This window comes from Butyricicoccus sp. OF27-2pH9A (genome assembly GCF_027693185.1).
Lineage (GTDB): Bacteria > Bacillota > Clostridia > Oscillospirales > Butyricicoccaceae > Agathobaculum > Agathobaculum butyriciproducens.
This window is the reverse complement of sequence record NZ_JAQEXK010000003.1, coordinates 1-57,671: the sequence shown is the minus strand read 5'-3', so window position 1 is coordinate 57,671 and position 57,671 is coordinate 1. Positions and strand designations below refer to the sequence as shown.

Sequence of the window (57,671 nt, the reverse complement as noted above, 5' to 3'; positions counted from 1 at the left end):
CCGGATGTGTCTCATACGGCACTTTGTAGGTTTCTTTCTGGCGGCTTAAGAATGACTTGATTTCCTCAATACTCTTGGCGTTGGCTGTGGCGATCATCTCCGACATCTCGATAATCCAATGCCCTTGCAGCTTGCGGTACACATTTTCATCGTCCAGCTTCTTCAAATCGTCTGAAAACCATTCGTCCCTGCCTGCCAGCAGCCGGAAAAAGGTAGATTTCCCGGCTCCCTGACCACCAACCAGACAGAGCATGACCTCAAACTTGCTCCCCGGTCTGAATACCCGCCGGATGGCTCCCATCAGGAACAGTTTCAAGGCTTCATAAGTGTATTCGTCCGTATCGGCTCCCAGAAAGTGATGCAGGGCGTAACGGATGCGCTCTGTGCCGTCCCATTGCAGGTTGTTCAGGTAATCCCTGACCGGATGGTAGCGGTTTTCATTGGCAACAATCTTGATGGCGCTCTGCACCTTTTTCTCGCTGGTAAGCCCGTAATTTTCTTCCAGATACAAAAGCAGGTAGTTCATGTCCATGTCGGTCAGCGTGGTACTGGTGCGCTCCCAGCCCAGCGGCTTCACAATGTCAATCTGCTCCGTCAAAAGGTTCAGACGCAGTGCCCCACGAAACAGCGGGTCACGCTGGAACACCGTCAGGCAGTTTCGGATGCTGTTCTTCACGCCGCCTTTCTGCGTCCCCTCTAACGTCTCCCGGATTTCTTCCGGTGTCTGCGCCGGTTCCATTGTGTCCATCGTCCTTTTGACCGCTTCCTGCGTTTCCGGCGGCAAGCTCTGAAATTCGCTGTTCAAGCCGCAGCACCTCCTTTCCCTGTGCGGCGATCAATGCCGCTTTTTCTTCTATTTCTCCGTATAACAAAATATCCAAAAGGTATTCTGTGTAGCTTATCCTCTGCAACGCTTCCACAAAAAGAGGATGCCAGATGGCATCCTGCGGCTGTGGGGCGTATGCTGTTTTCCAATGCTCCAGCAGGCGCAGATAATCGCATAGCACCCGGAAACAATACCGTTCCGTTTCCCGAAATCTCTGCTCCGCTGATTTTTGTCGGGGCTGTGACCTGTTGTGACGCTTCTTATCTGGCGGCGCATTGCCGGATTTCTCATAGGAAACACCGAAGTCCTCCGCAAGCCTGACCGCAGCTTCCCGTTTCCCCAATCCATGCAGCAAAGCGGCAAAGTCGATCACATCCCCTGAAGCCCCGCAGCCGAAGCAGTAAAAGCGGCTGTCCACTTTCATGCTGGGCGTGCGGTCATTGTGGAATGGACAGCAGACCATGCCGTTTCTTCCCACCCGGATTCCATAGAATGAAGCAGCCTGCCGGGTGGTAACAGACTGTTTCACCGCTTCAAATACATTCAAATGCTCCCTCCATAAAAATGCCGGTAGCGGTAAAGCTGCCGGTTATGTCATAGCTCCATCTCGTGTTTCTTTCTCTGTACTTCCTGTGGCTGCTCTCTCCGGCGCAGTGCGGTATCTACGGCGTTCTGTACCTGCCGCAGCCGTATCACTTCCTCTCGGAGCGGCTTGTGCTGCGGAGACAGTTCGGCATACTCTGTTTTTAACTGTGCGTATTCCTGTTTCCATGCTTTCAAGGCAATGGGTTTTCCGTCCAGTTTTTCTTTCAAAATACGGCGGGCGGCATAAAACAGCCGTAACTCCGCATCGTGGGATGTTTCAAATTTCTCCCTCTGTTTCTTAAACTTGATATTGTTCAATTCCGTATAAACAGGTTTTAGCCGCTGGTAATTCTCGCCCTCCCGTATCAATTCCTGCAATTCCTTTATCCGGGCAGATTTCTTTTTCATGGAGCCGCTTAATGCTTCAAATTCTTCACTGACAGAGGAAAGACGCTCCTGCAAATCCTCTAATGTGAGCAGCTTGTTTTCCGTCAGATAATTGACGACTTCGGCAAACTGCTTTAAGTTTCCGGTTCTGGCTTTATTGCTCCATGCCCCTGCGTTGCGCTGGTTGTAATAAGCGATCAGCAGGTCGGCAAGGCTCGGTGTCTGGGGTTTGGAAAGTTCTTCTTTTACCTCTGCCATCCAGACAAACAGAGCTTTGATCTTCTTCCTCACATCCTGCATGAGCCGGTTGGTGGCTTTAATCCAGCGGTTCAGTTCCCCTTTCTCGGTGCGGATGCCCTTTGCTTCCATCTGCCGGACATTAGCTCCCTCGTGGACAGTAGGTATCAGGTCAAGCCCCTGCCGCACATAGGAACGGTGGTCGATACGTACATCCAGCCCTTTTTCCTCAAATTTTGTATTAACGGCAACCGCCCACTGCTCCCGCCAGTGTTCCAGCGTTTCCGGCTCGTGCCAGTCTGTTGTGTGGACAGCATTAAACATATAATCGCCATTTTTATCCCGGATTCGGTTTCCATCTTCATCAAGAAGATATTCCCGCCGCTGTTTTTGTCCCCATGTGCCATCCGGGTTCAAAGGGCGCATTGTTGTCATCACATGGAAATGCGGGTTTGGGATACCGCCGTCCTCTTTCTCCGGACTGTGAAAAGCAAGATCGGCAATCATGCCTTTTGCCACAAACTGCTCCTGCACGAACTTCCTCGCCAGCTCCATGTTTTCTTCCAGCGTCAATTCATTCTGCATGGCAATATCAAATGAATAGGCAAGCTGTGCTTTTGGATGTTTCTCGCAGTTCTCCACAGCATTCCAGAGGGTCGCCCGGTCAAGATATATTTCCGGCGCATGGGGCGGCAGCATGATTTCCGAAGCGATCACGCCGCCCTTTTTGGTGTAGTCGCTGACTTCTCCATAGTAGCTGCTGTAAAGACGCTCCCCGGCTCGGTAGGCTGCGCTGGCAATGGCGCTCTGACCGGCGCTGCGCTTTATCTGTGCGATTGAAAAATGATAAAGTGCTATCCTTAGTCACCGCCTTTCTCCTGCCCGGAAATACGGGCGTGGTTTTCTGCGGCAGACCGGATGAAAGGCTCCGCCTGCGGCAGATTCAAAATGCTTTCCATGAGGGAATAAAATTCCGCTTCGGATAGCTCCTTTGTCTGTGGTGCAATGCTCTCAATAGCTGCCCCACGGGTAATCAGCCGGTGCGTCCTCTGTTTCCGGGAACCGCTTTCCAGATACGCCTGCCGGTTTTTCAAACGCTGCATTTTCCGTTTTTCCTGTTCCAGCAGGACAGTGGTTTTTTCATATTCCTGCTTCAACTGTTCCAAAGATTTTTCCATGTTCTCACATCCTTTGCTGATAAGATAAAGAAAGACCATCCGCAGACAGTCCGTGTGTCAGTGCTTCTATAAAACCCGATGAAAAGGGAAAACCGCAGAGCGGATTTCTCTTTGCGGCGAGTACACAGGGGATAGCCGCTTTAGCGGCGCAAGGGGGTGTAGCCACCTTGTCGGAGCGAAGCGAACGCAGACCTCGGATTGCTGATTTTATCAGCGGCAGAGGTAAGCTCCGCAGGACGCACGATACATGGTCTTTAGACTATGTATAGAAGTGCGCCCTTAGTTCCTAAGGGATTTTGCCGTTTCCGGCAGTCTTGTCCTTTTTCTTGGAACGCTTGGAAAGATACTTCGGGCAGTCAACCACAACCGCCCGGAAGCTCTGTTTACATTCGTGCTGGCATTTCCGGCACAGTTCGTTGTAAGTGATACGGCTGCGGTCATTTAAGAAGAAAGACCATTCCAACCGCCGCTTGTTACTCATTCTTGCCATAACCGGCTCCTTTCTCCGTTTCTATCTGATGTACGCAGATAGGCTGTTTTGATGTAGCGTCTCGGTATCATTTTTAAGTTTTTTTCCCTCTGTATGCCCCTTTGGAAAGTGCGGCAGTATTGCAAGTCAGGGAATGATACCTCACGCTTATTTGTCGCTTCCCGGTACGGTTTCGGAGCCTTTTGCCATCCATTCAAAGAAAGCAATTTTGCTGACCTTGATAAGTCTGCCCCTGCGGAACGCTGGAAAGCCGGGTGTGTGTACCAGCTCATAGGCGCTCGCTCTTGAAATTCCCATAATCCACTGAATGTCCGCCACATCCAGAACCAGCGGTAAATCCTCGTAGCTGTTCAATCTCTTTTTATCGTTCATTCTGTTCCTCCCATAAATCAAATAGGTTAAAATGCTTCCTGTTGCCGTTCTCCCCAAAAGCCGTTTTCCTGCCCCATTCCTGCGGTGTTTCCCTGCATTGGTGCGCCGGATGCGTCACTTCTCCTGCCGGTCATATCCTTTTTGGACGGTCATTCACTTGTCAAAGTACTGTTTGGTACGAAATTACCAACTGCAATCATCATAGCGGACTATCCTTGACAAAACAATGCTTCTGCGATACCATGAGTGTAATGGATATAACTAAATTATATAATTACCATAAACAAAGGCAGGGGATAGGGATGGAGAATCAATTTATACGGCATGAGCCATGTTTTGAAAGGATTTTGTTTGTCCTGACGCTGGACAGGAAGAAAATGAAAGAACGGATTTTGATTGGGGAAGAACAGCAGATCCGCTTCCGTTTGAACGGGAGCCAAAACGCAGAGGTGCTTTGTGATATGACACGCCCACTGGGAACTTTTTTGATAAACTTTGAGCGTGACACGGACAGAGACTGGAACTTATACGGGCTTTCTCCGCTGCGGCAAGCCCTCCACTCCAACCGATGGGAACAGCCGGAGCTGGAGCAGGCGGCAAGCGAATTTCTTTGGGAGAAATATCTTAGCAACGACCCTCTGAAAATGTATGTGGCGTTCCGTATCTGGAACAGCTATCTGCTTGCCAGAGAACCCCGTGACCGTAACGCTGCCTGTGACCGCTTCATGGATAAAATGAGCAGCCTGACCGGGGTATTCCATAACGAAACCATGAGCTTTGACAGGGAGACAGGAAAACCGAAACATTTTCAAGCTGGCAGCCTTTATTTCAAAGGCGCACCGTCAGAAGATACCCGGCTTGACCTCTGGTTCCCGGACAACCGGCGCACAGAAGAATGTGTGTCTGCCTATGCGTCCCTCTACCCGTTGATTACCTATTATCTGAACAGGCTGAATGACTGGGGGCTTTGCTTCCGGCGGTGCAAGGTTTGTGGAAAATATTTTCTGGCAAAGAGCCAGCGGTATGAGCTGTGCAGCGACAATTGCCGAAAAGCACAGGCGCTTCAAAACAAGCGGGAATTTGACGAGAGGGCAAGAGAAAATAACTATGACCTGCTTTATAAAAATGAATGCCAGAACTGGCGCAATAAGATCAACAAAGCGAAGAGGACAGCGGGATTCCCGGCTGACCAGCTGGAAGAAATGCTGACTGCTTTTGAAGCGTTCAAGAAAGAAGCATTGAAGAGAAAAAAGGCTGTAAAAGAAAAGACAGCCAGCCCGAAAGAATTTACGGACTGGCTGTATCAGCAGAGTAATATTATAATAAATTTATCAGTCTATTGATTTTATACTTTCCTGACGGCAAAAGTTTGAGCGTTTTTTGAGATTTGGCTGTTACGATAAATATTATGAATTGCAAATGGAGATGATAGCATGAAACAAAGGCTTCTTATTGTTGATGATGAACCGGGAATTGTAGATATGATGGCGAGTTATTTTTCTTCTCAATATGAGGTGTTGACCGCTTATTGCGGAAATGAAGCACTTCAAAAATTAGCAAGACAGCCCGATTTAATCCTGCTCGACATCAATATGCCGGACATAGACGGATTGACCCTTTGTCAGAAAATTCGGGAGCTTATTACTTGCCCCATTCTTTTTTTGACGGCAAGGGTCGAATCTGCCGATAAAATCATCGGCTTTCAGGCAGGTGCCGACGATTATATCATTAAGCCTTTTGATTTGGACGAATTAGGGGCGAGAGTTGCCGCACATCTGAGGAGGGAGCAGCGACACAGGAATAAAGCGACAATTCGCTTCTTTGGTGAACTGACGATTGATTATTCAGCCCGAACCGTCACAGTGGCGGGTGAACCTGTTGCTTTATCAAAAAGGGAATTTGATATTGTGGAGCTGCTTTCGCTGAATGCCGGACAGGTATTTGACCGGGAGCGTATTTATGAAACAGTGTGGGGACTTGACGGCGAGGGTAACAGTGATACTGTCATGGAACATATCAGGAAAATCCGGGCGAAGCTGGCTGCTTGTACGCTTCACAGTTATATTGATACAGTTTGGGGGTGTGGTTATCGGTGGAACGTCTGAAAAATATGGAATTAAAGAAAACTTTTCTCGTCCTATCTGCTTCCTGTGTTTTGGTGGCTCTCCTGATGTTAGGCTTAGTCTTTATGATATGCAATTCAATCAGCAGCAACTTTCCCTCCGGTGGAATAGAAATTTTAGCAGACGGTTCAATCGTTAAAATGGAAACCCCCACAGAGACCCAGCAAAATATATTGTCCATGCTTGGAATCATTCAAATTGTGTCCTGCATTGTTCTCCCTATGGGCGGGCTGGCTCTATCCGGCATATTATATTATCATATCAAATTGAAACAGCCGATCTCCACGCTACGGAATGGGATTTCACGGATTCGGAACCATGACCTTGACTTTTCTATGCCTGTCCATTCTGATGATGAATTGGGGCAGCTCTGCACCGCCTTTGATACTATGCGTGAAGAACTTCTGAAATCAAATCAGGAACTGTGGTGGCAGGCAGAAGAACGGAAAAGGCTAAATGCCGCCTTTTCCCATGACTTGCGCAATCCGATCACGGTCTTAAAGGGAACTATAAAATTACTGCGGCAGGGAACAGCAGATGAACAAGCCATTGACAGATTGGAAAGCTATACATTACGGATTGAACAGTATGCAGAAGCTATGAGTAGCATCCAACGATTAGAACAAATGCCGGTGCGGATAAACGAGTATTCCTATTCACTGCTACATTCTGAATTAGAGGAAACAGCAAAAATTCTTGCAGGAGCATTAGAACCGTCTGTTTCCGCACCTGATAAGGGGACAATACAATTAGATCATGGATTGGTTTTAACCGTTGCTGAAAATCTAATTGGAAATGCGGCTCGGTTTGCAAAGAGTAAAATTGAAATTCATTTGGAACGGAAAGGAAACTTCTTGCATCTATCAGTTACAGACGATGGGCCAGGCTATCCTGTGGAGTTAATACAAAGCGGCCCGAAACCGTTTGGAAAAATGAAAGAAGACTCCGCACACTTTGGTATGGGGCTATACAGCAGCCAGATACTATGTCTGAAGCATGGAGGAACACTTACACTGGAAAACAGCAAAAGTTATGGTGCAACGGCTACTGCTTCTTTCCAAATAAATCAGAAACCTTGAGCGTTTTTTGAGATTTCTGTTTTACACTCTCCTTATATTATAAACAAGGAGAGTGTTTTTTATGAACATTGAAGCAAAGGAACTATCGAAAATCTACGGCAGCGGCGAGAGCCGTGTCGTTGCGTTGGATAAAGTCAACCTTGAAATTGCATCCAGCGATTTTATTTCTATTATGGGACCATCTGGCAGCGGCAAAAGTACCTTGCTCCACCTGCTGTCTGGACTGGACAAGCCGACTTCCGGCAGTCTGACATACGATGGAAAAGACATTTATCGTTTTAATGACAAAGAACTGTCCTCATTTCGCCGTCGGCGCATCGGATTTATCTTTCAGCAATTCAATCTTCTCCCTGTGCTGACCGCAAAAGAAAACATCATCATGCCCCTGCTTCTGGACAAAAAGCAGCCGGACGAAGTATATCTAAATCAGCTTACGGATTTGTTAGGTATTCGTGAACGGCTGACCCATTTGCCCCATGAACTTTCCGGCGGTCAGCAACAGCGTGTAGCGATTGCCCGCGCCCTGATCGCAAAGCCGGATATTATTTTTGCTGACGAACCGACTGGAAATCTGGACAGCAAGAGCGGCGGCGAGGTTATGGAAATGCTGCAAAGCATATGGAAAAAGATGGGGAAAACGCTTGTTATCATCACTCACGACAGCCGCATTGCAAGAATGGCAGACCGGCAATTTGTAATTGTGGACGGTGTTCTTTCGGAGGTGACAGCAAGATGAAATCTTATTTAGCTCTTGCATGGAAAGAACTGAAAGCACAGAAAATCACGGCAATCCTGATCTTGGTTGCAGTTATCATGTCCACGATTATGACGACAGTGATCGGTCAGTCTATTGGTATATTGCAATCCATGCGTATTCAGCAGGCGGCGGGTCTGAACGGAAACCGTTATGCAACCTTTCATCAGCTTGGCAAGGAACAAGCGCAAAAGCTGCATGAAGATGATCGCCTATATGATGTAGGCGATACGATCTTTATCGGCAGCACACCATTAGGCAACAGTAGTTTATCTTTATATCTTCGGGAATATCACGATAACGCATTATCTATGTACCCGGCAATCGGAAACGTAAAAGAGGGACGATTACCAGAGGAAGCGATTGAGATTGCCCTGTCGGAGGATGCGCTTCAATATCTTGGATTGGACGCTGTAATTGGCGATACCGTTTCTCTGGATTTGAGTGTTTCCGTTATGGATGGATCGCTGTCAGAGTTAGAATATTCTGCTGATTTTGTATTGACGGGCATTCTGGAAAGCAGCTATATCGGCTACGCATCTGGTACGGTTGAGGGGATTGTCGGTGAGGGAACCGCAGAAGAACTGTTGCCAGAAGAGTATCTGCTTTATTCCACAGATTTTAAGACTTATGACAAGCAGAATTTTCAAAGCATCATTTATGCTCTCGCAGAAGATTTGAACGTGGATGAACGGTATATCCAATATAACTGGGTTTTGCTTGACGCTATTGGTATTTCCTATGATGAAGCGGCAGACAGCGATACCGGTACGGGATTTTCATTTATGACTGCGGCGTGTATTTTGGTGGGTGTTCTGGTCTTGCTGGCGGCTGGGCTGGTAATCTACAACATTCTGAAAATCTCTATCACAAAACGCATCAAAGAATACGGAACACTTCGTGCGATTGGTGGAGAACGAGGGCAAATCTATCGTTTGGTTTCTTTGCAGCTTTTGATTCTCTGTGGAGCCGGTATTCCTATCGGATTGCTGCTCGGTATATTGTCGGCAAAAGGTGTATTGATTGCGGCTACGGGGCTTCTCAATCCCGATCTGTTCATGGCAAACAGCACTTCCGAATTGAACTCTGCAATCAACACCGCCAGTACGGTAAAACTACCGATGCTCTTTGCCAGTATCGCAGTCATACTTCTGTTTGCTCTGCTGGCTGCCTTTCCTGCTGCCCGGTACGCATCCCATGTATCTCCTACTGTTGCTATGTCGGGGCAGACTGTGAAAATCAAACGCAGGATAAAAAGGAACCGCAACATCCGTAATTTTGAAGCCTATTATGCAAGGCTCAACCTAAAACGAGGGCGTGGAAGAACAGCAGTTACCATTCTGTCTTTGGTTATGAGTATTACCGTATTTGTTGCCTTGCAGAGCTTTACAGGGCTGCTTGATGCCAGCAGTTCCGTTCAGGACATGTATTTCAGCGACTATGCAGTTACAAATGAAACCGTTGGCATCCCATCAGAAGCCGTAAAAACATTAGCGGAAAATGACGCAGTAGAAAGTGTTTCCACTACACGGCTTTCTGTATTTATGCCAGGTGCCGGTGATATACTGCCCTTTGAAACTGATCTTTCCGTACAGAGCCATGAAACCTTGCAGCTTGTAAATGTGGATGAAGCACAATTACAAATCTATGCTCCTAACTTGTCTGCTCAGGATAAACAGGCTTTGAAAGATGGAACAGGCTGCCTTGTAAAAAATCCCATTGCCTTTTCTTATGGAGATACAACTGTTCAGCAGACTGATCTTACCGTAGGTGATACCATTCAACTGGGAGACAGAACACTTCCTGTATTAGGATTGACCGATACAGCAATCACAATCAATAATGATGGCTTTACGAATGGTGTTCAACTCATCGTGAATGACGAAATATACTGTTCACTGCTCGGAAACGACAGTTATTCAGAAGTCTATCCTACATTACAGGATAACGCCGATACAGATACCTTTGAAAGCTGGTTGGATAGCTGGTGCAGCAATTATCCAGGAACACATTGGCTTTCCTATCTCCAAAGCAGCAATGAGATGATAGAAAGCTTTGAACAGATCAAAATGCTGTGCTGGGTGCTTATCATCTTTATCGGTATCATTGGCATCCTGAACATCATCAATACCGTTTACAGCAATATTCATACTCGTGTCGGTGAAATCGGGATGCAGCGGGCTATTGGAATGAGTGCCGCAAGCCTTTATAAAACATTTCTGTGGGAGGGCGCTTATTACGGTATCATTGCGTCAGTGATTGGAGCAGTGTTTGGCTATGTCTGCTGTATCTTTGTCGGAGCAGCACAGACCGATGCTTTACAGCTTGTCGCTGTTCCGGTTATGGCGATTGTGGAAGCTGCGATTATTTCTATTGTGGCCTGCCTGCTTGCAACGGCAATTCCTCTGCGTTCTATTGCAAGAATGAGCATTGTGGATTCTATTGAGACTGTTGAATAATATCAAAAACGACAATTAAAACAAGAAATCCCCCATAAAGCAAACCTTGTTGCTTATGGGGGATTTCTGTATGTTCTTTTGGGGTGTGCTAAGTCCCGTATAAGCGTGGTGTTGTTATGTTTGGTGTGGTATCTTTAACTATGGGAAACTCCACGCTCCCATTTGGATACCGCTTTGTCGCTGACACCAAGCTGTTTGGCCAGCGCAAGCTGTGTCAGTCCCAGTTTTGTCCGCAGAGCGCGGATCAGTCTGCCGGTTTTTACCTGATCCATTAGGATCACCTCCCTTGCATTCTATTATACGGAAAACGGAGGAGAATACAATGAACGCTCCGTAGAGTTGCGGAAAACTGAGAATGGAGAATGGAAAATTAACGTAAGAACCTGCGGCATCCTGCTCCCAAAGCAGGCGCAAAGCAAAGTAAGCATAAGGCAACACCGCATAATTAAAGCCGCGGCTCCTTTATGCGGTATTGCCATAAAAATCCCGCGTGAAATTCAACGCGGGATTTGTTATCTTATCGGAAGACAGACTGCGGAAACGCTTCCGGGTCGGCTGCCTTTGCGGCGGCATCGTCGATGCGGACCTCTCCGCTGCGGACGAGTTCACCGAGCGAATCGTCCATCAGCATCATACCCTGATTGCGGCCGGTCTGCATGGTGCTGATGAGCTGATACGACTTGTTCTGGCGGATCAGGTTGCGCACGGCAGGGGTGCCGGTCAGAATCTCAAATGCAGCTACGCGGCCACCCATGGTGCGCGGTACGAGCGTCTGGCAGACAATGCACTCGAGCACCTCGGCAAGCTGAATGCGAATCTGCTCCTGCTGCTCTGGTGGGAATACATCTACGATACGGTCGATCGTACCGGCAGCTCCCTTGGTGTGCAGTGTGCCGAATACAAGGTGACCGGTCTCGGCAGCCGTGATAGCGGTCGAAATGGTCTCCAGATCGCGCATCTCACCGACGAGAATAACGTCCGGGTCCTGCCGCAGAGCTGCTCGCAGGCCGCTTGCGAAGCTGTCCGTATCCGCACCGATTTCGCGCTGGTTGATCATTGAGCGAATGCGCGGGTGTACATACTCGATTGGGTTTTCAAGCGTGATGATATGGCGTGCCGCGGTGCGGTTGACGTGGTCGATCAGCGCCGCCAGCGTGGAACTTTTACCGGAGCCGGTCGGTCCGGTCACGATAACCAGTCCGCGCGGCTTTTCTGCCTGCTGTATAATGATATCCGGCAGGCGAAGCTGCTCCGCAGTCGGGATTTCCATCGGCAGCAGACGCAGCGCCAGCGCCGTGTGGTGCTGCTGGCGAAACAGATTGCAGCGCATACGCACGGAATCGGCAAACGTCACCGCAAAGTCGGACTCGCCGATGGTTTTCAGCTCGTGCAGCTGATGCTCATCCGCAAGCTGCTGTGCCGCATCCTGTACATCCTGCTCGGTCAGAGGTACGTCACCGTGGGTACGCAGCTCACCGTCGATACGCAGCATCGGCGGGAGACCAACGGTTAAATGCACATCGGAGGTGTTTTTCTCCTTGGCGTAAAAAATCAGAGTTTGTAAATCGTACAAGGCGTGTCTCTCTCCTTGGTGTCCCAAAAGCAGGGGACAGAGTTTATATGGGTATTGTACCGCAAATTGCCTGCTGATGCAAGTAAGGATAAACGAAAACGGCTTCGGGAATCCGAAGCCGTTGAGACCGTTGGAACACTTTGTTCTTCTTTTTGTTTTCGCGTGTTATTTCGGCGGGTCGTTTCCTTTGTTTGAACTGCAGTGTGCTATGACTTCGTTCAGATAGACCGACATGCCTGTACACAGGACACCTTGTACCACACCTTCAAACAGAGCGGCTGCCCAGTTGCCGTAGCTGGCATAGCGCGATGCGACTGACAGACAAGCCAGTCCGATCCCGCAGAACGTGAGTGCCAGAGGGATAAATTGATTGGGAAACCGCTGTATTGCTTTGAGTCCGCGTCCGATGCAGTACAAAACCGCTACCAGAACCGCGAAATCCGCCTTGATATACTGCGTTAGTTCTTCCATGGGTTCACCTCCCTCTGTATCAGCTTATGCGGAACGAGAACGATGTTTGCCAGGCATATTGTAGGGCGGTATGACCTCATGCCGCCGTTCGCAACGATCTGCACATGCATACAGGCGGCGGGCCGGGGTCAGCCCACCCTGCATGATACGTTTATCGCTATCTACTCCTCACTCTCTGCAAGCTGGGCTTGCAGATTTTAGTTTGCTGCTGTATAATACAATAGATTAGGAATGTTCATCGCCAAATAAAAGGCTGGAAAATATGGGAGATACGAAGATGAATACTGCTTCTATTCTGGGCGTGCAATTTCACGCCGTTACCAAGCAGCAGGCTGTTGAGCTTGCAATGAGCAAGATCCGTTCCCGGCAGAAGGGTTATGTTGTTACCCCGAATCCGGAGATCGTCGATCTCTGCCGCCATGACGAAAAATTCATGGGCGTTGTCAACCATGCGACGCTTGTCCTGCCGGACGGCATCGGCATCATCTATGCGGCGAAGATCCTCGGTGAAAAGCTGCACGGCAAGGTAGCCGGCATTGAATTTGCCGAGAGCCTTGTTGCCGCGATGGCCAAGGAGAACATGCGCCTGTATCTGCTGGGTGCGAAGCCCGGTGTTGCCGAAAAGGCAGGTGCAAACCTGTGTGCGAAGTATCCGGGACTGGTGCTCGCCGGCACGCATGACGGCTATTTCTCCGACCCGCAGGAGGTTGTGGACAGCATCAACGCCGCAGGCGGTGCGGATGTTGTGTTCGTTTGTCTGGGTGCGCCCAAGCAGGAGAAATTTATCGCGGACAACATGGACGATATCCACAGCACACTGTTCTGCGGTCTCGGCGGCTCGCTGGATGTGTTTGCAGGCGTTGCCAAGCGCGCGCCGGATATTTTCATCAGGTTGGGTCTGGAGTGGTTTTACCGCCTGCTCAAGCAGCCCAGCCGTATCGGCCGTATGATGAAGCTGCCGAAATTTCTGCTCATCGTTATCAAGGAGCGGCTGTTTGGCAGAAAGGGGAAGTGACAAGAATGAAAGTAAAACTGCTTGCTTACACGCCGGACCCGGAAAAGCTGGTCGCGGCTGCAGCAAAGAACTGCTATTCCTCCACGGACGTTGACAGCGTGCTGGATGGTCTGACCGAGGAAAAGACCGAGAGTTTTGTCAACATGCTTTCCGAGATCGGCCACGAAAGCCCGATCGAGCATGTGTCGTTCACCTTTGCAATCGAGGGTGTATCGCGTTCTCTGCTGGCGCAGATCACGCGCCACCGCATTGCATCGTTCTCGGTACAGAGCCAGCGCTATGTGCGTGAGAAGGGCTTCGAGTATGTTGTTCCGCCGGAGATTGATAAAATTCCGGCTGCCCGGGCAAAATTTATTCAGGCGATGGAGGACGATCAGCGCACCTACGAGGAACTGACGGCCGCGCTGATGGAAGGCTACCTCAAGGAGCTGCTCGAGCAAGGCGTTCCGGAGAAGACCGCCCGCAGCAAGGCTGAAAAGCACGCCATTGAGGACGCACGCTACGTTCTGCCGAACGCCTGCGCGACCCGCATTGTCATGACGGCGAACGCCCGCAGCCTCAAGAACTTTTTCCGCCTGCGCTGCTGCAATCGCGCCCAGTGGGAGATCCGTGCGCTTGCCGAGGAGATGTACAGGCAGGTATACGCTGTTGCGCCGACGCTGTTCGGTCACTGCGGACCGGCCTGCGTGGACGGTGTCTGCACAGAGGGCAAAATGTCCTGCGGCAAGGCCGCAGAAGTGCGCGCGCACTATCAGGCGCTGCGCGAGGGCAAGTAACCCTCAAATCAATCTTGAGAAAGGCATTATATGTTACCGTTTAGAGAAATTACTTTAGAAGATAAACCAATGGTCGAGCACTGCGGCTCGCATTACAACTATCATCTGTGCGAGCGCTGCTTTGTCGATCTTTTCATGTGGCGCAGCCACTACAATACGCAGATTTGCTTCAAAGATGGCTTTATGCTGGTGAAAATGTCTCCGCTGGACGGCGGGCACGACTGTTATCTTGCGCCTGTCGGTCAGGGCGATCTCGGCGCTGCACTGGATGTGCTCGAGCAGGATGCCGCTGAACGCGGTCTTCCGTTCGTCATCGTCTCGGTCGCTGAGCCGATGATCGAGCGTATCGAAGCCGTTCGTCCGGGCAAGTTCATGTTCTCGCATGACAGCGAGGACGGCGACGACTATATCTACCTCGCGGAAAAGCTGCGCACGCTGTCCGGCAAAAAGCTGCAGAGCAAGCGCAACCTCGTCAACCGCTTCAAGACCGCCTATGAGGGCCGCTGGAGCTACGAGGATATGACCAGGGATAACATCAAGGACGCATTCGCGTTCCACATCCACTGGTGCAACCTGAACGGCTGTGCACGCGAGCGCGATTTTGAAGGCGAGACCTGCGCAATCGTGCAGGCGCTCCACAACTTTGACTACTTGAATTTGCGCGGCGGACTGCTCCGCTTGGACGGCGAGGTTATCGCGTTCACATTCGGCTGCAAGGCTATGCCGGATATGTTCGTGGTACAGATTGAAAAGGCTGATCACACGATTCAGGGCGCGTACCAGATGATCAACCAGCAGTTCGTACAGCGCAACTGCAATGATGTGGAATATGTCAACCGCGAGGAGGATCTGGGACTCGAGGGTCTGCGCAAGGCGAAGAAGTCCTATTATCCGGTAATGCGCGGCGTGAAATATATGGCTGTGCCTAAGGAGTAATCAGAAATGATGCGATTTGCAGAAAAGGGCGATTTTCCTGCCGTTCGTGCCCTTTGGGAAACCTGTTTTCCGGATGAGGGCGGCTTCAACGACTACTTCTTCGCGCACTTTTATAAAGAGAAATATACGCTGCTATATCTTGAGGGCGAAATGCTCGTGGCGATGGTGCAGATGCTCCCGTACCGCATGACGGTGGACGGCCTCTCCCGCGAGGCAACGTATATTTACGGTGCATGCACCGACCCGAAGCATCGCCGCAAGGGTTATATGGCGCGGCTGCTCGAGCGCTCGTTCGAGTTGGACAGGCAGGGGGGACGCATTGCGTCCGTGCTCATTCCGGCAGAAAAGTGGCTGTTTGATTTTTACAAACCGTTCGGCTACGAGCCGTTCTTCCATATTTCCCGCCGGGAGATTACCTGCACGGCAGGGGAGCGCGAAGCACCTCAGCGGCTGACCTCGGCGGATGTGCCTGCACTGGCGGCGCTGTATGACAAACTGGTGCCGAAATGCCGCATCGAGCGGGACACGGCGTACTGGAACGCGCAGCTTGCGCTGTTCGACACGCTTGGTGCGGGCGTATACGGTTGGTTCAAGGACGAAACGCTCACCGGCTATGCGTTCTGCTGGGAGGACAATGTGCAGGAGCTGCTCGGCGCAGATGACGCGCAGTTGCAGGGTCTGCTGCAAACGCTCGGCCGCGGCACGCTTACCGTGACGGAGATTGGCGCGGAAACCGCACTCGGTGTATGCAAATGGCATAAAAAAGCGGATGAAACCGCTGGATATATGAATTTAATGCTCAACTGAAAGGTGTGACAAACATGGTATATGTATTACTGGCAGAGGGCTTCGAGGAAGTCGAGGCGTTGACTCCGGTCGATCTTCTGCGCCGCGCAGGTGTGGAGACCAGGCTGGTCGGTGTGACCGGTGCAACCGTGTGCGGTGCACGCGGCATCAATGTCGTAACCGACCTGTCCATGGACGAGGTTGACCTCGCAGCGGCAGATATGCTGATTCTGCCGGGCGGCATGCCGGGCACAACTAACCTGTACGCGGACAAGCGTGTCACCGATGCGGTTCGCACGATGGCGGATGCAGGCAAGTACATTGCGGCAATCTGCGCGGCTCCGTCCATCATTCTGGGCGGCATGGGCCTGCTCGAAGGCAAAAAGGCGACCTGCTATCCGGGCATGGAGGACGGCATGAAGGGTTCGACCCCGGAAAAGAAAAACGCAGTCACCGATGGCAGGATCATCACCGGCTGCGGCGTAGGCGGTGCACTGGATTTCGCGTGCGAGCTGATTACCGCGCTGTGCGGCAAGGCCAAGGCAGACGAGATCGCAGAGTCGGTCGTACATCATGTGTACGGATAAGAAAACGCTGCGGGGGCGCTATCTTGCCGAACGGGCAAGTCTGTCTGCTGCGGAAAAGCAGGTGATTGATCGCGCCATCGCACAGAACATTCTGCAAAGCGAGTTCTATCAGCAGGCAGAATGCATTTTCTGCTATGTTTCGACTGCTGAGGAGATTGACACCCGCATGGTACTCGAAAACGCGCTTGCGTCCGGCAGGACGGTCTGCGTGCCGCTGTGCGGCAAGGACGGCAGCATGACCGCGCGGAAAATCACCGCGCTCTCTGAACTGCGGACCGGTCACTACGGTATCCTGGAGCCGTCCGACACGGCGCCGGAGATTGCACCGGAGAACATCGACCTGATTCTTGCGCCTGCGCTCTCGTGCGACAGAAAAGGGTACCGTCTCGGCTACGGCGGCGGCTACTATGACCGGTTTCTCAGCCGGACAAACGCGGCCTGTGCGGCGCTGTGTGCATCTCAGCGCATGAGCGCAACTTTGCCGCGCGAGGCGTTCGATCGCCGCTGTCATTACATCATCACCGAAAGAGAGGTGCTGCGCACCGATGAATCAAGATAAACGCACACTGCTGCCGGGTCTCAGCCTGTTTGTGTGCTTCTGCCTGCTGACAGGTATGGAAAAGCTGATCACACACTTCAATCTGCCTCCGTCGCTGATGGCGCTCGGTGAGATCGTGTGCTTCGGTCTGGCGCTTGCAATGGCGCTGCCCGGCATGGATCGGGAGCGCTTTAAGCAGCGGCTTGCATTCAAGATGCCGCGTAAGGGCGGCTGGCTGCTCATCCTGTTTATGGGCGCGGCGACCGCATTTGCCGCCCTCAGCCTGAACATGCTGGAATACCGTCTGCTGGCGCATACCGGTCTCCGGCTGACGATTGCATCCCTGCCGATGCCGCTCGGCGGTATGTCGTTTGCATGGCGGCTGCTGATCGGCGTTGTGATAGCAGCTCTGGTCGAGGAGATCTATTTACGCGGTGCGCTGTTCAGCGTATACGGTGAAGAAGTCGGTACCTCGGCGTGCCTGCTGTTCGGCGGCATCGTGTTCGCACTGCTGCATGGCAGCCCGCTTGATCTGGCGGCAGGCTTCTGCGCCGGACTGGCGTTTACCTATCTGACCTATGTGTTTGATACCGTATGGGCGGCGGTACTTTCCCATGCTGCGGCGGCATTTGTCACCGTGGTGATGCAGTGGATAGCAGATACCTATGCACCGTTTGGCATTTGGAACATCCTGCTGCCGCTGACTGTGCTCTTTTTCCTGCTGTTTGTGTTCTTAACGCTGGACACGCTGGGAAAAATGCTGGCTCGCGGTTCCATTCCGCACTTTGAGGTCAGCGCCGGCTGGTACGACCTGTGGCTGCTGGTGAAAGAGCCCGGATTTATTGTGTTCGTGCTGGCATTTGCCGGTAAAATCATTCTGAATTACTGGATCGGCTGAGGCTGATCCGCAGAGAGGTGAATTATGGATAATCATTTTAACAACGATGAAACGCGGCGCGTACCGCTGCCGGGTTCGGAATCGCCGGTGCCCGAGCAGTTCACGCCGGAGCATTTCGATGACGATCGGGAGCTGGAGCAGCCGCAGAAGCAGCCCAAACGCCGCCGCAGCCGCCGCCGGATGAACGCAGGCTGTGCAGGCTCGATGGTGTACATGATCGCAGTAGTCGGTGCTTCGCTGGTGCTGTCGATTGCAGCGCTGTTCATGGCAAACGACATTTTTGCCTTTGTCAAGGCGGATGCGGTCAAGGAGATCACGGTTTCGGAGAACACCTCGGTATCCTCGCTCGCCAAGGAACTGGACGACCAGGGCGTTATCAATTATCATTCGGTGTTCAAGCTGTATCTGAAGCTCAAGCACCAGACCGATACCTCGGTTCTGGCAGGCGCGTATCAGCTGAACCCGTCGATGGACTACGGTCAGATCGTAGACGCGCTGACCAACACTGCAAGCACAGAGACCGTGCAGATTACCATCCCGGAGGGTTATTCCATCTCGCAGATCCGTCAGGTGCTGCTTGACAACCATATCTGCACCGAGGATGCACTGGATGAGGTGCTGAATGAATATTCCTTCAAGCACGATTTCCTTGAGGATGAAAAACCGGCCGCGGAAGGCTGGCTGGAAGGCTATCTGTTCCCGGATACCTATGAGGTATACAAGGGCAACGCTGCGGTAGTCGATACCATCAACAAGATGCTCAACAACTTTGGCAACAAGTACGATGCGGACATCAAGTCCGGCGCGGAGAATCTCGGCCGCTCGATGCACGATATTGTCACGATCGCCTCTCTCATCGAGCGTGAGGCACAGCGCGACGATGAGCGCGCACGCATTGCGGGCGTTATCTACAACCGTCTGAACAATTCCTCCGAGTTCCCGTATCTGCAGGTGGACGCGTCCGTTCTGTATGGTCTGGGACGCACCGGCGGCAAGCTGAGTGACGAGGATCTCAAGTCGGATTCCGAGTACAACCTTTACAACCACGAGGGTCTGCCGCCCGGACCGATCTGCAACCCGGGTCATGCTTCGCTGTACGCAGCAAGCCATCCGGAGGACAACAATTACTACTATTACGTTGCTATGCCGGACGGCTCGCACCTGTTTGCAAGCAGCTATGAGGAGCACGAGCGCAACATCGAGGCTTCTAATCAGGCACAGGCGCAGGCTGCAAACGCTTCGGCAGATACGACGACAACGGAGGCAAACGGTGAATAACACACCTGAATTACTGTCGCCCGCAGGCGATCTGGACAAAATGCGGTTTGGCATTGCCTACGGCGCGGATGCGGTCTATATGGCCGGAACGCGCTTCGGCATGCGTGCCGCTGCAACCAACTTTGACGATAACGCGCTGCGCGAGGGCATTGCCTACGCGCACGCGCACGGCGTCAAGTGCTACATTACAGTCAATATTATGCCGTCCAACCGCGACCTTCCGGCGCTTCCGGCCTATCTGGAGCTGCTGCAGGACGCAGGCGCGGACGCACTCATCATCGCGGATGTAGGCGTGCTGCGCATGGCGCGCAGATACGCGCCCAAGGTTCCGGTGCACATCTCGACTCAGACCAGCATCCTTAACCACGAGGCGGCAAACTACTGGGCGGATGAAGGCGCCGAGCGTATCGTGCTCGCGCGTGAGCTTTCCCTTGAGGAGATCGCCGAAATCCGTGCCAAAACTCCGAAGGAACTCGAGATTGAGGCCTTCGTTCATGGTGCCATGTGTATTTCGTACTCCGGCCGCTGCCTGATCTCGCAGTACATGACCGGCCGCGACGCCAACCACGGCGCATGTGCACAGCCGTGCCGCTGGAATTATTCTCTGATGGAGGAGAAGCGTCCGGGGCAGTTCTTCCCGGTCGAGGAGGACGGACGCGGCACCTACCTGTATAACTCCAAGGATATGTGCATGATCGAGCACGTTCCGGAGCTGATTAAGGCCGGTATTACCTCGTTCAAGATTGAGGGCCGCAACAAAACTGCGTACTATGCAGCCTGTGTCACCGGTGCATACCGTGCCGCGATCGACACCTATAAAAAGGACCCGGAAAACTTTGTTCTGCCGCAGTTCTGCCGTGATGAGGTCAATAAGGTCAGCCACCGCGAGTATTACACCGGCTTCTACTTCGGCAATCAGGAAAACGGACAGCATTACGGCGACAGCCAGTATATCCGCGAGTACGAGGTTGTCGGCATGCCGGTCGAGTGTGACGACAGCGGCAAAGCCGTGTTCGCACTCAAGAACCGCTTTTTCGATGGGGAAGAGCTGGAGCTGATTCAGCCGGGTCAGGCACCGTATACGTTCTGCGCGAAAAACGTCACCGATGACGAGGGCACTGAGCGTGAGCTGTTCAACGTGCCGCAGATGCGCGTACACTTTGCGTTCCCGTTCAAGGTCAGCGAGTGGGCTATTTTGCGGAAGGTCAAGGAAAGACCGGAGTAAACAATCAATGAGGAGTTAGGAGGCAGGAATTTTCCTGCGTGTCGGCTTACCGTAGGGGCGCACATTGTGCGCCCTTTTTCGTTCCCCCTTGCAAATCGCTTGAACAGGCGAACACGGTTCGCCTCTACGGCATGGTTTCTCCTGCCTCTTATCTCCTGCCTTTTTATGAATGGTTGCAACGTATGATAAATTGTGGTATCATTACAATTAAGTATGGAAACCTTTCGGGGTGAATTGAACCGAAAAATTCTAAGCAAGGGAAGTATATACATGAGCGATAACCAGAAGAAAACGATTTTCTCCGGCGTGCAGCCGTCCGGCAAGCTGACGCTGGGTAACTATTTGGGTGCTATCCGCAATTTCCCAATCCTGCAGGAGCAGTACAACTGCATTTACTGCGTGGTCGATCAGCACGCCATTACGGTCCGGCAGGAGCCTGCGGCGCTCCGCCGTGCAACGCTTGAGCTGATCGCGCAGTACATTGCCTGCGGTCTGGACCCGGAAAAGAGCATTCTGTTCATCCAGAGCCATGTGCCCGCGCATGCGGAGCTGGCGTGGGTGCTCAACTGCTTCACCATGTTCGGCGAGGCTTCCCGCATGACCCAGTTCAAGGACAAATCCGCCAAGCATGCGGACAACATCAATGTTGGTCTGTTCACCTATCCGGTTCTGATGGCGGCAGACATTCTGCTGTACCAGACCGATCTTGTTCCGGTTGGCGTGGACCAGAGCCAGCACATCGAGATCTGCCGCGACATTGCAAACCGCTTCAACAATCTGCATCCGAACACCTTTACCATTCCGGAGGGCTACTACCCGAAGGTTGGCGAGGGTGCCAAGATTACCAGCCTGGTTGACCCGAACAGCAAAATGAGCAAGTCCGACCCGAACCCGAACGGCTATATTCTGCTGATGGACAAGCCGGAGGATATTATGCGCAAGTTCAAGCGTGCGGTTACCGACTCGGATTCCCGCATCATCTTTGACCCGCAGAACAAGCCGGGTGTTTCCAACCTGCTGCAGATTTACGCACTGGCGACCGGCAAGACCATCGAACAGGCGGCAGCCGAGTTTGACGGCAAGGGTTACGGTGAGTTCAAGCCCGCAGTCGGCGAGGCCGTTGTCGAGCTGCTGCGTCCGATTCGTGAAAAGACCACCGATCTGCTGAACAACAAGGATTATCTGGAGCAGGTCTACAAGGAGGGCGCACAGAAGGCCTCTTATCTGGCGCGCAAAACGCTGGATAAGGTTTATCGAAAGGTAGGCTTTGTCGCACGCTGAGCCAAAAGGGAGTAAACCATGTCTGAATATATTGTCATCGGCACGATTATTGCAGCGTTTGCCGTAGCTGCCGTGCTGAGCTATTTTTTCACACCGCCGGTCAAGAATTTTGCACATAAGGTCGGCGCGATCGACGTGCCAAAGGATGCACGCCGCATGCACAAAAAGCCGATCCCGCGGCTGGGCGGTCTGGCCATTTACGGCGGCTTCCTGTGTTCGATTCTGATTTTCGGGCAGCTCGATGAGACCATGCTGTGCGTCCTGCTCGGAGCGGCCATCATTGTCGCACTCGGTATTTTCGATGATGTGCTGGCGCTCGGCGCCAAGCTCAAATTCGTGGTGCAGATTGTAGCGGCAGCTATTCCGGTCTGCATCGGCGATCTGCAGATTGGTCTGTTCACCAATCTGAATCCGCTGTCGGATACGCCGTTTGTCCATCTCGGCATTCTGGCAGTGCCGGTCACGATTATCTGGATTGTCGGCATCACGAATGCGGTAAACCTGATTGACGGTCTGGACGGACTTGCGGTCGGTGTTTCGTCTATCGCGGCGATTACCATGCTTGCCGTTGCACTGCTGACCGGCAACATGCCGATTGCCATCACGATGGCGGCGCTCGCCGGCGCGTGCATCGGTTTTATGCCGTACAACCTCAACCCGGCTAAGATCTTCATGGGCGACACCGGCTCGACCTTCCTCGGTTACATGCTGGCAACCGTGTCCATCATGGGTCTGTTCAAATTCTACGCAGTCATCTCGTTTGCGGTGCCGTTCCTGATTCTCGGCCTGCCGATTTTCGATACAGCCAATGCCATCATCCGCCGTGTGGCGGCAGGCAGAAGTCCGATGAGCCCGGACCGCGGCCATGTGCATCACAAGCTGATCGACATGGGCTTCAACCAGAAGCAGGCGGTTGCTATTCTGTACGCTATCAGCGCAACGCTCGGTCTTACCGCCGTGGTGCTCACCTCGTCCGGCGAGGTTAAGGCGATCGTGCTGCTGCTGGCGGTTCTGGCTGCAATTCTGGTAGGTGCATGCATCATTTACGGTGCGGAGCACTGGAGCAAACACGCATCCGAAAACAAGGAGGATAAAGACGATGAATAAAATCAAGGTAATGACGGTTTTCGGCACCCGCCCGGAGGCCATTAAGATGGCGCCGCTGGTGCATGCGCTCGAGCAGAATGAAAACACCGAGTCCATCGTGTGTGTTACCGCGCAGCACCGCGAGATGCTCGATCAGGTGCTCGATATTTTCGATATTAAGCCGGATTATGACCTGAACATCATGCAGCCGCGTCAGACGCTGGCGACCATCACCGAGAAGAGCCTGCACGGTCTGGATGAGGTGCTCGAAAAGGCACAGCCGGACATCGTGCTCGTCCACGGTGATACCTCCACTACCTTTGCCGGTGCGCTTGCTGCATTCTACCACAAGGTGCCGGTCGGCCATGTAGAGGCCGGTCTGCGTACCTACGATAAGTACAGCCCGTTCCCGGAGGAGATGAACCGCAAGCTGACCGGTCAGATTGCAACGCTGCACTTTGCGCCGACTCCGCGCAACCGCGATAATCTTGCAAAGGAAGGTATCACAGACGGCGTGTTTGTCATGGGCAACACGGTTGTTGACGCAATCCACATGACCGTAAAGCCGGATTTCGAGTTCCGCGATGAGCAGCTCAAAACGCTGGACTTCGAGAACAACCGCGTTGTCCTCGTTACCGCGCACCGCCGCGAGAACTACGGCGAGCCGATGGAGAACATCTGCCGCGCCATTGCCGAGCTGAGCGAAGCATATCCGGATGTACACTTCGTTTATCCGGTGCACCTCAGCCCGTATGTCCGCGAGACTGCGGAGAAATTCCTCGGCGGCAATAACCGCATTCACCTCATTCATCCGCTGGCCGTGGACGAGATGCACAACCTGATGGCACGCTGCTATCTCATCATGACCGACTCCGGCGGACTGCAGGAGGAGGCGCCCAGCCTCGGCAAGCCGGTTCTGGTACTGCGCCGCGAGACCGAACGTCCGGAGGCCATCGAGGCCGGTACGGTCAAGCTGGCAGGCGTGGAGCAGGCCAATATCGTTAAGCTCGCGCGCGAGCTGTTTGACGATAAGGACGCTTACGCAAAAATGGCGCACGCTGTCAATCCGTACGGCGACGGAAAGACCTCGCAGCGTATCGTGCAGGCGATCGAGCAGTATTTTGGTCTGCGCGAGGACGGTCCGGCTCCGTTTAACCCGTGAAACCCGTAAAAAAAGAGAAGCATACGCCGAAACACTATCTGCCGGACACTACGCCGAAGATTGCGGCTGCGGGCGCTACCGTGCTCGTGCTGCTGGTGGTGCTCAGCTTTGTGCTGTCCTCCGGCTGGATGCACGGCAGCAGCACCGGCATTATCCTGCCCGGCAGTGAGGGCGATTCGCCAACAGTTGGCACAGGCAGTGCGCTGCTCACCGGGCAGAGCGTGGATGATATTACCATTGATGTCAATAACGCCAAGACCGTCATTGCGACGCTCACACGTCCGGCGGCATACAGCAGCAGGATCGAGAACACGATCTACTATGATGGCGGCTCGGCGGCTCTGTACTGCCATCGCTATGTGCGGGATAATGTGATGCGCACGGATACACTCGGCAGTGACAATCAGGTGCAGTCTACGCTGATTCGCGTTCCGGACAGCAAGGTGTACGCGTGGAATGCAGGGGACAGCACTGCTTATCAGGGCAAAGCCGGCGATTTTACTGATGACGCAGCTGCTATGCTGCCGACATACGAGGATGTTCTGGCTGACGAAGTACAGCTGACTGCTGCCGGCCGGCAGGATATTAACGGTGAACCGTGTATTGCCGTTACGTTTGAGCAGGACGGCTACCGCTGCGTATATGCTGTTTCAACGGTCAGCGGTCTGCTGGCGCAGGCGTCGTTCTATGACGGCGATACGCTGACGCGCAAAGTCACCGTCAGCGAGCTCAGCACGGAAACGCCGGACAGTGAATTGTTTACGCTGCCGGACGGCGAAAGCGTTATATAGAAAAAGTGGAGAGTGGAGATTGCAGAGTGGAGAGACAGCGAAACCGTTTCGTTATCTTCACTCTTAACTCTCCACTCTTCACTCTGATAGAAGGAGATTACACATAAATGTCTGAATATATTAAGATTTCACCGGAGATTCGTGCGCTCGGCCGTGAGGCTGAACGCGAGATCCGTCCGTATTTCGAGCGCCTCGAGGAGATCTGTGACCGCAACACCGAGAAGGTGCTGGCGGCATTTGCGAAGAACCGAGTATCCGACAATCTGTTTGCCGGTACGACAGGTTACGGCTACGATGACTACGGCCGTGACACGCTCGACAAGATCTACGCCGATATTTTCGGCACCGAGGCCGCACTCGTGCGTATCGGCTTTGTAAACGGCACGCACGCGCTCTCCTGCGCGATGTTTTCCGCCGTCAAGACCGGCGACACCGTGCTGTCCGTCACCGGACCGGCGTATGACACGCTGCAGAACACCATCACCGGCGATTACTGCGGCAGCATGAAGAGCTACGGCATCGGCTACAGGCAGGTTGACCTCAAGAACGGCGAACCTGACCTGCCTGCCATCAAGGTAGCGGCGGCAGATGAGAATATCAAGCTGGTATTCATCCAGCGCAGCCGCGGCTACGGCGTCCGCAAGACACTTTCCGTTGAGGAAATCGGCGAAATCTGCAAGGCCGTGCGTGAGGTCAATACGACTGCAGCGATCATGGTCGATAACTGCTACGGCGAATTCACCGAGGAGATCGAGCCGACGCAGGTCGGTGCGGACATCATCGCAGGCTCGCTCATCAAGAATCCGGGCGGCGGTCTGGCCCCGACCGGCGGCTATATTGCAGGCCGTGCCGATCTGGTCGAGAACGCCTCGTACAAGCTGACCGCACCCGGCATCGGCGGCGAATGCGGCTGTACGATGGGTCAGAACCGCCTGCTGTATCAGGGCCTGTTCCTGGCGCCGCATGTTACCATGCAGGCCGTCAAGACCGCGATGTTCTGCGCAAAGGTCATGGAAAAGCTCGGTTACGAGGTAAGCCCGAAGGCAGAGGAGTCGCGTTACGACATCATCCAGACCATCGCGTTCGGTGCGCCTGACCCGCTGCGCCGTTTCTGCGAGGGCATTCAGGCCGGTGCGCCTGTCGATTCCTATGTAACGCCGGAGCCGTGGGCAATGCCGGGTTACGACGATCAGGTTATCATGGCTGCAGGCGCGTTCGTGCAGGGCGCGTCCATTGAGCTTTCCGCCGATGCACCGATGCGTGAGCCGTATGTCTGCTATATGCAGGGCGGCCTGACATATGAATCCGGCAAGCTGGGCATTTTGCTTGCTGCAGATAAGATTACCAAGGCAAAGGCACAGTAATGGTGAATGAAAAATAGAGGATGATGGTATCCTGCATTTTTCAATTCTTCATTTTTCGTGCGAAATCGGTTGACAAAGCGCGGATATGAGCGTTATAATAAATCTGTATTTATTAAGTTATAGGCAATGACGGAAATCCTGTTTTCCGAAAAGCATTTGGCAGAGAGCGTGCGCCACGGCTGCAAGCACACGCAATGCGGAGAAAACAGTACCGATTCCCGAGCCGCACAGCGGAAAACCGCAGTATGCTGTGCCGTGTCGTTCGCGTTAAGAACTCCGAGCGGCAGTCCTGCAAGGGCTGCAAGCAGGGTGGAACCGTGGGCAAGCGCTCACCCCTGAGAGATACAGGGGTGAGCGCTTTTTTGTTACTCTGCAGTAATGAAAAATTGAAAATGGAGAGTTGAGAATTGTGGTTACGCGCAAAGCGCGTCATAAAATTCCGTCCCGTGGACGGATACCTTCATTTCCCATTCTCCATTATCAATTACTCCACTCGTTATGATTTTACAAGAAAGGTCTGAATAAAAGTGTCCGAAGAAAACAAGTACACGTTTGAAAACAAGGAATACCGCGACACCTACCGTCACACGGTATCGCACATTCTCGCGCAGGCAGTCAAGCGCCTGTATCCGGAGGTCAAGCTGGCCATCGGCCCGTCCATCGACAACGGCTTCTACTACGATTTTGATGCGCCGTTCTCCTTCACGCAGGAGCACCTCGATGCTCTCGAGGCAGAGATGCGCAAGATCTGCAAGGAAAAGGAGAAGCTCGAGCGCTTCGAGCTGCCGCGCGCAGAGGCCATCAAGTTCATGGAAGAGCGCGAGGAGCCGTACAAGGTAGAGCTGATTAACGATCTGCCGGAAGACGCTACCATTTCCTTCTACAAGCAGGGCGAGTTCACCGACCTGTGCGCAGGCCCGCATCTGGACTCCACCGGCCGCGTAAAGGGCAACGGCATCAAGCTGATGAACGTTACCGGCGCTTACTGGCGCGGCGATTCCTCCAAGAAGATGCTGCAGCGTATTTACGGCACCGCATTCCCGAAAAAGGACGAGCTCGACCAGTACCTCAATATGCTGGAGGAGGCCAAGAAGCGCGACCACCGCAAGCTGGGCAAGGAGCTCGGCCTGTTCATGCTGACCGAGGAGGGCCCCGGCTTCCCGTTCTTCCTGCCCAACGGCATGATCCTCAAGAACACCCTGATCGACTACTGGCGCGAGGTACACAAGCGCTACGGCTACGTTGAGGTTTCCACCCCGATGATCCTCAACCGCAAGCTGTGGGAGCGCTCCGGTCACTGGGATCACTACAAGCAGAACATGTACACCACCGTCATCGATGACGAGGATTACGCAATCAAGCCGATGAACTGCCCGGGCGGTATGCTGGTCTACAAGGCTCAGCCGCACTCCTACAAGGAGCTGCCGCTGCGTGTCGGCGAGCTGGGTCTGGTACACCGTCATGAGCTGTCCGGCGCACTGCACGGTCTGTTCCGCGTGCGCTGCTTCACGCAGGATGATGCCCACATCTTCATGACCTGGGATCAGATGAAGGACGAGATCAAGAATGTCGTTCGTCTGTTCGATGAGGTTTACTCCACCTTCGGCCTGACCTATCAGATCGAGCTGTCCACCATGCCGGAGGATCACATGGGCGAACTGAAGGACTGGCAGTTTGCGGAAAAGACCCTCGCAGAGGCTATCACCGAGATCGGCAAGGACTACGTTGTCAACGAGGGCGACGGCGCGTTCTACGGTCCGAAGCTGGACTTCCATCTGGCAGACTCCATCGGTCGTACCTGGCAGTGCGGCACCATCCAGCTGGATATGCAGCTTCCGGAGCGTTTCGAGCTTGAGTACACCGGCGCAGACGGCGAGAAGCACCGTCCGGTTATGATTCACCGCGTTGTCCTCGGCTCCATTGAGCGCTTCATCGGCGTTATCACCGAGCATTTTGCAGGCGCATTCCCGACCTGGCTGGCACCGGAGCAGGTTCGCGTTATGCCGATGACCGACCGCAATATTCCGTGCGCACAGGAAGTTGTTAAGCAGCTGACTGATAAGGGCTTCCGCGTAACCATGGACGAGCGCAACGAAAAGATTGGCTATAAGATCCGCGAAGCACAGGTTCACAAGATTCCGTATATGATCGTCATTGGCGACAAGGACGAGGAAAAGGGTGTTATCTCGGTTCGTACCCGCAAGACCGGCGAGACCACCGCTATGGAGACCGGCGAGTTTATCGAGAAGCTCGCGTATGAGGTTGAGAATAGGCTGAAGTAAGCAGCAAAACGGAGAGCGGAAGCTGTATTCCGTTCTCCGTCACAATAGAATAAAGGTTCATAGAGTTTTGTCATGTATGCAGGGAGGGTGCGGCATGAAAAAATTTGTTTCCGCGTGTCTGATGGCAGGTCTGTTGACTTGTGCCGCCGGTGCGGCACAGGTCGGTACGATCAACAACAATTATCCCGGCGATACCGAAGCGCAGGCGCAGATGCTTTACGATCTCGGACTGTTCAAAGGCACCGACAAGGGCTTTGCGCTGGAGAAATCCATGACCCGCGCAGAGGCCTCGGTGATGCTGACCCGTCTGCTTGGCGCAGAAAAGACCGCGCTGGCAGGAAACTGGAAGCATCCGTTTACCGATGTGCCGCAGTGGGCGGACAAATACGTCGGCTGGCTGTATCAGAATGGTTTGACCAAGGGCGTTTCCGCGACAAAGTACGGCTCGCAGCGCAATGTCACCTGCGACCAGTATTGCGTTTTTCTGACCCGGGCACATTTGGATGCGGACAGCTATCAGGGTACGGCTTTTGTCGATAACGATGAGGTACGGCAGACGGACGAGGAGGGCTTTATCCGCGGAGATGCGGTTTCGCTCTTGGCGCGGCTGCTCAGTACGAACTACGCGAAAAATGGCGATGAAAGCGACCGCAGTGTGGCGGAAAAGTTGATCGACGACGGCGTTTTCACGGCGGAACAGTTCAAAAATGCGGCATGGGACGTTCTACCGCGTGATTACGGCAATGATTACCAGTACGATGGCAAATGGAACCTGATTGCTTCGCCATGCGTCTGCCAGATCGCAGATGTGACAGTGGCGCAGTGTCCGATTGACGGAGTGCAGCCTGTCAGCGGTACAGACCGTTATGCACAGAGTGATATGAGGCAGTCGGACTTGATCCTGTACCGCATGGACAGCAAGACGATGGCGCTGACGCAAGTGCTCTCGCTGCCGAAAGAAAGTTCTGTGGAATATCTCGGCAGCGCTGGAGAAACCGACTATCTGTTGGTATTCAACAAGGAAACGGAAACGTATTCGCTGTGCTCGGTACGCGGCGATACGGTCAAAACCGAACTGACCCTGACCGAAGCACAGCAGCAGGCAGCACGCACTGTTTATCAGAGCGCACGCGGCTGCATCATCTGCACGGACGAGACGACCGGTTATAAGCTCACGGAAACAGGCGTGGAGCCGTTGGGCGTGGCGGCAGGCATCTGCCAACTGACCGAGGACGGCATGATTATTACGCAGAAATGTACGGCGGACGAAACCGTGCTGACGGCGTATAACTGGGACGGTCAAAAGACAGACGGCTATACCATCTCCAATGCGTATCAGTCGGATGATGCCGAGGTGCGCAAGCATTTTGCACCGCAGATATTCGGCAGTGACGGTGCGCTGTTCTGGGGCACAGCCGGGCTGTACCGCGAAGAAAACGGCCGTTTGGTGCAGGTGACAGACTCTCCGGTCATCAGCGTAAAGCAGGATGCCGATGGGGCCTATTATGCTGTTTCCTGCGATAAGTCTGAGCGGACGGAATACTATTCGGATGGTATCGGATACATGGCGGGTGATATGCTCGTGCGTATCGCGCCGGACGGAACGCAGACCACGCTTACAACACTCGATGACATTCTGATCGACGAGGTAAAGACGGTCAAAAGCGGTGTTGTTCGCTTCGCAATCGCTATTCCGACAGAGGGCCATAGAAGCGGACACTATACCTGCCTGTTGAAAGACGGAAGAATTACCGTCCGGTCTGCAACCGATGATGTATTCTACATCTGGGGCAACGATGCGCTGGAAAACGAACAAGAGAAAATAGATAAGATTATTGCGAACCAGAAAGGTGAAGAATAATGGCAGAAAAGAAAAAGCTGGTCAGCGAGATCACGTCTATGGACGTGGACTTCGCGCAGTGGTACACAGATATTGTTAAAAAGGCTGAAATGGCCGATTATTCGTCCGTAAAGGGCTGTATCATCATGCGCCCGTACGCACAGGCGCTGTGGGAGAACATTCAGCACACGCTGGACGGCATGTTCAAGGAGACCGGTCACGAGAATGTAGCAATGCCGATCTTCATTCCGGAAAGCCTGCTGCAGAAGGAAGCCGACCACGTTGAGGGCTTCGCGCCGGAGTGTGCATGGGTAACGCACGGCGGCAACGACAAGCTGGAGGAGCGTCTGTGCGTTCGTCCGACTTCGGAGACGCTGTTCTGCGAGCATTACGCAAAGATCGTTCGTTCCTGGCGCGACCTGCCGAAGCTGTACAACCAGTGGTGCTCGGTTGTCCGTTGGGAAAAGACCACCCGTCCGTTCCTGCGCAGCCGTGAGTTCTGGTGGCAGGAGGGTCACACCGTTCATGCTACCGCTGAGGAGGCTATGGAAGAGACTCTGCGCATGCTGAACATCTATGCGAAGTTCTTCGAGGAGTGGCTGGCGATTCCGGTGCTCAAGGGTGAAAAGACCGAGAAGGAGCGCTTCGCCGGTGCAGAGAACACCTACACCATCGAGGCTATGATGCACGACTGCAAGGCTCTGCAGTCCGGTACCTCGCACTACTTCGGTGACGGCTTTGCACGCGCATTCGGCATGCAGTACACCGATAAGAACAACACCCTGCAGTATATGTATCAGACCTCCTGGGGCGTTTCTACCCGTATCATCGGCGCGATCATCATGACGCACGGTGATAACGAGGGTCTGGTTCTGCCGCCGCGTATCGCTCCGACCCAGCTGGTTGTTATTCCGGTTGCGGCTCACAAGGAAGGCGTCAAGGAGAAGGCAACCGAGCTGTACGAGCAGGTCAAAGCAGCGGGCATCCGTGCCAAGATCGACCTGAGCGACAATACCCCGGGTTGGAAGTTTGCCGAGTACGAGATGAAGGGCATTCCGCTTCGTCTGGAGGTTGGTCCGCGCGATATCGCTGAGGGTCAGTGCGTACTGGTTCGCCGCGACACCCGCGAAAAGACCGTTGTTAAGTTCGAGGATCTCGAAAAGACCATTCCGGCACTGCTGGAGGATATCCAGAAGTCGCTGTATGAGAAGGCGCTCAAGAACCGCGAGGCGCATACCTATACCGCAAAGTCTCTTGACGAGATGAAGTCCATCCTTGCTGAGCACACCGGCTTTATCAAGTCCATGTGGTGCGGCGACCTCGCCTGCGAGGAGAAGGTCAAGGAAGAGACCGGTATGCCGAGCCGCTGCATGCCGTTCGAGCAGGAGCATATCGCAGATACCTGTCCGGTCTGCGGCAAGCCTGCAAACAAGATGGTTGTCTGGGGCATCGCGTACTAAGTGAAGTCTCAGAATCGAAAAGCTGCACAAGAAAAGTTCCTCATCAGTTGATGAGGAACTTTTTGCACTAATAGAGAAATTTTTCAGCAGATTGAACGGTTTGTGCGGCAGTAATCAGATACCGGTTGCAAAGCTGCCGATCAGAAAGCCGCCGTCTGTATTCTTAACGAGAATGAAGAATGAAGCAGTGGCATCCTTCAGGTCATAGATCGAATTTGCCGACGGCTTCATTTTTAACGGACAATCGAAAACCGTCGGCTTGCCGTCGTACAGAACGGCGAATTTACAGCCGGCTGCGCGTAAACGGGTAAAGATGATTATCTGCAGGAATTATTGCCGCTGCAGGAATTGTTATTGCCGCAGCCGCAGCCGCTGCGATTGTCATTTACGCCGGCACTGCCGGTGAACAGACAGCCTGCCTTGTCGCTCTGCGGCGGGAAAAAGGCGTCGATGGGGAAGTCGAAGCTCGAGAAGATCTCGCACGGGTCCTGCTCACCGCCGACACCGCTGTTCGAGCAGTCGCGCCGCGGCAGACATACGTCGTAAGCGGGCATGAGCAGCTGGATGTCGCGCTCAAGCCGGATGATCGAGAACTGACCGAGGGTTACGAACAGCTGATAGCCATCGTTGCTGAGCACGAGATCGTCACCGCCGAAGCACGAGCAGATTGAACGGGGTACTTCGTGCAGAGCGCAGCAGCAGCAGTTGCAGCTGGTTTCCGGCGCTACCACACGCGCGTCCAGCATGATCGGATCAACGACTTCTACGACTGCAGTCGGCTTGTTGCTGTCAGGCCGCAGCTGCACATCGCGGCCGTCCTCGATATATTGCGAAGAAAAGATGCGCGCGCCGCCTTCACCGCCGAACAGTACAACGCGTTTGTCAAATACCGCCAGACCGTCCACAATACGCGGACGACCGATTACGCAGCTGATTTCACATTCAATGCGGTAGAAAAAGCGGATATCAACGCTGTAGAAACCTCGATTAAACTGAATCCGCTCAACATCAATAGAAACACAGAGCAGTTCCGCTTCACGCGGCTTCACAGATGCAATGCCGCCGGCATTGATCAGCTCCTGCGCATCGCGGGTGAGATACACGCGAATGTCACGCAGGCACTCCTTGCTGCGGCAGGAGTCATAAACCTTTTTGGTGTGGACGCAGACCGCTTCGCGGAAGCCGCCTGCACTGTTGCCGTTATTGCCGCCGATAGGACCCGGGCAGCAAACTTTTTCAGCCATGTATATTACCTCCAAACAAAAATTGAAGCAACTTCAGTATCAATCTATTCGGAGATTTTCCGGGGTGTTACATTAAGAAGTCCCTCTGTACCTTCAATACAGGGGGACTTCCGTCAAAGAGGGAGGGGGCTGCTTTATACGTCCATCCAGACGCCTCCGGCCTTATGGCTGCGCACACAGGCATCGACAAAGCGAACGCCGAGCACGCCGTCCTCCACAGTCGGAAAGGTGTCGGTTGTGTTCTCACGACCTGCCTTGCGATCGGAGAGCACATTGCAGAACGAACGGTAAATATTCGAGAACGCCTCGATAAAGCCTTCATTATGGCCTGCACCGACGCGGGAAAGCCGCGTGCTGGCATCGAGCAGATAGTCTGCACCGGCGGACAGCCGCTGACTCGGCTGGCTGCGCGGCGTGTAGATCAGGTGGTCGCAGTCGGTCGCGGTCCATTCGAGCGAGCCTTCGGTGCCGATGACGTAGATGCCGCTGTCACACTCGTGTCCAATCGCAATCTGGGATGCCCAGAGCGTACCGGTTACGCCGCCCCCGAAATCCATCAGCACGTTTACATTGGTATCGAGCGGCAGATCACGCGGATAGGTATCCATCATCGCCAGCACGCGCTTGACGTGCAGACCGGTAAACTGCGTTACCATCTGCTCTGCATGTGTGCCGAGATCGTTTGCACACAGCGAGGAACCGACCTTTTTCGGCTGAAAACGCCATGCCGAGGTGTCCACCTTACCGTCAACCGCACCGGAAATGACCCAGTCCTCCGGATGCTGCACGCGGACGTGCAGAATATCACCGATTACACCTGCGCGAATCATCTCACGCGCCTGACGGATGAGCGCATAGCCGGTGTACGAATACGTTATGCCGAACAGCAGACCGCGCTCCTCTGCAATGCGGGCAAGCTCCTCGGCTTCCTCAGTGCGGAGCGCAAGCGGCTTGTCGCATATAACGTGGATGTCATGCTCAAGAAAGCACTTTGCAATCTCGTAATGCGTATCGTTTGCCGTCATGATGGAGACAAAATCAATACCGTCCTCACGCGTGGACTCCTTGTCTGCCATTTCGTGAAAATCCGCATACACGCGGCTGGTGTCAGGCAGGTGATACGCCTCAGCGGTCGCGCGGTTCTTATCCATGCTGCGGGAGAAGCAGCCGCAGACCAGCTCGGCGGAATCGTCCAGCATAGCGCCCCAGCGGTGGAATTTGCCGATGTATGAACCAAGCCCGCCGCCGATCATACCAAATTTCAGCATAAGTAATTACTCCTTACATTTTACATATCAAAGTTTACGGCCTCTACCGTTCCTGAGGTCTGTGATGCGATGCTTGAGGTGCTCCTGACCGATAAAGCCGCCCGCACCGATGATACTTGCCGAAATCGTTTTCTTCTCCATGATCTGTGCCTCCTTTTGTTCTTCGTGGCTCACTTTATACCTCTATTATAGAACAAAATTGCATAAAGTTACGTCAGGAACTTAACCTGTTCTATGCAGAAATTAACATCAGAAGTTTATGGAGCGGAATTTGCTCGGCGTCATTTTTTCACGGCTGCGGAATACGCGGGAAAAGTGACTTGCACTGTTGAAGCCAATCTGCTCGATGGAGAGCGCCGAACCGGTCAGCAAAACCTTTGCGTAACGCAGACGCTACTCCTGCAGATAATCATGCGGACGGAAGCCGACGTACCTGGCAAAACAGCGAATGAGATGCGTGACACTGAAATGGTGCAAATTGGCAAATATTTCGAGCGTGACCTCTTCCTGAAAGTGCTCGGCGATATACTCGACCGCCGGACGAATCACCTCGGGAATATCCGGCTTGGTGTCCGGCGCGGCAAGACAGCACAGCACGGATTGGATGCCGATCGAAATGCGGTGCTCATTGTACACCTACTTGTCACCGTAGTAGAAAATCTGCTCAAAATACGGGAGAATCTCATGATTCCCATCAAAGCAGATGCCGGTCAGCAGCCGGACATAAGCCGCGCTTTCGCCGCCGGAAAAGTGAAACCAGAGGAGCTCGGTCGACCCGGTGACGTAATACCGGTGGGGAAGGCGGCAGTCCAGGGTAGTGTCCGTACTGGATGAGATAATACAGGTGCTCCCGCGCAAACGGAGACGGAATGGTAAAGTCCACACGCGACGAGAGCAGCAGGCCTTTGTCGGGTGGTTTCACAGGCATTACCTCCGTGAGAGCATACAAAAATTGTAATGCAGATTTGCTCAAAGAGCAAGAGCGTATCCGGCAGATTGTCTGAAATGCACATGGAAAACGCAAACAGGGGAATTAACCCATCAAGTCCTCATCGGTGACGAAAAACTCGTTGTCGAGTTCCGCGCACCGGCGGTCCAGCTCAGAGGTCGTGCCGAGCGTACGGCGCACGGCATCGTACTCGGCTTTCGCGCGGTTGTTCACCTTGCCGGTGCGCGTTGCGCGGATGAGCAGGTTTTTCGGGGTATCGAGCGGCGAAATATACTCAACGACAGACACCTTGTAGCCTTCGGCTTCCAGTTTGAGCGCACGCATGCTGTCGGTCAGCACATCGTTAAAGCGCGCCTTGAATACGCCGAATTTGGTCAGCGGCTCGAGTCCGGGCATGGTGTACTGATCGAGCAGTTCCTTGTGGCAGCACGGCACGCACGCGATGTATTTCGCCTTGGCGCGGATTGCCGTACCGAGCGCGAGGTCGGTCGCAATATCGCACGCGTGCAGCGAAATCACAGCGGTGACGTTTTTCGGCGGCTGGTACGTTCGCAGATCGGCACAGATGAATGTCATGTTGTGGTAACCGAGACGCTTCGCCATCGCACGGCTCTCGTCAATAACGTGCTCCTTGATGTCCACGCCGATGACACGGCAGCGGCGATGCAGTACCTCGTGGATGTAGTAATTCATGACAAAGCTGAGGTAGGATTTGCCGCAGGCGCAGTCCAGCAGCACGATCTCGTCGCTGTCGTCCTGCTCAAACATGGGGGCAACCAGCTCAACGTAGTGGTCGATCTGATTGTACTTGCGGATCATGTCGTTTTTCAGCTTGCCGTCTGCGGTCAGGATGCCGATCTCGCGCAGCAGCGCCGCCGCCTGATCGACGCGGATGAGGTACTGCCGGCCGCTGTCGAGCAGCGGATTGGCGGCAGCCGCCTTTTCCTCGGCGGTCGCTTCGCGCTCGGCCTGCTTCATCTGTACGCCGCGTGCCGTCACGGACAGCGTAACGACCGTGCTGCGCTCGGTATAGGTGAGTACGCTCTCGTCGTATTTTTCAGCCTGCTTGGCAAAGAAGGCGCAGAATTCAGCCGCGTCTACGCGGCGGTCGCTGCCCTGAAAATGCAGCGTGTAGTCCTCGTCCGCGCGGGACAGCTTTGCGTCAAATTTCTTTTTGCCGGAAACCAGGGTGCAGTCTGCCTGCACAAAAAAATCGCGGTTTTTGGTCAGCCGTGCTGAAATGCCTGCCAGCAGCAGCTTGAGCTTCGCGGAATCTCCCTTTTGCATGAATGTCACAACCTTTATTGTAATGTTTTTTGTTTTAGTATAGCACAACGGAAAGCATTTCCGCAATTCCAAAGTATAATTTGTGGAAACGAGTGAGATAATATTACCGAAATCACAAAAGGAGGTCATTCTCTATGAGTAACGATCGCTGCAACAAGTCTATCCACTGCACGGTGGAGCAGTGCGCAAACCATTGTCCGACCGCTTCTTACTGTGCGCTGGACAGCATTACCGTTGGCACGCATGAGGCTAATCCAACGATGGATCAGTGCACCGACTGTAAGTCCTTCCAGCGAAAGTGCTGCTGATTTCCCCTCGCAATGCAGAAAAGGGAGCCGGATTTGTCCGACTCCTTTTTCGAGTGTACTTATATAATAATTGAGAATGGAGACACCCACCGCAGGCGGCTCTTAGCGAGTCGGAATGGAAAATTGAGAATTATGGTGTCGCACGAAGGGAGATAATTGAATGCCGTCCGAGGGACGGTAAATGGAATAAGCATGAGATTCAATTTGAAGTTCATGCTCCATCCTCTATCTTCAATTCTCCATTTTAAGCTCCGGCATCACCACATGCCGCATGGTAAAGTAGCACGCCAGACCGCCGATGCAGTTGGACACCGGCTCTGCCGCAAATACGCCGCTCACGCCGAGATTCCAGCAGTACGGCAGCAGCAAAGTCAGGGGCACAACAATGAACGCCTTGCGCAAGAGAGAGAAGAACACTGCGTATTTCGCCCGGCCCAGCGCGCGGAACGTGCTCTGACCGGCATACTGGAACGCCATCATCACAAAGCCGAAAAAGTAAATGTGCAGCGCCGGAACAGCCGCCGCGACCAGTTCCGCGTCCTGATTGAAAATGCGTATGAACAGGGCAGGGAAAAGAGAGACCAGTATCCAGACAAGCATGGTGTACCCGATAGCAATCTGCGTCATAAACCGGATAGCGTCTCGGGTGCGCTTGTACAGACCGGCGCCGTAGTTGTAGCTGATGGCGGTAGATGCACCATCCGCGATGGCGAGCACCGGCGTCTGTGCAATCTGGCGCACGGAGTTAAGTACGGTCATGACGCTGATGTACAGGTCTCCGCCGAAACCGCGCAGCATGGAATTGCACGCCACCTGCACGAGCATATCCGTAAACGACATGACGAAGCTGGCGATGCCGAGCACGGTAATGCGCTGGATACAGTGCCAGTCCGGACGGAAACCGCGGAAATCCAGCTTTAACTCGGCTTTTTTGCCGGTTAAGAACTTGACCACCCATGCCGCAGACAGAAGCTGCGACAGCACAGTCGCGATAGCAGCGCCGCGCACGCCGAGGTGCAGTGCGAAAATGAAAATCGGGTCGAGCACGATGTTGGCTGCCGCGCCGAGCGCCACGGTAAGCATGCCGGTTCGGGCAAAGCCCTGACAGTTGATGTACGGATTGAGACCGAGCGACAGCATGACGCACAGCGTACCGATCAAGTAAATCACGATGTACGAGGACGCATACGGGTACGTCACCTCACTGGCGCCGAACAGATAGAGCAGCGGGCGATGAAACGCGATGCCGAGTACGGTCAGCACGGCACCGCTCAGCAGCAGCATAAAGCCGGCGTTGACCATGATGCCTTGCGCGCCTTCCCGGTTGCCTTTGCCGCGCGCCATCGCGCACAGTGGAGCACCGCCCAGTCCGAACAGATTGGCAAACGCGGTAATGAGCGTCACAAAGGGGAAGCACAAGCCGATACTTGCCAGCGCAAGCGTGCCCTCGCCGGGGATTTTGCCGATATAAATGCGGTCTACAATATTATACAGCAGGTTGAGCAACTGCGCGATGAGCATCGGTGTGGCCACCGCAAGTATCCTGCGGCGGATGCTGCCCTGAGAAAAATCAATTTGCTGCAAACGAATACAGTCCTTTCAAAATCAGAAAAAAGCAGGGAGAAGTCCGAGCTTCTCCCTGCACTATTGTAACACTGCTGCTGATTTTCGTCAAGAATCCAGCAAAATCAGTGCGCGATACAGCATTTCGCACGCCGTTCGGCGGTCGAGCGGGTGTTCTGGGTTCTGTGCCTGTGCAGCGGTGAGTACGGAGGCGCGTTCCAGCCGAGCGATTGCCGGCTGTGCCCAATCCTGCGGAGAATGGTCAGACATCGACCAAGCGTACTGCACACCGCTCAGCGTGCCGTCAAGCAGGTGGTCGAGCACCACGCCTGCCTCGGCCGTTGTGATGGTTTTCTCGCCGCGAATCTCACTCACGCCGGAGACGGTCGCGTAGCCGCTGACCAGTCCGTTTGCGGCTGCGGCGCTGATATACGGCTTGGCCCACGCGGAAAGTCCGCTGTCATCCGCAAAGTCGGTCTGGTCTGTCGGTTCAACGGACAGGTCTGCCGCGGCGGCTGTCATGGCGATGAACTCACTGCGTGTTACCGGTCGGCTGGGATGGAAAAACGCACAGCTGCCGATGGTTTCTCCGGTCATTACACCCTTTTGCGATAGATAGATCGCCGCGTAATGCGCCGGATCACCGTCCATGTCCGAGTAGGTGAGTCCGGTCTTATTCTTTTTAATCTCAATCGTGATAGCGGCAGGCTGCGCTGTGTTTCCCTCGGCATCCACGGCGGTATAGCGGAAGCTGTCGCGTCCGGCTTTGCGGCCCGGTGTGTAATATAAGGTACTGCCCTCGATCTTCGCTGTGCCCAGCCGCGGCTTTTCGGTCAGTTGATAGAGCACTACGTCGTTATCCGCGTCGGTCGCGGACAGTTCAGCCTCCACGGCGATATCCACGCAGGTCTGCGCCGTGACCGGCTGCACCACCGGTGCATTGTCCGCCGCCTGCGCGGTTACGGCGGCAGCGCCGATCAGTCCCGCATAGGCGAGCACGGTTGCGAGCAGCACCGCAATGATGCGAATCTGCCTGTTTTTCAAAATCCTTCACCCTTTCCGGTCGTTTCTTCTATCGGAAAGTATGCACGCGGCTGTTAAATTTTATACCGGATCGGCAGAATTCCGGTCTGTGTATGTTTTCTTCCTGTCGGGAAACGGAAAATTCCGCAAAAGCCCTTGCCGAAAACGCAGAAATGTGGCATAATTCTATTATATATACATTGGGAAAACAGAAAGGAGATTGGCGATGGAAAATCATCAGCTTGTTCTGGTGCTCGACTTCGGCGGTCAGTACAATCAGCTGATTGCACGACGCGTCCGCGAACATAATGTTTACTGTGAGGTCAAGCCCTATAAGACCTCGATTGAGGAGATCAAGGCGCTCAATCCGATCGGCATCATCTTTACCGGTGGTCCGAACAGCGTTTACGAAGAAAAATCCCCGAAATGTGATCCGGCTCTGTTCGAGCTGGGCGTACCGGTTCTGGGCATCTGCTACGGCTGCCAGCTTATGGCGCATACCCTCGGCGGCGAGGTAACTGCAGCGCAGGAGGACACCGCGCGCGAGTACGGCAAGACCGAGACCTTCTACAACACGGACTGCAAGCTGTTCAAGGGTCTGCCGGAGCAGGGAATTTCCTGGATGAGCCACGGCGACTACATGGCAAAGGTGCCGGAGGGCTTCGAGCTGGTCGCTCACACCGATATGTGCCCGACTGCTGCCATCGCTGACGAGAAGCGCGGCTTTTACGGCGTACAGTACCATCCGGAGGTAAACCACACCGAGAACGGTTCGCTCATGCTGAAGAACTTCCTGTATGAAGTCTGCCATGCAAAGGGCGACTGGACCATGGGTGACTACAAGAACAGCTCCATCAAGGCCATCCGCGAGAAGGTCGGTGACGGCAAGGTTCTGCTGGCGCTGTCCGGCGGCGTTGACTCCTCGGTTGCAGCTGCTCTGCTGGCTGAGGCAGTCGGCAATCAGCTGACCTGCGTATTCGTAGACCATGGTCTGATGCGCAAGAACGAGGGTGATGAGGTTGAGGCAGCTTTCTCCAAGTGGGACATCAACCTGATCCGCATGAACGAGGAGGACGCGTTCCTCGGCGCTCTCAAGGGTCTGACCGATCCGGAGGACAAGCGCAAGGCCATCGGCGCACAGTTCATCCGCACGTTTGAGAAGATGGGCAAGCAGATCGGTGAGCAGGTCGGCAAGATCGACTATCTGGCACAGGGCACTATCTATCCGGACGTGATCGAGTCCGGCAAGGACGATGCCGCTGTCATCAAGAGCCACCACAACGTAGGCGGTCTGCCGGATTTCGTGGACTTCAAGGAGATCATCGAGCCGCTGCGCATGCTGTTCAAGGACGAAGTTCGTCAGCTCGGCTTTGAGCTGGGCCTGTCCGAGCAGCTGGTTATGCGTCAGCCGTTCCCGGGTCCGGGTCTCGGCATCCGTATTACCGGCGAGATCACCAAGGAGAAGTGCGACATTCTGCGTGAGGCAGACGCAATCTTCCGCGAGGAGATTGCAAATGCAGGTCTGGACAAGGAGATCAACCAGTATTTTGCTGTTCTGACCAACACCCGCACCGTAGGCGTTATGGGTGACAGCCGCACCTACGATTACGCACTCGCGTTGCGCGGCGTAACCACCAGCGACTTCATGACCGCTGACTGGGCGCGCATCCCGTACGAGGTGCTTGATAAGGCTTCCAGCCGTATCGTAAACGAGGTTGTCGGCGTAAACCGTATTGTGTATGATATTACCAGTAAGCCGCCGGCTACGATTGAGTGGGAATAATTTCGGAAATCTCCGAAACCCGCATGAATACAGGCTTTTTTGCCTGTCGCTTTGCCTGCTGATACTAATTTGATACTAAGTTAGTCTGAACAGTATCGCTGAGAATAATTGCAAAGGACAAGTAAAACCGCCCTGCTGAACGACAAAATTCAGCAGGGCGGTTTTTGCTTGTCCTTATTTATTTTTGCGCCACTGGATATTCGGTGTAGCCTTACCTAAATCATCACAGGTGTCCGGCCAGTTGAGTTTCCATTCAAAGTATTCATCTCTGGAGATTTGCTTGGATAGATACTCCTGCTGCCGCACCAACCATTCCCGCATAAAGTCATTGACCAGAGCGTTGAAGTACATAGCAATCGGCGGGCGAAGCGGCCAATCATCGGATGGATTGTATCGAGCAGAGGTATCTTCCCTTGCAGATATACGCGCATCGTAGTTTTGTGGCAACTCATTCGGTGTAAGTTGAAACAGGCGGATACCACCAATGTCGCTTTCCTCTAACCAGAACAGAGTTCGTATCAAATCTTCCGGTGCGCTATCCCCCGGGCAAGCCGAATAAAAGTTTAGTCGATTGACCTTCAGCGCAAGCGCAATTTTGTCCAATATCTCTTTTCGTGGTACGCGATAGTCTGTTTCGTACTGTGCGATTCGATTGTCCGCACCTTTTTCAGGAAAGCCGACCGCTAATCCAAGTTCTTTCTGAGTCATACCACGAAAGGTCCGAATTGTCCTAATTTTTTCTCCAACCGTCATAATGTGTCACCGCCTTTGAATGTAGTATATCGTGAATAGCAAAAATACGCAAGAGAAACATTAACAATTACGCGAAAGTTTGCTTGACATTAACATAAAAGCTAATGTATAATGTCGGTATAGAACATTAACATTTATGCGAATATGAAATCAACAGATAGAAAGGAGTCAAGAAAGATGCAAGACAAATTATTTATGAACGCAGAAGAAGTTGCCAATATCCTTGGTGTATCCAAGGCACACGCCTATAAACTCATTCAGCGTTTGAATGGTGAATTGAGTGCCAAAGGATTTATGGTCATTCCCGGTAAAATCAGCCGCCGCTACTTCAGTGAAAAGTTCTACGGTATGAACGACAAGCAATAGGAGGCGATAAAATGCCAGCGTACAAAGACAAGGCAAAAGGCACATGGTATGTGTCCTTTTACTATGAAAACCGGATCGGTAAAAAAGAAAAGAAGATGAAGCGCGGCTTCAAAACCAGACGGGAGGCTCTGGAGTGGGAACGAATTTTCCTGCAACAGAAAACCTCGGATTTGAATATGACATTTGAAGATTTTGTCCCGTTATATATTGCAGATATGAAAAATCGCTTTAAGGAAAGCACTTGGCTGACGAAAGAACACATTATCCGCACGAAACTGGTTCCCTACTTTGGAAAGCGCAAGATGTGCGACATTTGCTCCAAAGATGTGATGACGTGGCAGAACGAAATGATGGGACACCGATCCGAAGCAGGAAAAGCATATTCTCCGGTATACTTGAAAACGCTTCATAATCAGCTCAGCGCGGTGTTCAACCATGCGGTCAGGCACTATGGTCTGAAAGCGAATCCAGCAGCACAGGCGGGCAATATGGGGAAGGCAAAGAACGGTGAAATACAGTTCTGGACAAAAACCGAGTATTTGCAATTCATCGAAGCGATGATGGACAAGCCTCGTTCCTTCTATGCCTTTGAAATGCTCTATTGGACTGGAATTCGAGAAGGTGAACTGCTTGCTCTGACACCTGCGGATTTTGATTTTGAGAAACAAACCGTTTCTATCACAAAATCCTATCAGCGCATGAAAGGCCGAGATGTCATCACAGACCCCAAAACGCCGAAAAGCAATCGTGTTGTTCAAATGCCATCATTTCTCTGTGACGAAATACGGGACTACATCAAAACACTGTATGCTGTACAGCCGGATGACCGGATCTTTCAAGTTACGAAATCGTATTTGTTTCGGGAAATGGAGCGCGGCTGCAAGGAAACCGGCGTTAAGCGTATCAAGGTGCATGGTTTACGCCACTCGCATATTTCTTTGCTGATCGACATGGGATTTTCGGCACTGGCAATCGCAGACCGCGTAGGCCACGAAAGTATCGACATTACCTATCGCTATGCACATCTGTTTCCCACAAGGCAAACGGAAATGGCAAACAAGTTGGATATGGAACGAAAGGAGGACGAAGCGTGTCATTAAAAAATTGTGATAACAAGAACCGCTGGCGAAGTAAAACCATAGGCTTCCGCGTATCGCCGGAGGAAGATGAGCAGATCAACCGCTATGTGAAATTGTCCGGCCTAACCAAACAGGACTACATTACGCGGCGGCTCACCCACAAGGATGTAGTGGTGCAGGGCAATCCCAGAGTGTTCAAAGCACTGCGGAATAAGCTTGCGGAAGTGCTTTGGGAATTGCAGCGCATTGAGACTGGCGGTGCAGTCAATGATGAGCTGCTTGACCTAATTGAAATGATATCCGATATTCTCGGCGGAATGAAGGAGGAATTTGAATGACCAACAAAAAAGAAATGACCGCTCCAAATGTATCTGTTGGCGCAGATACGGAGCAGTCATCCCAAAACCTTATTGATAATAGTTTAACCGATTTTGACCCGAATTTCAAGGGTGGTGACGAAATGCAGAGAGAAATTTTGCGAATGATGGATCCGTCCTACCTGAAAACCGTGTCAATGTCTGAGCTGCTGGACAACGTGTACCAGAGCAAGCCGCCCCTTGTGGACGGCCTGCTCTACCGGGGTACTTACCTTTTTGTCGGCGCTCCAAAGCTGGGCAAGAGCTTCCTGATGACCCAGCTTGCCTATCATATCAGCACCGGCACGCCGCTGTGGAACTACCCTGTCCGAAAAGGCACAGTGCTGTACCTTGCCCTGGAGGATGATTACCGCCGTTTGCAAGAGCGCTCTTACTGGATGTTTGGCACAGCAGAGAACGAAAGCCTGTTCTTTTCTGTTTCTGCCGGACAGCTTGGCAGCGGTCTGGATGAGCAGCTTACCAATTTTCTACAGGAGCATCCAGACACTTCTCTTATCATCATCGACACGCTTCAGAAGGTGCGTGAAATCGGCGGAGACAATTACAGTTATGCTAACGACTATCAAATCATCACCCGGTTGAAGACGTTGGCGGATAACTATAGCATCTGCCTACTCCTTGTCCATCATACTCGAAAGCAGCAATCGGACGATAAGTTTGATATGATCTCCGGCACCAACGGACTGTTGGGTGCAGCAGATGGAGCATTCCTGCTCACTAAGGAAAAGCGCACCGGAAATGCTGCCTGCCTCGATGTGTCTGGCAGAGATCAACCGGATCAGCGGCTGCACCTTTTCCGCAACGAGGAAACCCTTGCGTGGGAACTGGAGCGTGTAGAAAAAGAGCTTTGGAAATCGCCACCAGAGCCGCTGCTGGAGCAGATTTCTGCTTTCCTTTCTTTAGACAGGAAGGAGTGGGTGGGAACACCCACCGAACTTGCGGCGCATCTCGGTGTGGATATGAAGCCCAATGCTCTGACAAGGCGGCTGAATGTCAACGCAGGGCGGCTGCTGAATGAGTACGGCATTCGATACGAAAGCAGCCGCAGTCGCAGCGAGCGAACCGTAAAGCTGACGGCGGATCAAGCGTGACGATATGTGACGGTGTGACGATATTTCCATGAGTGGGGGGCGGTATCCCAAATACCGTCATCATCGTCACACACCGTCACGGGGTACCGTTTCGGAAGGTAAAGTTTAGGCGGGGTGCAGGGTGCCCTTTTCAAAGGGCGGCCCTGCTGGGGCGGCAACCGCAGTTGCCGGGGCAAAGCCCAAACGTAGAGCGGCACTCGATGTACCGACTCTACGCACCCCCTCGGAGAGCGCAACAGCATCTTTTGATGGCCGCAGGCTGTCAAAAGTGCTTTTGTTACTCTTGGCAAGAGTAACAGAACCCGTCTACGAAAGGAATTGAAGGGAGTGAACGAAATGAAACGAACGATCAGCGTTGAAGTCGGCAAAGGCTCCGTCAACCATAACAGCCGCAAATTTAAAGCGGAGAATGTGGACGGTGCGCGCAGCCATCTCAATATCGACTACTGCAACGAACGCATCCAGGATGTCTATCAAATGCTGTTTGGACCGGCGCAGGAACGATTCAACGCAAGGCAAACACGCGCCGATCGGCGCATTCCGAACTACTATGAAAAAATCTGTACCGGGCATCAGGAAAAACCTTTTCACGAGATCATCATTCAAATCGGCAACAAGGACGATATGAGCGCTCTGGGCGAAAATGCAGAACTGTCAAAAACTGTGCTGAACGAATATTATCAGGGCTTTCAGGCACGGAATCCAAACCTTTATGTTTTCTCCGCACACCTGCACATGGACGAGGCAACGCCTCATCTGCACATTGACTTTGTTCCGTTCATCACCGGCAGCAAGCGCGGACTGGATACCCGTGTATCACGCAAGCAGGCACTCGCTGCGCAAGGTTTTAAAGGCGGCACACGGAGCGATACAGAGTGGAACCAATGGGTACGCTCCGAAAAGGCTGACCTTGCCGTTAAAATGGAGCGGCACGGTATCAAATGGGAGCAGAAAGGCACCCATGACAAACATCTTTCTGTGCTCGATTACAAGAAGCAGGAGCGCAGCCGTGAGGTGCAGCAGCTTGGCGAGGAGATTGATGAACGCCGATGCGAGGTTCATAATCTTCAGCAGCAGGCAGAGAAATATAAGCAGGCGTTGGAGGATTGCAAATTGACGGAGAATATGCTGGAAACCGCACCGGAGTATCAGCTGCCGGAACCGCCTGCGCTGATGTCCGCTAAGACCTACAAAACAAGATTCGTTGATGCACTGGTGGAGCGGCTCAAGAAACTGGCAAAAACGCTGCTGGCGCGGTATTTCGAGGTTCTGAACGATTATTTCCGAGTCAATGCAAACAACGGAAAGCTGTACCATGAGAACAAAAATCTGCGAGCAGATAACGCATGGCTCAGCCAGAAAAATGACAGGCTGGAAATCGAAAACAGAAACTATTCCCTGCTCCGCAAGCGGCTCGGCAAACAGCAGCTTGACGCATTGGTGGAGCAGGCAAAAGCAGCTAAACACACCACCCGAAGAAAAAACGAAACGAGGGAAAGATGATGAAAAAGTACACCTTTGATGCGAAAAACGGCCTGTGGTACGAGCAGTGCGGGGAGTATCAACTCCCCTGCCTGACCGTGCCGAACAGCAAAATGATCGGCAGATGGGGACATCACCACCGCCGGTATCTCCGTCAGCACAAGTACGGTACTTATACCGCGCTGCTGCTGACCGGCAAGCTGGACGATACATTGATTATAATCATGTTCGTCCGCACAGTTTTAACGGTTACCGCACCCCGTATGAAGCAAGAATATCAACGGAACCATAAGCAATTTTTTAGCCATAACTGTTACAAAAATGCTTGACCACGACAATGTTTGATAAAATGAAAGCGAATGGAGAAATCTCTACAAGAGGTCTGAAAGAAGATGCACACCTTTTCGGAGAGCTGATCTTCGATGTAAGATCTGCCTATTTTTACAACCACGGTGGCTACGACTTTGCTAAACAGTTCTATGCGGATGCCTACAAAGCAGCGGTGGAGATCGTCGGCGGTGAGCAGTACATTCTATCTGCGGTTATGCACGCCGATGAGCGGAACCGTGCTATGTCAGAAGCATTGAGCGAAGATGTATTCCACTATTACCTTCATGTGGTCTATATTCCGGTTGTAGAAAAGCAGATTCTGTGGTCGAAGCGATGCAAAGACAAATCTTTGGTAGGTACTGTGAAGGAAACCGTGATGCAGGTCAGCAGTAGCCAAAAGTGGGCCTCTCTGCTAGACTTGGATGAACAGGGACGGCCACTGTTGACCAAGACGGGCAAGAAAGTTTTGAAGAAATCCTACACTGTTTTGCAGGATGACTTTTTCAACGGCATGCAAGCTGCCGGTTATAGCGACATCCAGCGTGGAGAGCGAGGTAGCAGTGAAGAACATCTGACCGTGCACCAGTTTAAGGTGATGAAGGAACGGGAACGGCTGGAAGAGTTGACGGAACAGACAGCACAGAAAGTTCAGGAAGCAGCAGCTGGCGGCTCAGAACGTTGAGAAAATCGAAGCAAAGTCTGTGCCTCTTTCCTCAAAGGTGATGCTGGAACGCTCCGAATACGAGAGCCCTGCCGCTGCCGCAAAGAAATATGTGGCTCAGGAGAAGAAAGAGCGGCATGCAAAAGTTTCTGGATGCTGCCAACAAACTGATTTCGGAGCTAAAAAGCAAGATCGCTGAGCTGACCGCTGAATTGGCAGAATACAAGTCTGTCCGTGGAAAGTTGCGTACCAGAGAATTGGAACAGGAAAATGAGGAGCTTCGCAGCAAGATTCACGGCTATGAAGCTGTGATTGAAAGGTATGATCTGTGGTACCTATTTGGTCGCAAACGCTCCAAAAATATGACCAGAGAAGAAAATCACTGATTCCTGTGTAGAGCCGTGAAAATTGAGATTTTACCAATGGGAGCTTCTCGGATGACCTGTGACCCGGCGGCTTACATAAAATCAGTGACGGAGTATGATACGTTCAACTGAACTATGAGTAGAAAAAATGTCATATTTCAATATTACAAATAATTTATATAAAAAGATTGACAACTTGCAAGCCGTATGGTACTATATCTTCAGACAAGAGAAAAGCTCCCGGATACAGCGGCAACTGTTCCGAGAGCTTCCCACGCAAATATCATAGTTATGCACCTTTATGATATCAGATATTCTCAGGAATGTCAATGTGGGCTTGTACTTTCAATGAAAGGAGAACAAGCCAATGAAGTTCTATGTCAATAAGAATGAGCAGTGGACTGGCGAGCATGAGGTACATCGTGCCGATTGCGCATGGCTGCCTAATGCAGCGAACAGAATCTACCTGGGTGAGTTTTACACCTCTCAGGCGGCTGTTCAGGAAGCGCGCAAGTACTACAACTGCGTAGACGGCTGCGAGCACTGTTGCCCCGAAAGCCACACCAGATAACATGATAAGGTGGCCCGCCCATTTGTGGGCGGGCCGCTTTTCTTTGGAGGCGAAAAGATGATCACTAAGATTTCAGATCTTGCAGATGTGCAAGGCGGAATGGTTTTGAGTCGAAAAGAGGCCAAAAACCAGGAAGAGGACTCTTTCGAGTACAGCCGTCTTACGCTTAGAGCATTCGATGACAATGGAAATATTAATAGATCAGAGCTGGAGATTTTTCATGCCTGTGAGAGTCTGGAGAATGCCTTATTTACAAAGGTAGGAGATATTGTAATTCGGCTGGTCTCTCCAATGTACCCGGCGTCTATCGAGCCTAGCTATGAAAATATTCTCGTTCCCTCTCAATTTGCGATACTGCGAGTAAAAGGATGTGCAGGGGTTATACCGGAGTATCTCCGACTGTGTCTGGCACAGAAAAGTGTGCAGGAACGAATTCTCAGCCTAGAAAGCGGAACAGCCCAAAAGACTGTAAAAATCAAAACGGTCTTGGATTTGGAAATTCCCTTACAGCCCTTGCATATTCAACAGAAAGCGGTACAGATTGACCGATTAAGCAGAAAACGAGAATGTATGTATCGTGAGCTGATCGAAAATGAACGTATATTAACAGAACATCTTATTGAAAAGATGATTGGAGGAACTAACCAATGACGACCAAGAAGGATATTGAAAATGCATTGATGCGTGGCGCAGATACTCTGCGGGATACCATTGATGCAGCCAACTATAAAGACTACGTACTGCCGATTATGTTCGTCAAGTATCTGAGTGATTCCTATGAAGATGCGCTGGATGAATTGAAAAAGGAGTATTCCGGCATCCGTCTGGAGCGTCAGAAACGATATCTGCCCTTTACCATTGCAGAAGAGTGCTCCTTCCAGTCTCTCTATGACCAGAGATATTCTGACAAGATTGGTCAGCTGATTAATGCCGCTATGCGAAAAATCGAGGCAGATAACAACCAGCAGCTGGCTGGTGTTCTGAACACTGTGGACTACAACAGTGAAAATGCACTGGGTACACTGGATCACAAAAAGGCAATCCTTCGGGATCTACTGGAGGACTTTGATCCGCTGAGCCTTCGTCCCTCGGATATCGAGGTGAAGCCCGGTCAAGTCCCTGCTGATGTTATTGGTGACGCTTATGAGTATATGATTGGCCAGTTTGCCAGCATGGCAGGTAAGAAAGCTGGTTCCTTCTATACCCCGGCAGCTGTCTCCGAAATTATGGCTCGCATTGTGAATGTCCAGCCCGGTGAGCGTGTGTATGATCCTACCTGCGGATCTGGTTCTTTGTTGATCAAGGCTGCGAAGAAGCAGAACAGCAAGGAAGTTTCCATCTACGGTCAGGAAGTCAACGGTTCTTCTGTGGCAATGGCCAAGATGAATATGTATATCCATGAAATCCGAGATGCAAAGATTGGCTGGGGTGATACTCTGGCAAACCCGGTGTTCTTGGATGCTGACGGTAATCTGCTTCTCTTTGATGCCATTGTCGCAAATATGCCTTTCTCGAAGGATAAGTGGGCATCCGGTTTCAACCCCGGCGGTGAGTCCAGCGGTAAGGGCAAGAAGGAGTTTAAGATGGAAGCTTCTCTGGATAAATTCCATCGTTTCGACTGGGGTGTTCCTCCTGCAAGTAAGGGTGACTGGGCCTTTCTGCTACACATGATCAACAGCCTCTCCGTCAATGGCAGAATTGCCGCTGTTGCGCCTCATGGCGTTTTGTTCCGTGGTGCTGCAGAAGGTCGTATTCGTCAGAAAGTCATTGAGGAAAATCTTCTGGATGCCGTGATTGGTCTGCCTGAAAACCTGTTCTACGGTACTTCTATCCCGGCCTGTATTCTGGTGTTTAAGAAGAATCGCCCCAACACAGATGTGCTTTTTATCGACGCCAGCAAGAGGGACGAGGATGGTAATCCTCGTTATATCAAGGCGGGAAATCAGAATGCACTGGGGGATGCTCATGTAGATGCGATTGTCCAGGCATATCAGGAGCGCAAAGAACAAGATAAATTTGCTCATGTGGCTACCTTAGAAGAAATCAAGGAGAATGAGTACAACCTCAATATTCCCCGTTATGTGGATACCTTTGAAGAGGAAGCTCCGATTGATCTTCAGCAGGTTCAGTCCAATATTGCCCGGCTGAAAACAGAGATTGCAGAGGCTGAGAAGCAGATGGACACCTATCTGAAAGAACTTGGGTTGTAATATAGGAGGTCAAGCACATGACCAAACAGATACACGCTGGTATTGCCGTTGGACAGGTATCAGAAGGATATAAACTGGAACACGGCTATGTGATTCCTAAAGAGTGGAAAGTCGTTCATTTCAACGAATGTTTCCATCGATTGACGCAGAAAAATACTGAGAACAATCAAAATGTTTTGACTATTTCTGCACAGCAAGGGCTAATCAGCCAGCTAGATTATTATAATACCCTCTACGCCAGCGAAGATAAGACAGGGTATTTTCTTCTTCAAAAAGGTGATTTCGCATATAACAAGAGCTATTCTGCGGATTATGCGTATGGTGCAATCAAGCAACTGGAAAAGTATGATAAAGGCATTGTCTCTCCGTTGTATATCTGTTTCTCAGCTAATGAGGGCACAAATACTGATTTCTACAGACAGTATTTTGAAGCTGGAATGTTTAACCGGGAGATATACAAGGTTGCTCAGGAAGGCGCAAGAAACCACGGCCTGTTAAATGTATCTACTCCTGAGTTTTTCTCTGCGGCACTTGTTTTTCCTCCCGTTGAAGAGCAGAAAAAGATTGCTGAGATTCTTGAACAGTGCGATAAGGTGATTGCACTTAAGCAGAAATGCATTGACGAAGAGAAACGGAAAAAGCATGGAATCGTAAAGCGTATATTCTCTTCTGATGCTCATAAGGGATGGGAGGAAGAGCCACTCGGAAGCATATGTACATTTATCAACGGAAGAGCCTACAAGCAGGATGAACTTCTAAAAGTGGGAAAATATCCGGTTTTACGTGTAGGTAATCTGTTTACAAAGGGCGAGTGGTATTATTCTGATTTGGAGCTTGCTGAGGATAAATACATCGATTCAGGAGACTTGATCTATGCGTGGTCAGCCTCATTTGGCCCACAGATTTGGACCGGTGACAAAGTAATTTACCACTATCATATTTGGAAAGTGATCCCCCACGCCAGAATCGATAAGAACTATTTACATCAATATTTCATGTATGATGTTGGGCTACTTGCCAAAGAGCAACAAGGCGGTACCATGTCCCATATTACAAAAGAAGCAATGGAAAAGCGAATCTGCCGCTTTCCATCGCTGACGCAGCAAAAAGAAATTGCACAGCTTTTGTCAATGGTGGACCAGAAGATGGAATTGCTACAATCAGAATTGGATGAATGGGAGATGAAGAAAAAAGCTCTGATGCAGCTACTTCTTACCGGAATTGTGAGGGTGAAACCGTGACTGATTTTGAAAATCTAAAAAGCAGTTACATTCAGACCATACAATTGGCCCTGCTTGGTGGTGTGAGCCGTGATGAAGTAAAGCATGCAAGTGAGCTGATTTCTCATTTTTGTAAACAGCTGATTCGGCGCAGCGGCTACCGGCCGCAGGATCGGGACGAAATGAGCCGCCAAATTGATTTGGTGAAGCAGACACTTGAACTGGAGATAGAAGCAGCGTACCACTAATACGAAAAAGAGGGACATGCGATGTCGAATAAGACAAACTCGAAAGCATATATACCAACTGTTTTTCAAGATATTGAGACACCTGAAGAATTAAAATGTTACTTGGATGATTCAATGAGACGTTCGGACAACACTCCATACCTTCACCATTATACAAGTGTTTCCAGAGTTGTGGATATGATTCGAAGTGGTACATGGCACTTAGGAAATGCTAAAGGAATGAACGACAACCTTGAATATAAAAATGGTGATGCTACTCGCTGGCGTAATTTATTCTTCAGTTGCTTTATGTGTGAAGACAAAGAAAGCATTGGTATGTGGAGTATGTATGCACAACCGTGGGAAAAAGGTGTGAAGATTTCGATACCAAAAGCTGCTGTTAAAAAATGGCTGAAAACGATAACCGAAATTCTTGAAATTTCTACAAATGATTATCAGCCGACTGGACGCAGATTTCGATTGAAAGAGTATGATATATCATTAAGACTTTCGTCCGTTGCATATTGTAATTCAGATAGTCTTCAAGGAAAAACGAACGAAGAGAAAATAATGTGGAGTACGGCCAAGAACATCCATATTAAAAATGCTGTTCGGATTCCAGAACTCACCGGCTACATAAAAGATATGGCATGGTCGTATGAAAAGGAAATTCGTATTAAAGCTGAGTTTGATAATGTATATGGGGTTCATAGAATTGCAATTCCTTTAACGGAAGACCTGATTAACGCTATGACGATAACAGCCAGTCCATTATTTGAGGGCAGCTTGGAAGATGTTTTGAAAAAGGAAATTGCATCCAAAATTAAAACTGAGCAGAGCATGTTTACCCACAGATTAAATATCAAAACAATATGCCAGGAATGTAAATTAAAGCAAAAATATGGCAGCAAGCTAATATAAATGAGGGATCATAATGCCAAACCATACCATTTTTAATGAACGACCGGAATCCCAAGATCGTGCTTTGAAAGTCATTGAAAAGCTGGGATATACGATCGTCCCCCGCAGTGAAGCGGAGAAAAAACGTGGCTCTCGTCGGGCTGTTCTGTTCACGGAAGAACTGCAGTCTTTTCTGAGCCACCAGACGTATCAGTTTGGCACAGAAGAACGATACTTTTCCGGAGGCTCCATCGCCAAAGCCATGCAGACCGTGGATCAGTTCAGTGCTGCTGGACTGTATGCTGAAAACAAGACGATCTATGAGCTTCTCTGTGCCGGCAAGAGCATGGAAGAGGATCTGCCTGACGGAACTCGTCAGTCCTTTGATCTGAGTTTTATCGACTTTGAACACCCGGAAAATAATACATTCCAAGTGACAGATGAGTTCGAAGTAGAACGTGCTAACGGTAAATTTGCCCGCCCAGATATTGTGGTGCTGGTCAACGGTATTCCTCTGGTGGTCATTGAATGTAAGAAATCCAGTGTGGATGTGATGGAAGGTGTCAACCAAAATATCCGCAACTGGGGCGAAGAATACATCCCGCACCTCTTCCGTTACACCCAGCTGGTGCTGGCTATGAATCCGGACAAAGTTCTGTATGGTACTTGCGGTACACCTGCAAAATACTTTGTGTCTTGGCATGAGGATGATAAGGAGTGGCTGAACGATTGGTGCCGTAAGTGTTCTCCGGATGGTCAAATCAAGGAACAGGATCGGGCTCTGGTTTCTCTATTGCACCCGGATCGGCTACTGGATTTGATTCGTAATTTTATCATCTACGATAACAATGTGAAGAAGATCTGCCGCTACAAGCAGTATTTTGCAGTTAAAAAGTGCATGAAGCGAATTCTGCTTCAGGACGGTGCTGATACTCGAAATGGTGTTGTGTGGCATACCCAAGGCAGTGGTAAAACTATCACTATGATCATGCTGACCAAGATGATTATCCGGGAGAGCATGAAGCCTGGCAGCAGTATCAAGCGGCCCCGTTTCGTGATGGTGACTGACCGTATTAACCTGGATAAGCAGATTCGGGACAACTTTATTCATACACAGATGAGCCCTCACCGTGCAAAAACAGGCAAGGGCCTGATCGAGTTGCTGAAGGAAGATGGAAACACCGTCATCACAGCTCTGGTCAACAAATTTGAAGCCGCTGTGAAGCAGGAATACTGCAACAACAGCGAGAATATCTTCGTGTTTATCGACGAAGGTCACCGTACCCAGTACGGCAAGCTGAACATCTACATGAACCGGGTGCTGCCCAATGCAGTCAAGATTGCCTTTACAGGCACCCCTCTGATGCAGAAGAAGCCAAAGGACGATAAGCGAGATGTTATGTCTGCTAAGGATACCTACTCCAAATTCGGCCCCCTGATCGATAAATACACGCTTCAGGATGCCATCGATGACAAGGTGACCGTTCCCATCGTCTACGAAGGTCGTGTGATTCCTCAGAAGGTTACCAGTGAGCAGATCAATGCACATCTGAAACACATTACCGTGGGTTTGAATGAAGAGGCTAAAAAGGATCTGGAAGTTAAGTACAGCCGCTTTGTGGCTCTGGCCCAGACGGAAGCACGCCTTAATATGATTGCCTTTGATCTCCACGAGCACTTTACCAGCTTTGTAAAGCCCAAGGGCTTCAAGGCCATGCTAACCTGTTCTTCCCGTGCCGAAGCAGTACAGCTCTTTTATAAGCTGCGGGATCTTGGCGGTATCACCCCGGCGGTTGTAATCACGCCCAATACCAGCCGTGAGGGTGATGATGAAAGCAACACACCTCAGACTCAGAAAATCATCGGGGAGTTTTTTCGCAAGGAAATTGACCCACTTTTCAAGAACAACTATGATGCCTATGAAGATTCCGTAACTGGACAATTCATTGATCCGGAAGGCGATATTGATCTTTTGATCGTCAAGGATAAACTACTTACCGGCTTTGATGCACCGATTGCAGCGGTCTTATATGTGGATAAAAAGCTGAAGGATCATACCCTTCTGCAAGCAATCGCCCGTGTGAACAGAGTGTACACGGATAAGGATTTTGGCCTGGTCGTGGACTATATGGGCATCTTCAAAAAGCTGAATTCTGCTCTGGATCTGTATAGCGATGAGCAGTCCGGTATGAACCTGTTCAACAAGTCTGAAATCCATGCGGCTATCTCTGCTGTTGCGGAAGAAAAGGACAAACTCGCTCAGGTCCATCAGCAGCTCTGGAAAATTTTTAAGGGAATTGATCCTGATGAATCCAGCGCCAATGTCTGGCAGGAACGCCTGAGAGAGTATGATGTGCGTAAGGACTTTTACGAAAAACTGTCTGCATTTGCAAAAATGGTGGACTTCATGTACTCCAGCTATGAACTGTTTGAAGCCGTTGGATTTGACCAGGCAGAGGCCTATCGCAAGGACTATTTGTTCTTCAAGAAATTAAAAGATAGTGTAGCTCTGCGCTTTAATGATCGTGTAGACTTCTCTCGGTATGAAGATGGCATTCGTCAGCTTCTGAATACCTATGTGAATGCGGAAGATGCCAAGATTTTGATTGAACCTCTGGATATCACCAACAAGGAGAAAATGGAGGAACAATTGGCACGACTGGGTTCTAACGAGGCCAAAGCTGAAGCAATCCAGACCCGACAGGTTGAGGTCTTGGAAAGTCAGCGGTATGTGGACCCGATTCGTTATATGACCTTTATGGAGCGCATCAAAAAGACAATTGCTGACTATATGGAAGAGCGTGATAGTGAAAAGTATCTGTCTTCAATGGAGAAGATGGCAGAAGATTACCGGGCAGGTCGAAATTCTGTCAAATATCCTGAAAACATCATGGATGACAGCGATGCAAAGTCTTTCTATGGTGCGGTTTGTGCTGGTATAAAAAAATCAACTGGAGCAACAGATGTAGAAATTTCGGAGGAATTAGGACAATTGGCATTGGATATCAAAGCCGTTATTGTGAAACACACAAAACGTGACTGGCGGGATAATGTCATTGTTCATAGAGATATTAAAAAGGCACTTGATGATCTTCTCTTTGATTATCTGGAGGACCATAAGCTGGACTGGAGTTTGGACACAATCGATATCATTATAGATGAAATTATGATGGTGGCAAAGAAGGGCTATTAAACATGGAAACAATCAGTATCACATTGCCATCATCCCCAAAGATAGTTGACGTCAAGTTGGATCGAAAATCCATGAAGACCTGTCGGTTAAAGGTTTACCCATCTCAGGAAATTGTATTGTCTATGCCTAAAACAGTTCCGACCACGTGGGCTGAAGAGTTTTTAGTGGATAAGGGTACCTGGATTGAGTCAAAGCTGGATGGTTTTCAGAAAACCGTTGGATATGCAGCGACTGATGAAATCAGAGACGGATTCTCTATCAAACTCCTTGGTGAGGATATGCTTTTTGTAGTTACCGAATGCGAAAAAGAAAAAGTATATTCAGAAGGAAAGATTATCCATATTTGCTGCCGGGATGCAAATGACCAGTCGAAAATTCAGCGGCAGTTTGAAAATTGGTGGAGAAAACAGGCAAAGGCGATCCTTCAGGAACGAACAGAACATTGGTACCCCATTATTGAAAAATACGGTATTCCTATGCCAAAGATTTCGGTTCGGAAAATGAAAACCCTGTGGGGTAGCTGCAGTGTAAATCGTGGAGCTGTAACACTCAATTTCTACTTGATTAAAGCTCGGATGCCCTATATTGACTATGTTGTCTTGCATGAGCTTACTCACTTTCTATATCCAAATCACAGTAAGCAGTTCTATATGTTCCTTTCGAACTATATGCCTGACTGGAAAGAAAGAAAGAAAGTGTTGGATCAGGATGTTGTTCACGGCCTGTAAGCTACCTAAACTAAAATACAAGAGAAAGGATATGAAAAATATGAAGCGTCCAATTGTTCTAATCGTACTGTTTATAATGGCAGGAATTTTTACATGTATTGGAGTTGGTACTGACACATCTTGGCTTGCTATGTTAGGTGCAATTGCATCTGCAATTTTTGGTACAATTATTTCGATGATATTTGAGTCTATCGATACACATGGGCAGGGCATGAAATTGTGGATGCAGCACATAAAATACTGGAAACAAGACATTCGTCTATCGATAGCATATCTTTTCCGTATCGAAATTGATGGGAAATATCTATTGGTAAAAGGAAATCGACTTAAAAAGCAGTTCCAGCCTGTTGGCGGTGTTTATAAGTTCTATGCGGAGGCAAACATCGGTGTACAAGGGGGACAAACGAGATAAAATAGAAATGAGGGGCGATAGAGCGGAAATGTCAGATTTTCCACTCTATCTGAACACGGTCGCTGGTGGCCTTGATCGTAGAGATCAAACCATCGGCGGCTTTTCTTTTGTCGTCAAAATCTATGCTGTCCCAGTTGTCGAGATAATAGGATAACTTCTTTATCTGCTGGGGAGATATGGTTTCAACGCTCAATTCAGCGATTGCCTTTGAAATGGTCTGGCGTCGGGTGTCCAGTTCTTCAATTTTTTTGTTGGCGTAGGCAAGCAAGGTCGCATTGGCTCCGGTTAGCGTATCCAGCAGCTTTTCAATTTCTGCCTCCACCTGTGCCAGCTCCACTTGACAGGCAGTCAGTTTCGGATTGACTTTTTCCTCTCTGCCGTGGAGTATCTGAAAGTCTTTGAATTTCTCCTGCATGGCCGAGAAAATGAATTGCTCAAATTC

The 57,671-nt window shown here is 51.4% G+C and carries 56 protein-coding genes and 2 pseudogenes (1 of these 58 running past the window's edge); 42 read left to right on the top strand and 16 right to left on the bottom strand.

Going from position 1 to position 57,671, the window contains the following annotated elements; translation table 11 throughout:
• From PG722_RS04150 to PG722_RS04125, 6 genes are all read right to left on the bottom strand, one after another.
• Positions 1–748, bottom strand: the 5' portion of a protein-coding gene (locus PG722_RS04150; protein WP_270579826.1) for a virulence-associated E family protein. The gene continues 593 nt to the left of window position 1, outside the view; 748 of the gene's 1,341 nt are visible here — the first part of the coding sequence; its start codon is at positions 746–748; its stop codon lies off the left edge, out of view.
• Positions 633–1,373: a CHC2 zinc finger domain-containing protein gene (locus tag PG722_RS04145; RefSeq protein ID WP_270579744.1), complete on the bottom strand. Its 741-nt coding sequence runs from the start codon at positions 1,371–1,373 to the stop codon at positions 633–635. The genes PG722_RS04150 and PG722_RS04145 overlap by 116 nt, the downstream gene beginning before the upstream one ends.
• A 47-nt stretch (positions 1,374–1,420) precedes the next feature.
• A complete protein-coding gene (gene mobQ, locus PG722_RS04140; protein WP_270462355.1) occupies positions 1,421–2,893 on the bottom strand; it encodes a MobQ family relaxase in 1,473 nt (490 codons plus the stop codon).
• 2 nt (positions 2,894–2,895) lie between these two features.
• Positions 2,896–3,213 (bottom strand): DUF3847 domain-containing protein, encoded by a 318-nt coding sequence (locus PG722_RS04135; RefSeq protein WP_182430358.1) that lies wholly within the window; start codon positions 3,211–3,213, stop codon positions 2,896–2,898.
• A gap of 286 nt (positions 3,214–3,499) precedes the next feature.
• Complete coding sequence (locus PG722_RS04130) at positions 3,500–3,703, bottom strand: hypothetical protein (RefSeq protein ID WP_004614949.1); 204 nt, start codon at positions 3,701–3,703, stop codon at positions 3,500–3,502.
• Between the two features lie 147 nt (positions 3,704–3,850).
• Positions 3,851–4,075: a helix-turn-helix domain-containing protein gene (locus tag PG722_RS04125; RefSeq protein WP_024726897.1), complete on the bottom strand. Its 225-nt coding sequence runs from the start codon at positions 4,073–4,075 to the stop codon at positions 3,851–3,853.
• 251 nt (positions 4,076–4,326) lie between these two features.
• Here PG722_RS04125 and PG722_RS04120 point away from each other — a divergent pair, with 251 nt between their 5' ends.
• The 5 genes from PG722_RS04120 (at position 4,327) to PG722_RS04100 (ending at position 10,490) form a co-directional block, all read left to right on the top strand.
• Positions 4,327–5,418 carry a DUF6076 domain-containing protein gene (locus tag PG722_RS04120; RefSeq protein WP_442867826.1) on the top strand — a complete coding sequence of 364 codons (1,092 nt, stop codon included), beginning with the start codon at positions 4,327–4,329 and terminating at the stop codon, positions 5,416–5,418.
• A gap of 90 nt (positions 5,419–5,508) precedes the next feature.
• The gene (locus PG722_RS04115) at positions 5,509–6,180 is read left to right on the top strand and encodes a response regulator transcription factor (RefSeq protein WP_004850543.1); all 672 of its coding nucleotides are present in this window, start codon (positions 5,509–5,511) and stop codon (positions 6,178–6,180) included.
• Positions 6,168–7,277: a HAMP domain-containing sensor histidine kinase gene (locus PG722_RS04110; RefSeq protein WP_333490690.1), complete on the top strand. Its 1,110-nt coding sequence runs from the start codon at positions 6,168–6,170 to the stop codon at positions 7,275–7,277. The genes PG722_RS04115 and PG722_RS04110 overlap by 13 nt, the downstream gene beginning before the upstream one ends.
• A gap of 61 nt (positions 7,278–7,338) precedes the next feature.
• Positions 7,339–8,013: an ABC transporter ATP-binding protein gene (locus tag PG722_RS04105; RefSeq protein WP_004850548.1), complete on the top strand. Its 675-nt coding sequence runs from the start codon at positions 7,339–7,341 to the stop codon at positions 8,011–8,013.
• Entirely contained in the window at positions 8,010–10,490 is a 2,481-nt protein-coding gene (locus PG722_RS04100; protein ID WP_268805399.1) for an ABC transporter permease, read from the top strand. The genes PG722_RS04105 and PG722_RS04100 overlap by 4 nt, the downstream gene beginning before the upstream one ends.
• Positions 10,491–10,624: 134 nt before the next feature.
• Here the strand turns inward: PG722_RS04100 and PG722_RS04095 are convergent, their stop codons facing one another.
• The 3 genes from PG722_RS04095 to PG722_RS04085 form a co-directional block, all read right to left on the bottom strand.
• Positions 10,625–10,762 carry a helix-turn-helix domain-containing protein gene (locus PG722_RS04095; RefSeq protein WP_330674656.1) on the bottom strand — a complete coding sequence of 46 codons (138 nt, stop codon included), beginning with the start codon at positions 10,760–10,762 and terminating at the stop codon, positions 10,625–10,627.
• A gap of 245 nt (positions 10,763–11,007) precedes the next feature.
• On the bottom strand, positions 11,008–12,063 hold the full coding sequence (locus tag PG722_RS04090) for a type IV pilus twitching motility protein PilT (protein ID WP_188885513.1): 1,056 nt from the start codon (positions 12,061–12,063) through the stop codon (positions 11,008–11,010).
• A 165-nt stretch (positions 12,064–12,228) separates the two neighbouring features.
• On the bottom strand, positions 12,229–12,534 hold the full coding sequence (locus PG722_RS04085) for a phage holin family protein (protein WP_118481242.1): 306 nt from the start codon (positions 12,532–12,534) through the stop codon (positions 12,229–12,231).
• Between the two features lie 277 nt (positions 12,535–12,811).
• On the opposite strand from PG722_RS04085, the gene PG722_RS04080 reads away from it, so the two are divergent.
• From PG722_RS04080 to proS, 17 genes are all read left to right on the top strand, one after another.
• On the top strand, positions 12,812–13,549 hold the full coding sequence (locus PG722_RS04080) for a WecB/TagA/CpsF family glycosyltransferase (RefSeq protein ID WP_270579742.1): 738 nt from the start codon (positions 12,812–12,814) through the stop codon (positions 13,547–13,549).
• Between the two features lie 5 nt (positions 13,550–13,554).
• Entirely contained in the window at positions 13,555–14,325 is a 771-nt protein-coding gene (gene thyX / locus PG722_RS04075; protein WP_161275116.1) for an FAD-dependent thymidylate synthase, read from the top strand.
• A gap of 30 nt (positions 14,326–14,355) precedes the next feature.
• Positions 14,356–15,261, top strand: coding sequence for a DUF2156 domain-containing protein (locus PG722_RS04070; RefSeq protein ID WP_270579741.1), 906 nt, complete (start codon positions 14,356–14,358; stop codon positions 15,259–15,261).
• 6 nt (positions 15,262–15,267) lie between these two features.
• Positions 15,268–16,068 (top strand): GNAT family N-acetyltransferase, encoded by an 801-nt coding sequence (locus tag PG722_RS04065; protein WP_270579740.1) that lies wholly within the window; start codon positions 15,268–15,270, stop codon positions 16,066–16,068.
• A 14-nt stretch (positions 16,069–16,082) separates the two neighbouring features.
• On the top strand, positions 16,083–16,634 hold the full coding sequence (locus PG722_RS04060) for a DJ-1 family glyoxalase III (protein WP_270579739.1): 552 nt from the start codon (positions 16,083–16,085) through the stop codon (positions 16,632–16,634).
• Entirely contained in the window at positions 16,621–17,193 is a 573-nt protein-coding gene (locus PG722_RS04055) for a 5-formyltetrahydrofolate cyclo-ligase (protein ID WP_270579738.1), read from the top strand. The genes PG722_RS04060 and PG722_RS04055 overlap by 14 nt, the downstream gene beginning before the upstream one ends.
• Positions 17,180–18,070: a CPBP family intramembrane glutamic endopeptidase gene (locus PG722_RS04050; RefSeq protein ID WP_110436850.1), complete on the top strand. Its 891-nt coding sequence runs from the start codon at positions 17,180–17,182 to the stop codon at positions 18,068–18,070. Before PG722_RS04055 ends, PG722_RS04050 begins: the two co-directional genes overlap by 14 nt.
• 24 nt (positions 18,071–18,094) lie before the next feature.
• Positions 18,095–19,348 (top strand): endolytic transglycosylase MltG, encoded by a 1,254-nt coding sequence (gene mltG / locus PG722_RS04045; protein ID WP_270579737.1) that lies wholly within the window; start codon positions 18,095–18,097, stop codon positions 19,346–19,348.
• The gene (locus tag PG722_RS04040) at positions 19,341–20,573 is read left to right on the top strand and encodes a peptidase U32 family protein (protein ID WP_270417281.1); all 1,233 of its coding nucleotides are present in this window, start codon (positions 19,341–19,343) and stop codon (positions 20,571–20,573) included. The genes mltG and PG722_RS04040 overlap by 8 nt, the downstream gene beginning before the upstream one ends.
• Positions 20,574–20,843: 270 nt before the next feature.
• The gene (trpS, locus tag PG722_RS04035) at positions 20,844–21,854 is read left to right on the top strand and encodes a tryptophan--tRNA ligase (protein WP_110436847.1); all 1,011 of its coding nucleotides are present in this window, start codon (positions 20,844–20,846) and stop codon (positions 21,852–21,854) included.
• Positions 21,855–21,872: 18 nt separating this feature from the next.
• Positions 21,873–22,961: an MraY family glycosyltransferase gene (locus tag PG722_RS04030; RefSeq protein WP_117491700.1), complete on the top strand. Its 1,089-nt coding sequence runs from the start codon at positions 21,873–21,875 to the stop codon at positions 22,959–22,961.
• Positions 22,954–24,102 carry a non-hydrolyzing UDP-N-acetylglucosamine 2-epimerase gene (gene wecB / locus PG722_RS04025; RefSeq protein WP_119191094.1) on the top strand — a complete coding sequence of 383 codons (1,149 nt, stop codon included), beginning with the start codon at positions 22,954–22,956 and terminating at the stop codon, positions 24,100–24,102. The genes PG722_RS04030 and wecB overlap by 8 nt, the downstream gene beginning before the upstream one ends.
• Positions 24,099–24,893: a hypothetical protein gene (locus PG722_RS04020; protein ID WP_270579736.1), complete on the top strand. Its 795-nt coding sequence runs from the start codon at positions 24,099–24,101 to the stop codon at positions 24,891–24,893. The genes wecB and PG722_RS04020 overlap by 4 nt, the downstream gene beginning before the upstream one ends.
• A gap of 107 nt (positions 24,894–25,000) precedes the next feature.
• Entirely contained in the window at positions 25,001–26,257 is a 1,257-nt protein-coding gene (locus PG722_RS04015) for a methionine gamma-lyase family protein (RefSeq protein WP_270579735.1), read from the top strand.
• 527 nt (positions 26,258–26,784) lie between these two features.
• Positions 26,785–28,539 (top strand): threonine--tRNA ligase, encoded by a 1,755-nt coding sequence (gene thrS / locus PG722_RS04010; RefSeq protein ID WP_118285532.1) that lies wholly within the window; start codon positions 26,785–26,787, stop codon positions 28,537–28,539.
• A 94-nt stretch (positions 28,540–28,633) separates the two neighbouring features.
• The gene (locus PG722_RS04005) at positions 28,634–30,400 is read left to right on the top strand and encodes an S-layer homology domain-containing protein (RefSeq protein ID WP_270579734.1); all 1,767 of its coding nucleotides are present in this window, start codon (positions 28,634–28,636) and stop codon (positions 30,398–30,400) included.
• Positions 30,400–31,839, top strand: coding sequence for a proline--tRNA ligase (gene proS / locus PG722_RS04000; protein WP_270579733.1), 1,440 nt, complete (start codon positions 30,400–30,402; stop codon positions 31,837–31,839). Before PG722_RS04005 ends, proS begins: the two co-directional genes overlap by 1 nt.
• 317 nt (positions 31,840–32,156) lie before the next feature.
• On the opposite strand, the gene PG722_RS03995 is transcribed toward proS, so the two are convergent.
• Together PG722_RS03995 and PG722_RS03990 are read right to left on the bottom strand one after the other, a co-directional pair.
• Positions 32,157–33,083 (bottom strand): hypothetical protein, encoded by a 927-nt coding sequence (locus PG722_RS03995; protein ID WP_118285535.1) that lies wholly within the window; start codon positions 33,081–33,083, stop codon positions 32,157–32,159.
• Positions 33,084–33,217: 134 nt separating this feature from the next.
• Positions 33,218–34,351 (bottom strand): Gfo/Idh/MocA family protein, encoded by a 1,134-nt coding sequence (locus tag PG722_RS03990; RefSeq protein WP_270579732.1) that lies wholly within the window; start codon positions 34,349–34,351, stop codon positions 33,218–33,220.
• A gap of 234 nt (positions 34,352–34,585) precedes the next feature.
• On the opposite strand from PG722_RS03990, the gene PG722_RS03985 reads away from it, so the two are divergent.
• Positions 34,586–35,185: a hypothetical protein gene (locus PG722_RS03985; protein ID WP_270579731.1), complete on the top strand. Its 600-nt coding sequence runs from the start codon at positions 34,586–34,588 to the stop codon at positions 35,183–35,185.
• Positions 35,186–35,384: 199 nt separating this feature from the next.
• Here the strand turns inward: PG722_RS03985 and PG722_RS03980 are convergent, their stop codons facing one another.
• Positions 35,385–36,587 carry a class I SAM-dependent methyltransferase gene (locus PG722_RS03980; protein WP_270579730.1) on the bottom strand — a complete coding sequence of 401 codons (1,203 nt, stop codon included), beginning with the start codon at positions 36,585–36,587 and terminating at the stop codon, positions 35,385–35,387.
• 134 nt (positions 36,588–36,721) lie between these two features.
• Between PG722_RS03980 and PG722_RS03975 the strand changes: the two genes are divergently transcribed.
• Positions 36,722–36,895, top strand: a complete 174-nt coding sequence (locus PG722_RS03975) for a DUF1540 domain-containing protein (RefSeq protein ID WP_110436834.1) — start codon at positions 36,722–36,724, stop codon at positions 36,893–36,895.
• Between the two features lie 231 nt (positions 36,896–37,126).
• On the opposite strand, the gene PG722_RS03970 is transcribed toward PG722_RS03975, so the two are convergent.
• Together PG722_RS03970 and PG722_RS03965 are read right to left on the bottom strand one after the other, a co-directional pair.
• Positions 37,127–38,479 (bottom strand): MATE family efflux transporter, encoded by a 1,353-nt coding sequence (locus PG722_RS03970; protein ID WP_442867825.1) that lies wholly within the window; start codon positions 38,477–38,479, stop codon positions 37,127–37,129.
• 87 nt (positions 38,480–38,566) lie between these two features.
• The gene (locus PG722_RS03965) at positions 38,567–39,502 is read right to left on the bottom strand and encodes an S-layer homology domain-containing protein (protein ID WP_270579729.1); all 936 of its coding nucleotides are present in this window, start codon (positions 39,500–39,502) and stop codon (positions 38,567–38,569) included.
• A gap of 205 nt (positions 39,503–39,707) precedes the next feature.
• Here PG722_RS03965 and guaA point away from each other — a divergent pair, with 205 nt between their 5' ends.
• A complete protein-coding gene (gene guaA, locus PG722_RS03960; protein ID WP_117491254.1) occupies positions 39,708–41,264 on the top strand; it encodes a glutamine-hydrolyzing GMP synthase in 1,557 nt (518 codons plus the stop codon).
• 174 nt (positions 41,265–41,438) lie between these two features.
• Here the strand turns inward: guaA and PG722_RS03955 are convergent, their stop codons facing one another.
• Positions 41,439–42,017: an XRE family transcriptional regulator gene (locus PG722_RS03955; RefSeq protein ID WP_270579728.1), complete on the bottom strand. Its 579-nt coding sequence runs from the start codon at positions 42,015–42,017 to the stop codon at positions 41,439–41,441.
• A gap of 177 nt (positions 42,018–42,194) precedes the next feature.
• On the opposite strand from PG722_RS03955, the gene PG722_RS03950 reads away from it, so the two are divergent.
• From PG722_RS03950 to PG722_RS03870, 17 genes and pseudogenes are all read left to right on the top strand, one after another.
• The gene (locus PG722_RS03950; protein WP_270579727.1) at positions 42,195–42,383 is read left to right on the top strand and encodes a helix-turn-helix domain-containing protein; all 189 of its coding nucleotides are present in this window, start codon (positions 42,195–42,197) and stop codon (positions 42,381–42,383) included.
• A gap of 11 nt (positions 42,384–42,394) precedes the next feature.
• Complete coding sequence (locus PG722_RS03945; protein WP_270579726.1) at positions 42,395–43,483, top strand: site-specific integrase; 1,089 nt, start codon at positions 42,395–42,397, stop codon at positions 43,481–43,483.
• The gene (locus PG722_RS03940) at positions 43,474–43,800 is read left to right on the top strand and encodes a plasmid mobilization protein (protein ID WP_270579725.1); all 327 of its coding nucleotides are present in this window, start codon (positions 43,474–43,476) and stop codon (positions 43,798–43,800) included. The genes PG722_RS03945 and PG722_RS03940 overlap by 10 nt, the downstream gene beginning before the upstream one ends.
• On the top strand, positions 43,797–44,930 hold the full coding sequence (locus PG722_RS03935; protein WP_270579722.1) for an AAA family ATPase: 1,134 nt from the start codon (positions 43,797–43,799) through the stop codon (positions 44,928–44,930). The genes PG722_RS03940 and PG722_RS03935 overlap by 4 nt, the downstream gene beginning before the upstream one ends.
• Before the next feature lie 336 nt (positions 44,931–45,266).
• Positions 45,267–46,433: a plasmid recombination protein gene (locus tag PG722_RS03930; protein WP_270579721.1), complete on the top strand. Its 1,167-nt coding sequence runs from the start codon at positions 45,267–45,269 to the stop codon at positions 46,431–46,433.
• Positions 46,430–46,741: a TnpV protein gene (locus tag PG722_RS03925; RefSeq protein WP_270579720.1), complete on the top strand. Its 312-nt coding sequence runs from the start codon at positions 46,430–46,432 to the stop codon at positions 46,739–46,741. The genes PG722_RS03930 and PG722_RS03925 overlap by 4 nt, the downstream gene beginning before the upstream one ends.
• Before the next feature lie 8 nt (positions 46,742–46,749).
• Positions 46,750–47,385 (top strand): annotated as a pseudogene (locus PG722_RS03920) (plasmid recombination protein); the annotation flags it as partial.
• Positions 47,386–47,540: 155 nt separating this feature from the next.
• Positions 47,541–47,789, top strand: a complete 249-nt coding sequence (locus PG722_RS03915) for a hypothetical protein (protein ID WP_270579719.1) — start codon at positions 47,541–47,543, stop codon at positions 47,787–47,789.
• Positions 47,790–48,135: 346 nt separating this feature from the next.
• The gene (locus tag PG722_RS03910) at positions 48,136–48,339 is read left to right on the top strand and encodes a hypothetical protein (RefSeq protein WP_270579718.1); all 204 of its coding nucleotides are present in this window, start codon (positions 48,136–48,138) and stop codon (positions 48,337–48,339) included.
• 57 nt (positions 48,340–48,396) lie between these two features.
• A complete protein-coding gene (locus PG722_RS03905; RefSeq protein ID WP_270579717.1) occupies positions 48,397–48,990 on the top strand; it encodes a hypothetical protein in 594 nt (197 codons plus the stop codon).
• The gene (locus PG722_RS03900) at positions 48,987–50,549 is read left to right on the top strand and encodes a type I restriction-modification system subunit M (RefSeq protein ID WP_270579716.1); all 1,563 of its coding nucleotides are present in this window, start codon (positions 48,987–48,989) and stop codon (positions 50,547–50,549) included. The genes PG722_RS03905 and PG722_RS03900 overlap by 4 nt, the downstream gene beginning before the upstream one ends.
• Before the next feature lie 17 nt (positions 50,550–50,566).
• Positions 50,567–51,790 carry a restriction endonuclease subunit S gene (locus PG722_RS03895; protein ID WP_270579715.1) on the top strand — a complete coding sequence of 408 codons (1,224 nt, stop codon included), beginning with the start codon at positions 50,567–50,569 and terminating at the stop codon, positions 51,788–51,790.
• Entirely contained in the window at positions 51,787–52,017 is a 231-nt protein-coding gene (locus tag PG722_RS03890; RefSeq protein ID WP_270579714.1) for a hypothetical protein, read from the top strand. The genes PG722_RS03895 and PG722_RS03890 overlap by 4 nt, the downstream gene beginning before the upstream one ends.
• A 21-nt stretch (positions 52,018–52,038) precedes the next feature.
• Positions 52,039–52,917, top strand: a complete 879-nt coding sequence (locus PG722_RS03885) for a DUF2971 domain-containing protein (protein WP_270579712.1) — start codon at positions 52,039–52,041, stop codon at positions 52,915–52,917.
• Between the two features lie 13 nt (positions 52,918–52,930).
• A complete protein-coding gene (locus PG722_RS03880; protein ID WP_270579711.1) occupies positions 52,931–56,089 on the top strand; it encodes a type I restriction endonuclease subunit R in 3,159 nt (1,052 codons plus the stop codon).
• 2 nt (positions 56,090–56,091) lie between these two features.
• Positions 56,092–56,817: a M48 family metallopeptidase gene (locus PG722_RS03875; RefSeq protein WP_270579710.1), complete on the top strand. Its 726-nt coding sequence runs from the start codon at positions 56,092–56,094 to the stop codon at positions 56,815–56,817.
• 31 nt (positions 56,818–56,848) lie between these two features.
• Entirely contained in the window at positions 56,849–57,229 is a 381-nt protein-coding gene (locus PG722_RS03870; protein WP_270579709.1) for an SMODS-associated NUDIX domain-containing protein, read from the top strand.
• Between the two features lie 31 nt (positions 57,230–57,260).
• On the opposite strand, the pseudogene PG722_RS03865 reads toward PG722_RS03870, so the two are convergent.
• A pseudogene (locus PG722_RS03865) lies at positions 57,261–57,671 on the bottom strand (recombinase family protein); the annotation flags it as partial.

Excerpts from the sequence above, each read along its gene's own strand:
- PG722_RS04135 (WP_182430358.1), bottom strand. The coding sequence starts at position 3,213 with ATGGAAAAATCTTTGGAACAGTTGAAGCAGGAATATGAAAAAACCACT.
- PG722_RS04130 (WP_004614949.1), bottom strand. The coding sequence starts at position 3,703 with ATGGCAAGAATGAGTAACAAGCGGCGGTTGGAATGGTCTTTCTTCTTA.
- PG722_RS04125 (WP_024726897.1), bottom strand. The coding sequence starts at position 4,075 with ATGAACGATAAAAAGAGATTGAACAGCTACGAGGATTTACCGCTGGTT.
- PG722_RS04120 (WP_442867826.1), top strand. The coding sequence starts at position 4,327 with ATGGATATAACTAAATTATATAATTACCATAAACAAAGGCAGGGGATA.
- PG722_RS04115 (WP_004850543.1), top strand. The coding sequence starts at position 5,509 with ATGAAACAAAGGCTTCTTATTGTTGATGATGAACCGGGAATTGTAGAT.
- PG722_RS04105 (WP_004850548.1), top strand. The coding sequence starts at position 7,339 with ATGAACATTGAAGCAAAGGAACTATCGAAAATCTACGGCAGCGGCGAG.
- PG722_RS04100 (WP_268805399.1), top strand. The coding sequence starts at position 8,010 with ATGAAATCTTATTTAGCTCTTGCATGGAAAGAACTGAAAGCACAGAAA.
- PG722_RS04095 (WP_330674656.1), bottom strand. The coding sequence starts at position 10,762 with ATGGATCAGGTAAAAACCGGCAGACTGATCCGCGCTCTGCGGACAAAA.
- PG722_RS04085 (WP_118481242.1), bottom strand. The coding sequence starts at position 12,534 with ATGGAAGAACTAACGCAGTATATCAAGGCGGATTTCGCGGTTCTGGTA.
- PG722_RS04080 (WP_270579742.1), top strand. The coding sequence starts at position 12,812 with ATGAATACTGCTTCTATTCTGGGCGTGCAATTTCACGCCGTTACCAAG.
- thyX (WP_161275116.1), top strand. The coding sequence starts at position 13,555 with ATGAAAGTAAAACTGCTTGCTTACACGCCGGACCCGGAAAAGCTGGTC.
- PG722_RS04070 (WP_270579741.1), top strand. The coding sequence starts at position 14,356 with ATGTTACCGTTTAGAGAAATTACTTTAGAAGATAAACCAATGGTCGAG.
- PG722_RS04065 (WP_270579740.1), top strand. The coding sequence starts at position 15,268 with ATGATGCGATTTGCAGAAAAGGGCGATTTTCCTGCCGTTCGTGCCCTT.
- PG722_RS04060 (WP_270579739.1), top strand. The coding sequence starts at position 16,083 with ATGGTATATGTATTACTGGCAGAGGGCTTCGAGGAAGTCGAGGCGTTG.
- PG722_RS04055 (WP_270579738.1), top strand. The coding sequence starts at position 16,621 with ATGTGTACGGATAAGAAAACGCTGCGGGGGCGCTATCTTGCCGAACGG.
- PG722_RS04050 (WP_110436850.1), top strand. The coding sequence starts at position 17,180 with ATGAATCAAGATAAACGCACACTGCTGCCGGGTCTCAGCCTGTTTGTG.
- mltG (WP_270579737.1), top strand. The coding sequence starts at position 18,095 with ATGGATAATCATTTTAACAACGATGAAACGCGGCGCGTACCGCTGCCG.
- trpS (WP_110436847.1), top strand. The coding sequence starts at position 20,844 with ATGAGCGATAACCAGAAGAAAACGATTTTCTCCGGCGTGCAGCCGTCC.
- PG722_RS04030 (WP_117491700.1), top strand. The coding sequence starts at position 21,873 with ATGTCTGAATATATTGTCATCGGCACGATTATTGCAGCGTTTGCCGTA.
- wecB (WP_119191094.1), top strand. The coding sequence starts at position 22,954 with ATGAATAAAATCAAGGTAATGACGGTTTTCGGCACCCGCCCGGAGGCC.
- PG722_RS04015 (WP_270579735.1), top strand. The coding sequence starts at position 25,001 with ATGTCTGAATATATTAAGATTTCACCGGAGATTCGTGCGCTCGGCCGT.
- PG722_RS04005 (WP_270579734.1), top strand. The coding sequence starts at position 28,634 with ATGAAAAAATTTGTTTCCGCGTGTCTGATGGCAGGTCTGTTGACTTGT.
- proS (WP_270579733.1), top strand. The coding sequence starts at position 30,400 with ATGGCAGAAAAGAAAAAGCTGGTCAGCGAGATCACGTCTATGGACGTG.
- PG722_RS03995 (WP_118285535.1), bottom strand. The coding sequence starts at position 33,083 with ATGGCTGAAAAAGTTTGCTGCCCGGGTCCTATCGGCGGCAATAACGGC.
- PG722_RS03990 (WP_270579732.1), bottom strand. The coding sequence starts at position 34,351 with ATGCTGAAATTTGGTATGATCGGCGGCGGGCTTGGTTCATACATCGGC.
- PG722_RS03985 (WP_270579731.1), top strand. The coding sequence starts at position 34,586 with ATGCAGAAATTAACATCAGAAGTTTATGGAGCGGAATTTGCTCGGCGT.
- PG722_RS03980 (WP_270579730.1), bottom strand. The coding sequence starts at position 36,587 with ATGCAAAAGGGAGATTCCGCGAAGCTCAAGCTGCTGCTGGCAGGCATT.
- PG722_RS03975 (WP_110436834.1), top strand. The coding sequence starts at position 36,722 with ATGAGTAACGATCGCTGCAACAAGTCTATCCACTGCACGGTGGAGCAG.
- guaA (WP_117491254.1), top strand. The coding sequence starts at position 39,708 with ATGGAAAATCATCAGCTTGTTCTGGTGCTCGACTTCGGCGGTCAGTAC.
- PG722_RS03955 (WP_270579728.1), bottom strand. The coding sequence starts at position 42,017 with ATGACGGTTGGAGAAAAAATTAGGACAATTCGGACCTTTCGTGGTATG.
- PG722_RS03950 (WP_270579727.1), top strand. The coding sequence starts at position 42,195 with ATGCAAGACAAATTATTTATGAACGCAGAAGAAGTTGCCAATATCCTT.
- PG722_RS03945 (WP_270579726.1), top strand. The coding sequence starts at position 42,395 with ATGCCAGCGTACAAAGACAAGGCAAAAGGCACATGGTATGTGTCCTTT.
- PG722_RS03935 (WP_270579722.1), top strand. The coding sequence starts at position 43,797 with ATGACCAACAAAAAAGAAATGACCGCTCCAAATGTATCTGTTGGCGCA.
- PG722_RS03930 (WP_270579721.1), top strand. The coding sequence starts at position 45,267 with ATGAAACGAACGATCAGCGTTGAAGTCGGCAAAGGCTCCGTCAACCAT.
- PG722_RS03925 (WP_270579720.1), top strand. The coding sequence starts at position 46,430 with ATGATGAAAAAGTACACCTTTGATGCGAAAAACGGCCTGTGGTACGAG.
- PG722_RS03915 (WP_270579719.1), top strand. The coding sequence starts at position 47,541 with ATGCAAAAGTTTCTGGATGCTGCCAACAAACTGATTTCGGAGCTAAAA.
- PG722_RS03910 (WP_270579718.1), top strand. The coding sequence starts at position 48,136 with ATGAAGTTCTATGTCAATAAGAATGAGCAGTGGACTGGCGAGCATGAG.
- PG722_RS03905 (WP_270579717.1), top strand. The coding sequence starts at position 48,397 with ATGATCACTAAGATTTCAGATCTTGCAGATGTGCAAGGCGGAATGGTT.
- PG722_RS03900 (WP_270579716.1), top strand. The coding sequence starts at position 48,987 with ATGACGACCAAGAAGGATATTGAAAATGCATTGATGCGTGGCGCAGAT.
- PG722_RS03895 (WP_270579715.1), top strand. The coding sequence starts at position 50,567 with ATGACCAAACAGATACACGCTGGTATTGCCGTTGGACAGGTATCAGAA.
- PG722_RS03885 (WP_270579712.1), top strand. The coding sequence starts at position 52,039 with ATGTCGAATAAGACAAACTCGAAAGCATATATACCAACTGTTTTTCAA.
- PG722_RS03880 (WP_270579711.1), top strand. The coding sequence starts at position 52,931 with ATGCCAAACCATACCATTTTTAATGAACGACCGGAATCCCAAGATCGT.
- PG722_RS03875 (WP_270579710.1), top strand. The coding sequence starts at position 56,092 with ATGGAAACAATCAGTATCACATTGCCATCATCCCCAAAGATAGTTGAC.
- PG722_RS03870 (WP_270579709.1), top strand. The coding sequence starts at position 56,849 with ATGAAAAATATGAAGCGTCCAATTGTTCTAATCGTACTGTTTATAATG.